The organism is Actinomadura kijaniata NBRC 14229 (assembly GCF_001552175.1).
In the GTDB taxonomy this organism is placed as follows: Bacteria; Actinomycetota; Actinomycetes; order Streptosporangiales; family Streptosporangiaceae; genus Spirillospora; species Spirillospora kijaniata.
This window is the reverse complement of sequence record NZ_BCQR01000090.1, coordinates 1-48,468: the sequence shown is the minus strand read 5'-3', so window position 1 is coordinate 48,468 and position 48,468 is coordinate 1. Positions and strand designations below refer to the sequence as shown.

The 48,468-nt window shown below is 74.1% G+C and carries 49 protein-coding genes; 25 read left to right on the top strand and 24 right to left on the bottom strand.

Annotated features, from left to right (window positions below; translation table 11 throughout):
- Nucleotides 1–581, top strand: a 581-nt coding sequence (locus AKI01S_RS52910) for a nuclease-related domain-containing protein (protein ID WP_067823815.1), incomplete at its 5' end; no start/stop codon positions are given.
- On the opposite strand, the gene AKI01S_RS26790 is transcribed toward AKI01S_RS52910, so the two are convergent.
- Nucleotides 554–2,833 carry an ATP-binding cassette domain-containing protein gene (locus AKI01S_RS26790; RefSeq protein ID WP_067823812.1) on the bottom strand — a complete coding sequence of 760 codons (2,280 nt, stop codon included), beginning with the start codon at nt 2,831–2,833 and terminating at the stop codon, nt 554–556. The genes AKI01S_RS52910 and AKI01S_RS26790 overlap by 28 nt on opposite strands.
- A gap of 63 nt (nt 2,834–2,896) precedes the next feature.
- On the opposite strand from AKI01S_RS26790, the gene AKI01S_RS26785 reads away from it, so the two are divergent.
- From AKI01S_RS26785 to AKI01S_RS26770, 4 genes are all read left to right on the top strand, one after another.
- Nucleotides 2,897–3,880: a helix-turn-helix transcriptional regulator gene (locus AKI01S_RS26785; protein ID WP_084000291.1), complete on the top strand. Its 984-nt coding sequence runs from the start codon at nt 2,897–2,899 to the stop codon at nt 3,878–3,880.
- Nucleotides 3,881–3,911: 31 nt separating this feature from the next.
- Complete coding sequence (locus AKI01S_RS26780) at nt 3,912–4,682, top strand: carbonic anhydrase (protein ID WP_218009813.1); 771 nt, start codon at nt 3,912–3,914, stop codon at nt 4,680–4,682.
- Nucleotides 4,683–4,738: 56 nt separating this feature from the next.
- Nucleotides 4,739–5,206: an SRPBCC family protein gene (locus AKI01S_RS26775; RefSeq protein ID WP_067823806.1), complete on the top strand. Its 468-nt coding sequence runs from the start codon at nt 4,739–4,741 to the stop codon at nt 5,204–5,206.
- Nucleotides 5,207–5,394: 188 nt separating this feature from the next.
- The gene (locus tag AKI01S_RS26770) at nt 5,395–6,789 is read left to right on the top strand and encodes an alkaline phosphatase PhoX (protein WP_067823803.1); all 1,395 of its coding nucleotides are present in this window, start codon (nt 5,395–5,397) and stop codon (nt 6,787–6,789) included.
- Here the strand turns inward: AKI01S_RS26770 and AKI01S_RS26765 are convergent.
- Entirely contained in the window at nt 6,755–7,660 is a 906-nt protein-coding gene (locus AKI01S_RS26765; RefSeq protein ID WP_067823801.1) for a LysR family transcriptional regulator, read from the bottom strand. The two genes, AKI01S_RS26770 and AKI01S_RS26765, sit on opposite strands and share 35 nt — an antisense overlap.
- A gap of 84 nt (nt 7,661–7,744) precedes the next feature.
- Between AKI01S_RS26765 and AKI01S_RS26760 the strand changes: the two genes are divergently transcribed.
- From AKI01S_RS26760 to AKI01S_RS26745, 4 genes are all read left to right on the top strand, one after another.
- Nucleotides 7,745–8,836, top strand: coding sequence for an aminotransferase class V-fold PLP-dependent enzyme (locus AKI01S_RS26760; protein WP_067823796.1), 1,092 nt, complete (start codon nt 7,745–7,747; stop codon nt 8,834–8,836).
- Between the two features lie 79 nt (nt 8,837–8,915).
- On the top strand, nt 8,916–9,536 hold the full coding sequence (locus AKI01S_RS26755; protein ID WP_067823792.1) for a LysE family translocator: 621 nt from the start codon (nt 8,916–8,918) through the stop codon (nt 9,534–9,536).
- 49 nt (nt 9,537–9,585) lie between these two features.
- Entirely contained in the window at nt 9,586–10,722 is a 1,137-nt protein-coding gene (locus AKI01S_RS26750) for a serine hydrolase domain-containing protein (protein WP_067823856.1), read from the top strand.
- Nucleotides 10,723–10,750: 28 nt separating this feature from the next.
- Nucleotides 10,751–11,488: a hypothetical protein gene (locus AKI01S_RS26745; RefSeq protein WP_157420166.1), complete on the top strand. Its 738-nt coding sequence runs from the start codon at nt 10,751–10,753 to the stop codon at nt 11,486–11,488.
- 16 nt (nt 11,489–11,504) lie between these two features.
- Here the strand turns inward: AKI01S_RS26745 and AKI01S_RS54355 are convergent, their stop codons facing one another.
- Complete coding sequence (locus AKI01S_RS54355) at nt 11,505–13,178, bottom strand: glycoside hydrolase family 16 protein (RefSeq protein WP_067823786.1); 1,674 nt, start codon at nt 13,176–13,178, stop codon at nt 11,505–11,507.
- A gap of 104 nt (nt 13,179–13,282) precedes the next feature.
- Nucleotides 13,283–13,972, bottom strand: a complete 690-nt coding sequence (locus AKI01S_RS50875) for an SRPBCC family protein (RefSeq protein ID WP_157420165.1) — start codon at nt 13,970–13,972, stop codon at nt 13,283–13,285.
- 165 nt (nt 13,973–14,137) lie between these two features.
- Between AKI01S_RS50875 and AKI01S_RS26730 the strand changes: the two genes are divergently transcribed.
- Nucleotides 14,138–14,887 carry an SAM-dependent methyltransferase gene (locus AKI01S_RS26730; protein ID WP_067823783.1) on the top strand — a complete coding sequence of 250 codons (750 nt, stop codon included), beginning with the start codon at nt 14,138–14,140 and terminating at the stop codon, nt 14,885–14,887.
- A gap of 1 nt (nt 14,888) precedes the next feature.
- On the opposite strand, the gene AKI01S_RS26725 is transcribed toward AKI01S_RS26730, so the two are convergent.
- From AKI01S_RS26725 to AKI01S_RS26700, 6 genes are all read right to left on the bottom strand, one after another.
- A complete protein-coding gene (locus tag AKI01S_RS26725; RefSeq protein ID WP_067823780.1) occupies nt 14,889–15,968 on the bottom strand; it encodes an LLM class flavin-dependent oxidoreductase in 1,080 nt (359 codons plus the stop codon).
- Between the two features lie 52 nt (nt 15,969–16,020).
- A complete protein-coding gene (locus AKI01S_RS26720; RefSeq protein ID WP_067823777.1) occupies nt 16,021–16,848 on the bottom strand; it encodes an ABC transporter ATP-binding protein in 828 nt (275 codons plus the stop codon).
- Nucleotides 16,832–17,890, bottom strand: coding sequence for a taurine ABC transporter substrate-binding protein (locus tag AKI01S_RS26715; protein ID WP_067823774.1), 1,059 nt, complete (start codon nt 17,888–17,890; stop codon nt 16,832–16,834). The genes AKI01S_RS26720 and AKI01S_RS26715 overlap by 17 nt, the downstream gene beginning before the upstream one ends.
- Before the next feature lie 13 nt (nt 17,891–17,903).
- Nucleotides 17,904–18,695 carry an ABC transporter permease gene (locus tag AKI01S_RS26710; RefSeq protein WP_245681791.1) on the bottom strand — a complete coding sequence of 264 codons (792 nt, stop codon included), beginning with the start codon at nt 18,693–18,695 and terminating at the stop codon, nt 17,904–17,906.
- Nucleotides 18,696–19,047: 352 nt separating this feature from the next.
- A complete protein-coding gene (locus AKI01S_RS26705) occupies nt 19,048–19,356 on the bottom strand; it encodes an AzlD domain-containing protein (protein ID WP_067823769.1) in 309 nt (102 codons plus the stop codon).
- Complete coding sequence (locus AKI01S_RS26700; RefSeq protein WP_067823848.1) at nt 19,356–20,120, bottom strand: AzlC family ABC transporter permease; 765 nt, start codon at nt 20,118–20,120, stop codon at nt 19,356–19,358. Before AKI01S_RS26700 ends, AKI01S_RS26705 begins: the two co-directional genes overlap by 1 nt.
- Before the next feature lie 78 nt (nt 20,121–20,198).
- Here AKI01S_RS26700 and AKI01S_RS26695 point away from each other — a divergent pair, with 78 nt between their 5' ends.
- On the top strand, nt 20,199–20,759 hold the full coding sequence (locus tag AKI01S_RS26695; RefSeq protein ID WP_067823766.1) for a helix-turn-helix domain-containing protein: 561 nt from the start codon (nt 20,199–20,201) through the stop codon (nt 20,757–20,759).
- 34 nt (nt 20,760–20,793) lie between these two features.
- On the opposite strand, the gene AKI01S_RS26690 is transcribed toward AKI01S_RS26695, so the two are convergent.
- Nucleotides 20,794–21,942: a 3-oxoacyl-ACP synthase III family protein gene (locus tag AKI01S_RS26690; RefSeq protein ID WP_084000289.1), complete on the bottom strand. Its 1,149-nt coding sequence runs from the start codon at nt 21,940–21,942 to the stop codon at nt 20,794–20,796.
- A gap of 227 nt (nt 21,943–22,169) precedes the next feature.
- On the opposite strand from AKI01S_RS26690, the gene AKI01S_RS26685 reads away from it, so the two are divergent.
- From AKI01S_RS26685 to AKI01S_RS26675, 3 genes are all read left to right on the top strand, one after another.
- The gene (locus tag AKI01S_RS26685) at nt 22,170–23,276 is read left to right on the top strand and encodes an ACP S-malonyltransferase (RefSeq protein ID WP_084000288.1); all 1,107 of its coding nucleotides are present in this window, start codon (nt 22,170–22,172) and stop codon (nt 23,274–23,276) included.
- Between the two features lie 86 nt (nt 23,277–23,362).
- Nucleotides 23,363–25,204 (top strand): acyl-CoA dehydrogenase, encoded by a 1,842-nt coding sequence (locus AKI01S_RS54350; protein WP_281186145.1) that lies wholly within the window; start codon nt 23,363–23,365, stop codon nt 25,202–25,204.
- 173 nt (nt 25,205–25,377) lie between these two features.
- Entirely contained in the window at nt 25,378–25,953 is a 576-nt protein-coding gene (locus AKI01S_RS26675) for a TerD family protein (protein WP_067823760.1), read from the top strand.
- A gap of 77 nt (nt 25,954–26,030) precedes the next feature.
- Here AKI01S_RS26675 and AKI01S_RS26670 read toward each other — a convergent pair whose 3' ends face one another.
- Complete coding sequence (locus AKI01S_RS26670; protein ID WP_245681790.1) at nt 26,031–26,462, bottom strand: RidA family protein; 432 nt, start codon at nt 26,460–26,462, stop codon at nt 26,031–26,033.
- A gap of 87 nt (nt 26,463–26,549) precedes the next feature.
- On the opposite strand from AKI01S_RS26670, the gene AKI01S_RS26665 reads away from it, so the two are divergent.
- The 4 genes from AKI01S_RS26665 to AKI01S_RS26650 all read left to right on the top strand — a co-directional run bounded on the left by AKI01S_RS26665 (nt 26,550) and on the right by AKI01S_RS26650 (nt 30,228).
- Nucleotides 26,550–27,332, top strand: a complete 783-nt coding sequence (locus AKI01S_RS26665; RefSeq protein WP_067823832.1) for an HAD-IIA family hydrolase — start codon at nt 26,550–26,552, stop codon at nt 27,330–27,332.
- A 250-nt stretch (nt 27,333–27,582) separates the two neighbouring features.
- Entirely contained in the window at nt 27,583–28,428 is an 846-nt protein-coding gene (locus AKI01S_RS26660) for a DUF3152 domain-containing protein (protein WP_245681789.1), read from the top strand.
- Between the two features lie 403 nt (nt 28,429–28,831).
- Nucleotides 28,832–29,095, top strand: a complete 264-nt coding sequence (locus AKI01S_RS26655) for a hypothetical protein (protein ID WP_067823757.1) — start codon at nt 28,832–28,834, stop codon at nt 29,093–29,095.
- A 509-nt stretch (nt 29,096–29,604) separates the two neighbouring features.
- Nucleotides 29,605–30,228: an IMPACT family protein gene (locus AKI01S_RS26650; RefSeq protein WP_067823754.1), complete on the top strand. Its 624-nt coding sequence runs from the start codon at nt 29,605–29,607 to the stop codon at nt 30,226–30,228.
- A gap of 55 nt (nt 30,229–30,283) precedes the next feature.
- Here the strand turns inward: AKI01S_RS26650 and AKI01S_RS26645 are convergent, their stop codons facing one another.
- From AKI01S_RS26645 to AKI01S_RS26630, 4 genes are all read right to left on the bottom strand, one after another.
- Nucleotides 30,284–31,138 (bottom strand): methylated-DNA--[protein]-cysteine S-methyltransferase, encoded by an 855-nt coding sequence (locus tag AKI01S_RS26645; protein ID WP_084000287.1) that lies wholly within the window; start codon nt 31,136–31,138, stop codon nt 30,284–30,286.
- Nucleotides 31,135–31,866: an RNA polymerase sigma factor gene (locus AKI01S_RS26640; protein ID WP_245681788.1), complete on the bottom strand. Its 732-nt coding sequence runs from the start codon at nt 31,864–31,866 to the stop codon at nt 31,135–31,137. Before AKI01S_RS26640 ends, AKI01S_RS26645 begins: the two co-directional genes overlap by 4 nt.
- Before the next feature lie 85 nt (nt 31,867–31,951).
- Nucleotides 31,952–32,617, bottom strand: coding sequence for a response regulator (locus AKI01S_RS26635; RefSeq protein ID WP_067823751.1), 666 nt, complete (start codon nt 32,615–32,617; stop codon nt 31,952–31,954).
- Nucleotides 32,614–34,005, bottom strand: a complete 1,392-nt coding sequence (locus tag AKI01S_RS26630) for a sensor histidine kinase (RefSeq protein WP_067823749.1) — start codon at nt 34,003–34,005, stop codon at nt 32,614–32,616. Before AKI01S_RS26630 ends, AKI01S_RS26635 begins: the two co-directional genes overlap by 4 nt.
- Nucleotides 34,006–34,182: 177 nt before the next feature.
- Between AKI01S_RS26630 and AKI01S_RS52660 the strand changes: the two genes are divergently transcribed.
- Nucleotides 34,183–35,946, top strand: a complete 1,764-nt coding sequence (locus tag AKI01S_RS52660) for a sensor histidine kinase (RefSeq protein WP_067823746.1) — start codon at nt 34,183–34,185, stop codon at nt 35,944–35,946.
- Nucleotides 35,947–36,032: 86 nt separating this feature from the next.
- Nucleotides 36,033–36,695 (top strand): response regulator, encoded by a 663-nt coding sequence (locus AKI01S_RS26620; RefSeq protein ID WP_067823742.1) that lies wholly within the window; start codon nt 36,033–36,035, stop codon nt 36,693–36,695.
- Nucleotides 36,696–36,819: 124 nt separating this feature from the next.
- Here AKI01S_RS26620 and AKI01S_RS26615 read toward each other — a convergent pair whose 3' ends face one another.
- Both AKI01S_RS26615 and AKI01S_RS26610 read right to left on the bottom strand, forming a co-directional pair.
- Nucleotides 36,820–37,746: a phosphatase PAP2 family protein gene (locus AKI01S_RS26615; protein WP_084000286.1), complete on the bottom strand. Its 927-nt coding sequence runs from the start codon at nt 37,744–37,746 to the stop codon at nt 36,820–36,822.
- Nucleotides 37,747–37,836: 90 nt separating this feature from the next.
- On the bottom strand, nt 37,837–38,553 hold the full coding sequence (locus tag AKI01S_RS26610; RefSeq protein ID WP_084000285.1) for a DedA family protein: 717 nt from the start codon (nt 38,551–38,553) through the stop codon (nt 37,837–37,839).
- Between the two features lie 237 nt (nt 38,554–38,790).
- Here AKI01S_RS26610 and AKI01S_RS26605 point away from each other — a divergent pair, with 237 nt between their 5' ends.
- The gene (locus AKI01S_RS26605; RefSeq protein WP_169814024.1) at nt 38,791–39,324 is read left to right on the top strand and encodes a DUF1707 SHOCT-like domain-containing protein; all 534 of its coding nucleotides are present in this window, start codon (nt 38,791–38,793) and stop codon (nt 39,322–39,324) included.
- Between the two features lie 140 nt (nt 39,325–39,464).
- Nucleotides 39,465–40,079, top strand: a complete 615-nt coding sequence (locus tag AKI01S_RS26600) for an HAD family hydrolase (protein ID WP_369688743.1) — start codon at nt 39,465–39,467, stop codon at nt 40,077–40,079.
- A 60-nt stretch (nt 40,080–40,139) separates the two neighbouring features.
- On the opposite strand, the gene glmS is transcribed toward AKI01S_RS26600, so the two are convergent.
- From glmS to AKI01S_RS26585, 3 genes are all read right to left on the bottom strand, one after another.
- Nucleotides 40,140–41,942 (bottom strand): glutamine--fructose-6-phosphate transaminase (isomerizing), encoded by a 1,803-nt coding sequence (gene glmS, locus AKI01S_RS26595; protein WP_245681787.1) that lies wholly within the window; start codon nt 41,940–41,942, stop codon nt 40,140–40,142.
- Nucleotides 41,943–41,968: 26 nt separating this feature from the next.
- Complete coding sequence (locus AKI01S_RS26590) at nt 41,969–42,229, bottom strand: hypothetical protein (RefSeq protein ID WP_245681786.1); 261 nt, start codon at nt 42,227–42,229, stop codon at nt 41,969–41,971.
- A gap of 211 nt (nt 42,230–42,440) precedes the next feature.
- Nucleotides 42,441–43,220, bottom strand: coding sequence for an NAD(P)H-dependent oxidoreductase (locus tag AKI01S_RS26585; RefSeq protein WP_067823730.1), 780 nt, complete (start codon nt 43,218–43,220; stop codon nt 42,441–42,443).
- A gap of 169 nt (nt 43,221–43,389) precedes the next feature.
- Between AKI01S_RS26585 and AKI01S_RS26580 the strand changes: the two genes are divergently transcribed.
- The gene (locus AKI01S_RS26580; RefSeq protein WP_067823727.1) at nt 43,390–44,250 is read left to right on the top strand and encodes a helix-turn-helix transcriptional regulator; all 861 of its coding nucleotides are present in this window, start codon (nt 43,390–43,392) and stop codon (nt 44,248–44,250) included.
- 176 nt (nt 44,251–44,426) lie between these two features.
- Here the strand turns inward: AKI01S_RS26580 and AKI01S_RS26575 are convergent, their stop codons facing one another.
- Nucleotides 44,427–45,149, bottom strand: coding sequence for a C39 family peptidase (locus AKI01S_RS26575; RefSeq protein ID WP_157420164.1), 723 nt, complete (start codon nt 45,147–45,149; stop codon nt 44,427–44,429).
- A gap of 374 nt (nt 45,150–45,523) precedes the next feature.
- Here AKI01S_RS26575 and AKI01S_RS26570 point away from each other — a divergent pair, with 374 nt between their 5' ends.
- On the top strand, nt 45,524–45,892 hold the full coding sequence (locus tag AKI01S_RS26570; RefSeq protein WP_067823721.1) for a nuclear transport factor 2 family protein: 369 nt from the start codon (nt 45,524–45,526) through the stop codon (nt 45,890–45,892).
- A gap of 98 nt (nt 45,893–45,990) precedes the next feature.
- Nucleotides 45,991–46,281: a DUF1330 domain-containing protein gene (locus AKI01S_RS26565; protein WP_067823718.1), complete on the top strand. Its 291-nt coding sequence runs from the start codon at nt 45,991–45,993 to the stop codon at nt 46,279–46,281.
- 51 nt (nt 46,282–46,332) lie between these two features.
- Here the strand turns inward: AKI01S_RS26565 and AKI01S_RS26560 are convergent, their stop codons facing one another.
- Nucleotides 46,333–46,668, bottom strand: a complete 336-nt coding sequence (locus AKI01S_RS26560) for a cupin domain-containing protein (RefSeq protein ID WP_067823715.1) — start codon at nt 46,666–46,668, stop codon at nt 46,333–46,335.
- 13 nt (nt 46,669–46,681) lie between these two features.
- On the bottom strand, nt 46,682–48,468 hold a 1,787-nt coding region (locus AKI01S_RS26555; protein ID WP_169814023.1), incomplete at its 5' end, for a helix-turn-helix domain-containing protein.

Here is a 48,468-nt window from a genome sequence, read left to right as displayed (position 1 = left end):
TGCTGCTGGGCGGCTGGGCCGGCCTGCTGGTGGGGGCGCTGTGGGGCGCGGGCGGCACGACGCTGTGGCTGCACCGCACCGACGCCGCGCGGTCGTGGGCGCGCGGGGCGCTGGGCGAGCGCCGCACCGCCCGGCTGCTGCGGCCGCTGGAACGGGCCGGGTTCGCGGTGCTGCACGACCGGGCCCTGCCGCGCGGCCGCGCCAACCTGGACCATCTGGTGATCACCCCGGCCGGGACCGTGGTGCTGGTGGACTCCAAGAACTGGGCGCGCGGCCGCCGGTTGTGCCGCACCGGACGCACGGTGCAGCCCGCGCGGTACGAGGCGCGCCGGGTCCGCGAGGAGCTGGCGCGGGCGCTGGGCGGGCCGGTGGAGGTGCGGGCGGTGCTGGCCGTGCACGGCGGCGACCTGCCGCTGCTGCGGCGGGTGGCGGTCAACGGGGTGCCGCTGCTGCGCGCCCGCCAGGTCCGCCGCTGGATCGTCCGGCACTGCCCGGCCGCCGACCCGGCGCGCGCCGAACGGGTCCGGCGGGAGTGCGAGCGCCTGTTCCCGCCCTACCGGGAGCCGCCCCGCGCCGCCTGACGCAGGTGCCGGGCGGTGATCGAGGTGGGGTGGTCGAGCAGCGCGGCCGGGGTGCCGGTGAAGACGACCTCGCCGCCGTGCCTGCCGCCGCCGGGCCCCAGGTCGACGATCCAGTCGGCGTGGGCCGCCACGGCCGGGTCGTGTTCGATGACGATGACGGTGTTGCCGGCGTCGACCAGGCGGTCCAACAGTGCCAGCAGGGTGTCGGTGTCGGCCCGGTGCAGGCCGGTGGTCGGCTCGTCCAGCACGTGGACCGCGCCGGTACGGCGCAGGTGCCCGGCCAGTTTCAGGCGCTGGCGTTCACCACCCGACAGGGTCGACAGCGGCTGCCCGAGGGTGAGGTAGGGCAGGCCCACCTCGACGACCGGCCGCAGCCGCCGGGTGATCCTCGGTTCGATGAAGAAGTCGGCGGCCTGCCGCACGGTCAGGGCGAGCACGTCGACGATCGACAGGCCGCGCAGGGTGTGGTCGCGGACCTCGGGCCGGTAGCGGGTGCCGTGGCAGTCGGGGCAGACGGTGGTGACCGGATCCATGTAGGCCAGGTCGGTGAAGATGACGCCGTTGCCGTCGCAGCCGGGGCAGGCTCCCTTGGAGTTGAAGCTGAACAGGCCGATGTCGGCGCCGGTCGCCTCGGCGAACAGCCTGCGGATGGCGTCCATGACGCCCAGGTGGGTGGCGGGGCTGGACCGCCGGGAGGCCGCGATCGGCGACTGGTCCACCACGGTCGTCCCGGGGTGGCGGGCGACCAGCTCCCGCGTGACCAGGGTGCTCTTGCCCGATCCGGCCACCCCGGTGACGGCGGTGAGCACGCCGGTGGGGAACCGCACGGTGACGTTCTTGAGGTTGTGCCGGTCGGCTCCGGCGACGGTGAGCCAGCCGGTCGGCTCGCGCGGGACGGCCTTGGGCCGGACGCCGCGGCGCAGGCACCGGCCGGTGGGGGTGTCGGCGCGGCGCAGGTCGGCGACGGTGCCCTGGAAGACGATCCGGCCGCCGTCCGCTCCCGCGCCGGGGCCCATGTCGACCACGTGGTCGGCGATGGCGATGACGTCGGGGTCGTGCTCGACCACCAGCACGGTGTTGCCCTTGTCGCGCAGCTGGACCAGCAGGTCGTTCAGGCGGCCGACGTCGCTCGGGTGCATGCCGACGCTGGGTTCGTCGAAGACGTAGGTCAGGCCGGTCAGGCCGGAGCCCAGGTGCCGCACCACCTTCAGGCGCTGGGCCTCGCCGCCGGAGACGGTGGCGGTCGCGCGGTCCAGGCTCAGGTAGCCCAGGCCGATCGCCTCCAGGCGGCGCAGGCGGGTGACGGCGGCCGCGGCGACGGGCGCGCCGACCGGGTCGGTGACCTCCTCCAGCGCGGCGATCAGGTCGGGGATCTCCATGCGGCTCAGGTCGGCGATGGTGCGGCCGTTGATCCGGCTGGCCAGGGCCGTCCGGTTGAGGCGGGCGCCCTCGCACAGCGGGCAGGTCCGGGCGCCGGTGACCCGCCGGGTGGCGTCGCGGAGCCTGGCGGGCAGCGCGTCCGGGTCGCGTTTGAGGTAGAGGCGCTCGATGCGTTCGACCACGCCCTCGTAGGCGTTGTGCCCCACCGAGCCGGTGCGGTTGAGGCGGGGGACGCGAAAGCCCTTGCCGTGCAGCAGCAGCTCCATCTCCTGCTCGCTGAACGCGCGCAGCGGCTTGTCGGGGTCGAACAGGCCGGACTCGGCGTACAGCTGCCACGCGAAGGTGCCGACCGCGAACGGCTCGAAGCGGATCGCGCCCTGGTTGAGGGTTCTGTCCCGGTCCAGGAGCCGGTCGGGGACGACACGGACGACGCGTCCCAGACCGTCGCATTCGGGGCACATGCCGCGCGGGTCGTTGAACGAGTACCGGGTGGCCTCGCCCGCGCTGGGCTCGCCGCACCGGGAGAACAGCACCCGCAGCACCGAGGCGATGTCGGTGGCGGTGCCGACGGTGGAGCGGGCGTTGCCGCCGATCGGCCGCTGGTCGACCACCACGGCCGGGGCCAGTCCCTCGACGGCGTCGACGGCGGGCCGCTCGTAGCGGGGCAGGCGGTTGCGGATGTACCAGGTGAAGGTCTCGTTGAGCTGGCGCTGGGACTCCACGGCGATCGTGTCGAACACCAGCGACGACTTGCCCGAACCCGACACGCCGGTGAACACCGTGATCTGTTCCTTGGGGACGCGCAGGGTCAGGTCCCTCAGGTTGTTCTCACGCGCTCCGGTGATCGTGATGTGGGTGCTGTGGCGGGTCATGGCGGTGACGCTAGGCGGCCATCAGGTCAGCTTCCGGCCTGATTGGCCGGGATACTGGGGCGGGTGAGCACCGACACCTCGGCGCGGCTGCTGCGGCTGCTGAGCCTGTTGCAGACCCGCCGCGAACGGACCGGACCGGAGCTGAGCGAGCGGCTCGGCGTCAGCGAGCGCACCGTGCGCCGTGACGTGGAACGGCTGCGCGACCTGGGCTATCCGGTGCGCGCCACGCGCGGCGCGATCGGCGGTTACCGGCTGGAGGCCGGGGCCGCGATGCCGCCGCTGCTGCTGGACGACGAGGAGGCGGTCGCCATCGCCGTCGGGCTGCGCGGCGCGGCCCGGGGCGCGGTGACCGGGATCGAGGACAGCGCGCTGCGGGCGCTGGCCAAGCTGGAGCAGGTGCTGCCGGACCGGCTGCGGCGGCGGGTCGCCGCGCTGCACGAGGCGACCGTGGCGCTGGACGGTCCGCCCGCCGGCCCGGCGGCCGATCCGGCGACGCTGACCGCGCTGGCCACCGCCTGCCGGGACCGGGAACGCGTACGGTTCCGCCACCGGGGGAGCGACGGCGCGCACGGCCGCCGCCTGGTCGAGCCGCACCGGCTGGTGACGGCCTCGCGGCGCTGGTACCTGCTGGCCTGGGACTGCGACCGGGAGGACTGGCGGACCTTCCGGGTGGACCGCCTGGACGAGGTGCGTCCCACCGGGGTGCGGGTCGCGCCGCGCGAGCTGCCCGGCGGGGAGGACCCGGCCGGTTTCGTGCGGCGTTCGCTGTCGGGGGCGCGGCCGGCCACGCGCGCGGTGCTGCTGGTGCACGCCCCGGCCGACGAGGTCGCCGAACGGTTCCGGGTGGGCCCGGGGGAGCTGGAGCCCGTCGACGAACGCACCTGCCTGCTGCGCACCGCGGCCGACTCGTTAGAGTGGACGGCGCTGCGGATCGCCTATCTCGACGTCGATTTCGAGGTTCGCGAGCCGCCCGAGCTCGCCGCGTTGGTGCGCCGGATGGGCGCGCGTCTGTCGCGTTCGGCGGGCGGCGGCGGCTCTGAGCTGTGACAATAGGATAACGAGGGTCGAGGAAGAGGCGATGATGTCGTTCGGCCGTTCTGTCCCCCCACCCGACGCTTTGCGCCGGGCACTGCTGCGCGGCGGGCTGGCCGCCGCCGTCACGTTTCCCCTGGCCGTCGGGTGCGCCCGCTCCACCCGGCCCGCCGCCGCCGTGGACCGCGATCCCAACGAGCGGCTCACCCCGGCGCAGGCGTGGCGTCGGCTGACCGATGGCAACCGGCACTGGGCGGAGGGCCGGTTGCTCCATCCCGACCAGAGCGATCGGCGCCGCCGCCAGGTCGCCGCCCGGCAGTCCCCGCTGGCGACGGTTGTGACCTGCATCGACTCGCGGGTGCCGCCCGAGACGGTGTTCGACCAGGGGGTGGGTGACGTGTTCGCGGTGCGGACCGGCGCGCAGACCCTCGACGGGCTGGTGACCGGGTCGGTGGAGTACGGGCCGCTGGAGAACGACACCCCCCTGATCGTGGTGCTGGGTCACCAGCGGTGCGGCGCGGTCGCCGCCGCCGTGGCCGCGTTGAGCGGTGGACACCGACCGCCCGGCGGGCTGGGCGAGATCGTGACGGCGCTGCGTCCGGCGTTCGCCGACGCCCGCCGCCAGGCCGGGCCTCGCGCGGAGACCGCCGCGCTGGTGGAGGCGACCGTCCGTGCGCAGATCCTGCGCACGGTGCAGACGCTGAAAGCCGATCCGGCGCTGGCCGGTCGGCTGCGCTCCGGTGCGCTCGGGCTGGTGGGGGCCTACTACAGCCTCGACACCGGGGTCGTGTCACCGCTCGCGACGCTGGGTGTTTGACCCGCACCTCCTCGGGCAGGGCACTCGACCCAAGCACCCAGGAGGGAAAACCGACGATGAGCAGGATCGAACAGTCGATCGACGTACAGGTGCCGGTCCGCACCGCCTACAACCAGTGGACCCAGTTCGAGAGCTTCCCGGAGTTCATGGAGGGCGTGGACCGCATCGACCAGATCTCCGACACCCGCACGCACTGGGTGACCAGCATCGCCGGGGTCAAGCGGGAGTTCGACGCCGAGATCACCGAGCAGATCCCCGACGAGCGGGTGGCGTGGACCTCCATCGGCGAGCCCCGGCAGGCGGGCGTGGTGACGTTCCACCGGCTCGGTGAGAACCAGACGCGCGTGATGCTGCAGATGGAGTACGAGCCCGAGGGCGTCGCCGAGAAGGCCGCCGACGCGCTCAACGTCGTCGAGCGCCGGGTCAAGGGCGACCTGAAGAAGTTCAAGGAGTTCATCGAGGCGCGCGGCGGTCAGGAGACCGGCGCCTGGCGCGGCGAGGTCGGACAGGACCCCACGTCCTGACGCGCCCCACCGCGTCCCACATGTCCTGCCGCTTCCCGGAACGAACCAGGAGGCGCCCCGGCGGGCGCTCCGGCCATCGGCCGGAGCGCCCGTCCGGCTGTTCGGGGAGGGAATGACCCCTTTCGCCGCGGTGTGACTCGTGCTACACACGGGTGATTCACGAGCTTCCCGAGCGGCGGAGGACCCCCATGACCGTGACACGTCGGCAGGTGCTGGCCACATCCGGGGCGCTGGGCGCGGCCGGAATCGCCTTCACCGGGGCGGTGGAGGAGCTGTTCGGCGGCAGCGAGCCCGCCGCGCGGGCCGCCGCCGCGGTCGGCGGCACCGACGGGTACGGGCCGCTGGTCCCCGATCCCAAGGGGATCCTGGACCTGCCGCGCGGCTTCCGCTACACGATCCTGTCGCGCGAGGGCAGGCCGTTGCGGTCCGGGCAGGGCAAGGTGCCCGGCAACCACGACGGCATGACCGCCCTGCCGGGCCGTGGTCGCGACGAGCTGTGGCTGGTGCGCAACCACGAGAACCGGCCCAACGCCCGCAACCCGGTGCCCGTCGTCAAGGGCATCACCTACGACCCGGCGGCCAAGGGCGGCTGCACCACGATCGGGCTCTCCGGCGGGAAGGTGCGCACCGAACGGGTCGCCATCGCCGGGACCGCCGTCAACTGCGCGGGCGGCCCCACCCCGTGGGGTACGTGGCTGACGTGCGAGGAGGACGAGTCCAAGGCCGGGACCAACGGCTACTCCAAGGACCACGGGTTCATCTTCGAGGTGGACCCCTACCGGGGGCGCACCGACGCCAAGCCGTTCACCGCGATGGGGCGCTTCCAGCACGAGGCCGTCGCCGTCGACCCGCACAGCGGGATCGTGTACGAGACCGAGGACGCGTTCGCCCATCCATTCGGGCTGTTCTACCGGTTCCTGCCGCGCAGGCCCAAGGGCGGGTTCGGCAGCCTGCACGCGGGCGGGCGGCTGGAGGCGCTGCGGGTGCCGGGCGTGCCCGACCTGTCGGTGGTGCAGCAGGCCGGGACCAGCTTCGACAAGGTCGAGTGGGTGAAGGTCCCCGACCCGCTGGCCAAGCAGACCCCGATCCGGTTGCAGGACTTCGGCAGGGGCGGCATCACCCACGCCCAGAAGCTGGAGGGCTGCTACTGGGGCGGTGACCGGGTCTACTTCGTCTCCAGCTACGCGCGGTCGCGGGAGGGTTCCGGGGCCGACCACTTCGGGCAGGTGTGGTCCTATGAGCCGCGCCGCAACCGCCTGACGCTGGTCATCGTGTTCGGCCGCGGAACCGATGTGAACAAGCCGGGCGAATCACCCGACAACATCTGCCTGGCCCCGCAGGGCGGGCTGATGGTGTGCGAGGACGGCGGCGGCGAGCAGTTCGTGTACGGCGTGACGCGCAAGCGCCGGGTGTACCCGATGGCCCGCAACCGGCAGAACATCGGCACCCCGCAGGCTCCCGAGTACGGCGAGTTCGCGGGGGTGACGTTCTCCCCGGACGGCCGCACGATGTTCGTCAACGTCTACGACCCGGGGACCACCTTCGCCATCACCGGTCCCTGGCACCGGGGTACGGGCCTGTAGCCAGCTCGTCCAGCAGCGCGGCGACGGCGGGCGGCCGGGGCCCGGCGGGGACCACGGCGGCGATGCGGCGGTGGCCCAGCTCGGGGGCGTCGGCGCGCACCACGCCCGCCTCGCGGTGCAGCGCGAACGCCAGGCCGGGCAGGGCGGTGACGGCCAGCCCCCGGGAGACCAGGCACTGCACGGCCACGTGGTCGTCGGTGGCGAACGCGATGCGGGGGGTGAACCCGGCCTCGGCGCAGGCGTGCAGCAGGTGGCCGCGGCAGCGTTCGCAGCCCGAGACCCAGGGGTCGTCGGCCAGGTCGGCCAGCCGCAGCCGCCCCTTCCCGGCCAGGGGGTGGCCGGCGGGCAGCGCCAGGTGGATGGGGTCCTCGTGCAGCGGGATCTCGCGCAGGCGGGTGTCGGTGTCGGGCGGGGAGTGCGGGTAGGCGAACACCACCGCCAGGTCGGCCTCGCCCGCGCGCAGCAGGGCCAGGGCCTGGGGCGGCTCGGCCTCGGTGAGGGTGACGGCGACGCCGGGGGCGCGCTCGCGCAGCCGGGCCAGGGCGTCGGGCAGCAGGGCCGCGGCGGCGGTGGGGAACACCGCCGCGCGCACGCGTCCGGCGCGCAGCCCGGCGATGGCGGCGATGCGCTCCTCCACGTCGGCGGTGCGGGCCAGCACGTCCTCGATGTGGTCGACCAGGATGCGCCCGGCCTCGGTGAGCCGCACGCCGCGCCCGTGCCGCACCACCAGCGGCGTTCCCACCTCGGCCTCCAGGCGCGCGATGTGGTGGGAGACGGCGGGCTGGGTGAACGACAGGGCGCGGGCGGCGGCGGTCATCGAGCCGAGCCGGGCGACCTCGCGCAGCACGCGGGCGCGGTGCAGGTCCAGCATGGACGCAAGGTATCAATCAGATTTTGGGGTGAGCCAGAAAATCTCACTTTGCCCTATGGCTGTGGTGAGGCGGATCATCGGAGTATGAGCATTTCGACCAGGATTTCCCTCAGTGAGGCCCGGCGGGAGTTCGCCGCCGAGGTCGCCTATCTCGACACCGCCGCCTACGGGCTGCCGCCGCGCGCCGCGCACCGGGCCATGCTGGAGGCCGAGCGGGCACGTGCCGCCGGGACGTTGGACCTGGCGGCGATGGACGAGGCGGTGCGGCGCTCGCGCGCGGCGTTCGCGCGGCTGGCGGGGGTGCCCGCCGAGCGGGTGGCGGTCGGACCGCAGGTGTCGTACTTCGTCGGGCTGGTCGCGGCGTCGCTGCCCGCCGGGGCGACGGTGCTGGTGGCCGAGGAGGACTTCACCTCGGTGCTGTTCCCGTTCCTGGCGCGGCCGGAGCTGACGGTGCGGTCGGTGCCGCTGGAGCGGATCGCCGAGGCGGTGGACGAGCGGGTCGATCTGGTGGCGGTGTCGGCGGTGCAGTCGGCCGACGGCCGGATCGCGCCGCTGGCGGAGCTGGCCGAGGCGGCGCGGGCGTGCGGGGCGCGGATCCTGCTGGACGCCACGCAGGCCGCGGGCTGGCTGCCGTTGCCCATGGACCGGGTGGACCTGGTGGTGTGCGGCGGCTACAAGTGGCTGCTCGGGCCGCGCGGCACCGCGTTCCTGACCGGAAGCCGCGAGGCGCTGGCGCAGCTTCCGCCGGTCGGGGCGGGCTGGTACGCCGGGGCCGAGGTGTGGGACTCCCTGTACGGCCCTCCGCTGCGGCTGGCGGACGACGCGCGCCGTCTGGACCTGTCCCCGGCCTGGTCGAGCTGGGTGGGGCAGGCCCCGGCGCTGGAGTGGCTGGAGCGGGTGGGGGTCGAGGCGATCCACACCCACGACGTGGCGCTGGCCAACCGTTTCCGGGCGGGGCTGGGGCTGCCTCCGGGGGACTCGGCGATCGTGTCGGTCCCGGTGGTCGACGGCACGGCCGAGGCGCTGCGCGCCCACGGGGTGGTGGCCGCGCTGCGGGCCGGACGGCTGCGGTGCGCGTTCCACGTCTCCACCGATGAGGAGGACGTGGACAGGGCGGTCGCCGCGCTGGCGGGCCGGGTGGTGCGCCGGGAGCCGGCGCGGGGAGCCCGCGGATGAGGACGGCCGGGTGGCGGGGAGGAGGCCGGCCGAGCTCGGTCCTGGCATAATCCGCTGATCTTCGATGAAAGGGGATGCGATGACGTTGGCACAGGTGGCGGCGTTCGCGGGGGTGATGCTGCTCGGCGCGCTGGCGCCGGGGCCCGACTTCGCGGTGGTGGTGCGGCAGGCGGCCACCGGCGGGCGGCGGGCCGGGATGGCGGCCGCCGCCGGGATCGCGGTCGGGGTGTTCGTGTGGGCGGCCACGGCCGCGCTGGGGGTGGCGGCGCTGCTGGCGGCGTCGGCGACCGCCTACACCGTCGTGAAGGTCGCGGGCGCGGTGTACCTGCTGTACCTGGGGGTGCGGTCGTTGCTGGCGGCGCGCCGGGGCGGCGGCGCGGAGCCCGCGACCGAGGGCGGGCGCCGGGCGTCGGCGTGGGCCGGGTTCCGGCAGGGGCTGCTGACCAACGTCCTCAACCCCAAGGCGGCGGCGTTCTTCGTGGCGCTGATGCCGCAGTTCCTGGGCGACGACCCGCGGGTGGGCGGGACGCTGGTGCTGTCGGTGGTGGCGACGCTGGTGGCGGGAGCCTGGTTCCTGGTGGTGGCCAACGTGGTGGGCGCGTTGCGGCGGGTGTTCTCGCGCGAGGGGGTGCGGCGGGCCATCGACGGGGTGACCGGCGCGGCGCTGATCGGGCTGGGCGTGCGGATGGCGGCCGACTGACCCGAACGTCGCTCTAGTGCGGGTGGGCGCGGCGGGCTACGGTGCGTTCATGGCGGAGATCCACGGCACGTGTGACGAACGGTTCGGCGCGGTGCGCGAGGTCCTGGCGGCGTCGCTGGACCGCGACGACGTGGGGGCCTCGGCGGCGGTCTACCTGGACGGCGAGCCGGTGGTGGACCTGTGGGGCGGCCACGCCGACGAGCAGCGGACGCGGCCGTGGGAACGCGACACGATCGTCAACTGCTGGTCCACCACCAAGACGATGACGGCGCTGTGCGCGCTGGTGCTGGCCGACCGGGGCGAACTGGACCTGTTCGCCCCGGTCGCGCGGTACTGGCCGGAGTTCGCGGCGGCGGGCAAGGACCGGGTGGAGGTACGGCACCTGCTGTCGCACACCGCCGGGCTGCCGGCCTGGGAGGCCGAGCCGATGGCCACCGAGGACCTGTACGACTGGGAGAAGGCGACCTCGGTGCTGGCGCGGCAGGCGCCGGCGTGGGAGCCGGGGACGGCGGCGGGCTACCACGCCTTCACCCAGGGGTACCTGGTGGGCGAGGTGATCCGGCGGGTGACCGGGACGACGGTGGGGCGGTTCTTCGCCGAGCAGGTCGCCGGTCCGCTGGGCGCCGACTTCCACATCGGGCTGGCCCCCGAGCACGACCACCGCGTGTCGCCGATCATTCCGGCGCCGGTTCCGGCGGAGGGGCCGGAGCGGGAGGCGATGCGGGAGGCGGCCCGGTTCTTCGCCAACCCCCCGTTCTCGGCCGCGACCGCCAACACCGCCGCGTGGCGGCGCGCGGAGGTCCCGGCGGCGGGCGGTCACGGCAACGCGCGTGCGGTGGCGGCGGTGCAGTCGGTGCTGGCCAACGGGGGCGAGGCGCGGGGCGTGCGGCTGCTGTCGCCCGCCGGGTGCGAGGCGGTGTTGCAGGAGCAGTTCCACGGCAAGGACCGTTTCCTGGGCGTGGCGATGCGCTACGGCATGGGCTACGGGCTGCGCAGCGACGAGGTGCCGATCTCGCCGAACCCGCGCGCGTGTTTCTGGGGCGGGTGGGGCGGCTCGCTGGTGGTGGTCGACCTGGACGCGCGCCTGTGCGTGGCGTATGTGATGAACCGGATGCTCGGCGGCACGCTGGGCGACACCCGGGGCGTCGGCATCGTGATGGCCGCCTACGCGTCGTTGGGGGCCTGAGACCGGGGTGGGTGTCGACTGGGTGTGGATGCGCCCGCGTCCGGGCGTGGACCGGGCGGCACTGGAGGCGGCGGTCGCGGCGCAGGCAGCCTGGTACCGGGAGCGCGGGGCGGTGGATCCGGAGGAGTTCGGTCATCTGCCGGTGCCGGTGGCTCCGCGGGGCGCGCCCGAGCTGGACGACCTGGTGGAGGCGTGCGGGCGGGACGCCTACCGGGTGCAGGTGCTGGTGCTCAACCAGGCGTTTCCCCCGGAGTGGCGGTCGGCGGACCACCGCAGTCACCTGCCCGACGAGCTGGCGGTGCGGGTGCGGCGGTGGCGTCGGCATCGCGAGGAGGTCGCGGCGGGCGGGCACCGGGAGTTCCTGCGGGCCTGGCACGACCACCGCGCGGCGCGGGAGACGGCGCGGGCGTGGGCGCGGCTGCGGGAGCTGGCGGAGGCGGCCGGGGAGCGCACCAACAACTGGGCGCGGCGCCCGGAGCTGGTCGAGCTGCGCGAACGGATCCTGGCGGCGACGCCGCCGGGGGTGCCGGCCGCTCCGCGTTGGGGCGCGGTCCCTTCGGATGGGCCAGGTGAGGACCGGACGCCGTTCGTGGCGATGGTGCGGGAGTGGAACCGGCGGGTGCCGGGCGGGCAGAAGGTGCGGGTGCTCCTTCCCGCGCCGTTGGAACAGGAGCTGGCCGAGGCGGTGGGCTGCGACTGGCTGGCGGAGTTCCTGGACTGGGCGCAGCGGGCCGCCGACGAGGGCCGCGGCCTGCTGCTGTGCTGAAGGGGCGTGGCGGGGGTCAGGTCTCGGGCAGCCGGTAGATGCGGACCCAGTCGACCTCCATGGTGACCTTGGCCGGGGTGGTGCGGTCGCGGCAGAAGCGGGGGCCGCGGTCGCAAATTTGGTCCATCTGCAGGGCCAGGCCCATGCGGGTGCGCGGGTGCTGGGGCAGCAGGCGGCCGGTGTAGTGCCACACCTTGCGGCCGTCGATCCAGTAGGTGAGGCTGCCGGGCTTCCAGTCCAGGGCGACGGTGCGCCATCGGGTGAAGTCGGCGCGGACGGTGCGGCCGGTCTCGTCGCCGTCGGGGCCCTGGTGGACGAACAGGCCGGTGGTCCTGCGGGTGGGGTCGATGACCTCGGCGAAGTTGATCTCGGCCTTCTCGGGGTCGCCGAAGCGTTCGGGCCACAGCAGCGCCACGGCCGAGTAGCCCTTGCCGGGGTCGGCGCGCATGCGGACCTCCCAGCGGCCGTAGCGCTGGTTGAGGCGGGAGGCGACGCCGCCGGACAGGTCCTTGCCGCCGTACAGGGCGCCGGTGAGGCGGAGCGTGCCGTCGGCGACGCGGGTGGCGTCGTCGGTGCGGGGGTTCACGCGGGCGTCGGGGGTGTCGTAGACGACCCATTTGGCGGGGTCTGGGCGGGTGCCGTCGAAGTCCTCGGTGACGACGGGGGCTCCCCATCCGGCGGGGGCGGGCGGTTTGCCGGGCGGGCGGCGCGGGGCGGGGGTGCTGTCACCGGTGTCGTGGCGGGTGTTGTCGCGGGTGTTGTGGCGTTTCATGACGGCCTGGAGGTCGGGGTGGCCGTCGGTGCCGTCGGCGTCGGCCAGGGAGGGGCAGGCCCAGCGGGGCTGGCGGCTCCAGGAGTAGCTGACGTCGAAGGCGGGGGCGGGGACCAGGTTCCTCCAGCGGTCCAGGATGGCCTGGAGCTGGGCGGCGGTGGGCAGCCGCCAGGCCCGGCCCCCGGTGCCGGCGCCGGTGACGCACTGCTGGCCGAAGGTCTGGTAGACGGGGACGATCTTCTCGCGGGCGAATCCGGCCCTGGCGGCCTGGCCGACCATGCGGTCGATGACCTCCAGGTCGCATCTCCCGGCGGTGGTACGGCACGGGTAGGGGTCCAGGCCGATCAGGTCCAGGCCGGTGTCGGCGGCGCGCGGCGGGGCGGCGTTCCAGTCGGTGAGGGAGGCGAACGCGCGGTGTCCGGGGGCGTGGCGGTGGACGATCGCGGCGCGTTCGCGGATCCGGGCGGTGATGCCGGGGCAGCGCTTGGGGTCGGGTTCGTCGGCCAGGTACCAGCCGTAGACGCGCGGGTGCCGGGCGAACCGCTTGACGGTGGCGGTGAAGTCGCGGGTGGCGTCGGCGGAGGGTTCGCACGGGGTGCCGCCGGTCCACAGCAGCGCCTGGGCTCCCTTGGGGAGGGTGTCCAGGGCCTTGGCGTCGGGGGCCAGGTCGAACAGGTCGTAGCCGAGGGCCGCGGCCTTGGCGTGGTCGGCGGCGGGCAGGTTGAGGGCCAGGTGGCGGGTGGCGCGTGCGGGCGTGCCGCCGGGCGAGGGCGTGGCGGTCGGGGCACGTGGCGGGGTGGCGGTGGGGCGCGGGGCCGCGTCGCCGGGGCCGGGGGTGAGGACGAGGCCGGTGGCCGTTCCGGCGGCGGCCGCGGCGAGGGCGACCGAGGCGATCCCTGCGGTGAGGCGTGGTCTCATGCGCGTCTCCCGACTGCGCGTGCGGGAAGCGAGGGCTGCGCGCATTCTGACGCGTTTCGCGGAGGCGGGCGAGCCTTTCGCCCGGACGGTGATGGGACGCGGGGTCAGCCGGTGACGGCGGGGTCCTTGGCGACGGCCTGCCAGCGGTGCGTCCACCGGTCGCGCACCTGGGCGAACGCGGCCGGGTCGAGGTCGTGGACGCTGACGGTGACGGCGCAGTCGGCGGGGCCGGAGTCGGTGAGCGGACGGTCGGCCGACACCACGACCAGGTCGTCGTCGGTGTCGACGAACACGCTCTGGAAGCGGCTGCGGTGGCGGACGTCGACGGCGTCGACCAGGTCCAGCACGTCGCCCGGCGCGGCCGAGCCGGTCAGGCGCAGCGTGCGGCGAGAGCCGGTGGGATGGCATTCCAGCAGGAAGCGCAGTTGCTGGAGGAAGGAGCGCCAGTCCTCGCGGACGGCGTGGTGGGCGTCGTCGCCGCCGGTGGGCCGCTGCCGGGTGCGCACCCGGACCAGGGTGCCGGTCGGGCGCGGCTCCAGCTCCAGGAGCCGGCCGTCCTCCCAGGCGATGCGGTCGGGCGGGGTGCGGGTGGCCCGTTCGGTGAAGATGAGGTGGATCTCCCGTTCCAGGCCCGGGTGGTCCCAGCCGAACCAGTGGCGGATGAGCGCCGGATCGGTGAGCGCCCGCCAGACCTCGGCGCGGGGCGCGGCGATGAGGGTCTTGACGGCGAAGGGCCGCTGCTCGGGCGGCTGCTCGGCCCGCCGCTCGGGCCGCTGGTCAGGTTGTGGGGACATGGTCGTCGCCTTCCTGCGCGGGAGGCCCCTTGGATCGTCATCGTCCAAAGAGGGCCGGCGATCGTCAACGGGAAACGACCACGAACGGAAAACGGCTGGCGGGCGCCGGGCCTCCCCTCCATGATGGCGGGCGGTCGTTTCCCGTCCCGTGAGGAGTCGTGACAGGTGTCCACCCTGTGGCAGCACGAGATCGCCGAGTCCGAGCACCGCGTTCTCAACCCGTTCACCGACGACAAGCTGCGACTGCTGGGCGAGGTCGCGCGGATCGCGCCGGGGGCGCGGATCCTGGACCTGGCGTGCGGCAAGGGCGAGATGCTGTGCCGCTGGGCGGCCGAGCGCGGCGCGCACGGCGTCGGGGTGGATCTCAGCGAGGTGTTCCTGTCGGACGCCCGTGCCCGCGCCGAGGAGTTGCGGGTGGCCGAACGGGTGCGTTTCGTGCACGGGGACGCCGGGGCCTACCGGGCCGAGCCTGGGGCGTTCGACGTGGTCTGCTGCATCGGCGCGACCTGGATCGGCGGGGGCCTGGCCGGGACGCTGGAGGTGATGCGTCCCGCGCTGGCCCCCGGCGGGTTGCTGCTGGTGGGCGAGGTGTTCTGGAACGAGACGCCGCCGCCCGCGGCGTATGCGGCGCTGGGTTGCAAGCCCGACGAGTTCGCCGACCTGGCGGGCACGCTGGACCGGTTCGAGGCGGCCGGGGTCGAGCTGGTGGAGATGGTGCTCGCCGACACCGGCGACTGGGACCGGTATGTGGCCTCGCAGTGGTGGACGGTCCACCAGTGGTTGAAGGCCCATCCCGGGGATCCGCGCGCCGGGGAGATGCGGGCGTTCGCCGACCGGGCGCGGCGTTCCCATCTGGCTTATGGACGCCGTTACCTGGGGTGGGGCGTGTTCGTGCTGCGCGGTGAGCCCGCCTGAGTCAGGTGACCGGAACGGGGGTCAGGCGCGGCAGGACCTGTTCGCCGACGCGGTAGGCCTCCTCCAGGTGGGGCCAACCGGACAGGATGAACTCCTCCATGCCCACGGCGGCGTACTGGCGGATGAGGTCGGCGACCTCGTCGTGGGAGCCGACCAGGGCGGTCCCGGCGCCCTCGCGGACCAGGCCCGCGCCCGCCCACAGACCGGGGTGGATCTCCAGGTCGCGGAGGGAGCCGCCGTGCAGGTCGACCATGCGGCGCTGGCCGACCGAGTCGAAGCGGGCGAAGCGCTGCTGGGCGGCGGCGATGCGGGCGGGGTCCATCCCCTTGAGCAGCCGTTCGGCCTCCGCCCACGCCTGCTCGCCGGTGTCGCGGGTGATGACGTGCAGGCGGATGCCGAAGCGCAGGGGGCGGCCGTGCCGGGCGGCCAGGGCGCGCAGGCGGGCGACGCGCTCGGCGATGGCGGCCGGAGGTTCGCCCCACATCAGCGCCACGTCGGCGTGGCGGGCGGCGACGCGTTCGGCGGCCGGGGACGCGCCGCCGAAGTACAGGTCGGGGATCTGCTCCAGCGGGGTGGCCAGGCCGCCGCCCTCGAGGCGGTAGTGGTCGCCGTGGTGGTCGAACGGGACGCCGCTCCAGGTGCGGCGCAGCACGTGCAGGAACTCGTCGGTGCGGGCGTAGCGGGCGTCGTGGTCGAGGAAGTCGCCGTAGGCGCGCTGTTCGACGGGGTCGCCGCCGGTGACGACGTTGAGCAGCAGGCGTCCGCCGGTGACGTCCTGGAACGCCTGGGCCTGCTGGGCGAGCAGGGTGGGCAGCGCGAAGCCGGGCCGGAACGCCACCAGCAGTTTCAGGCGCTCGGTGTGCTGGGCGACCGCGCCGCACACGATCCAGGGGTCGGGGCAGCCGGCGCCGACGGGGGTGAGGGCGGCCTGGAAGCCGGAGTCCTCGGCGGCGCGGGCGACCTGGGTGAGGTAGCCGACGGTGGCGGGGCGGTCGGCGGCGCGGCGGGCGTCGGTGGTGGTGATGGCGGTGCGGACCTGGTGGCCGTCGCCGGTGGTGGGCAGGAACCAGTGGAAGCGCATGGAGGCGGGTCTTTTCTGCCGGTGACTCGGGCTGGTGGGTCAGGCTGGTGGGTCAGGCGGCGGCCCGGCGGACGGCGGCGGCGATCGTCTCGCGCAGGGCCGGGTGGGCGGGGTCGGTGCGGGGGTCGGGGGCGTGGGGCAGGTCGGAGGGGTGGTCCAGCAGCAGGCGGCCGGGGCGGCGGCTGAGCACCAGCACGCGGGTGCCCAGGTACACGGCCTCGTCGACGCTGTGGGTGACGAACAGCACGGTGGTGCCGGTGGTCTGCCAGATGCGGCGGATCTCTTCCTGGAGGCGTTCGCGGGTGAGGGCGTCCAGGGCGGCGAACGGCTCGTCCATCAGCAGGATCGCCGGGCCGGGCGCCAGGGCCCGGGCGATGGCGGCGCGTTGCTGCATGCCGCCGGACAGTTCGTGGGGACGGTGGTCGGCGGCGTCGGTGAGGCCGACGGCATTCAGCAGCTCGGCGGCGCGTTCGCGGCGGCGGTCCCGGGGGACGCCGGTGGCGCGCAGGCCGAACTCGACGTTGCCGCGCACGCTCAGCCAGGGGAACAGGCGCGGTTGCTGGAAGACCACGCCGCGGTCGGGTCCGGGGCCGGTGACGGGCCGTCCCGTGACCTCGACGGCGCCGCCGGTGGGGGTGAGGAACCCGGCGACCAGGCGCAGCAGGGTGGACTTGCCGCAGCCGGAGGGGCCGACGACGGTGACGAACGCGCCCGGTGGGATCTCGGCGTCGATGCCGTCGAGGGCCTGGGTGCGGGTACGGCGGCGGCCGTAGGACAGGGAGACCTCGCGCAGGGCGACGGCGGCGTCGTGCGAGGCCGGTGCGGCTGGTTCGGTCGGCGCGGTCAGTTCGGGCGGTGCGGGCTCAGCCGGGGAAGGCATCGTGCAGCTCCTTGGTGGCCAGGCCCTGCTGGAAGACGGTCAGGTCCGGCACCGACGGGATCTTCTTCTGCCCGTGCAGGAAGCGGGCGGCGTTGTGCAGGTCGTCGGCGAGCCTGCCGGGTTTGCCGGGGGTGCCCAGGTAGTCGGGGCCCGCCTGCTGCCCGGCGTCGAGCAGGACGAGCTGGCCGATCTGGCGGGCGGCCTCGGCGGGCGGCAGGTTGAGCTGGCGGCCGACGGCGGCGGCCGCGGCGTTCCTGTCCGAGCGCACGAGTTTGACGGCGCGGTCCTGCTGGGTGAGCCAGGCGCGCAGGGCCTTGGGGTACTTGTCGGCGAACGCGGTGCGCACCACGGCCAGGTCGGCGGTGACCTTGCCCTTGGCGGCGAGCTGCTTACTGGTGACCAGGGTCTTTCCGGTCTTGCGCAGTTCGCCGAGGACGGGGGTCCAGGTGTAGGCGGCGTCGATGTCGCCGCGGGTCCAGGCGGCCTGGATGTCCGGGGGCTCCAGGTCGACCAGGGTGACGTCGCCCTCGGTCAGGCCCGCCTCGCCGAGGGCGGCCAGCAGGCTGTAGTGGGCGGTGGAGGAGAACGAGGTGGCGATCTTCCTGCCCTTCAGCGCCCCGACGGTGGTGGCGGTGCGGGCGACCAGGGCCTCGTTCTCGCCGATCACGTCGAAGATCCAGGGGATCCTGTAGCGGATGTTCAGCGGTGCCGACAGGCCGCGGGTCACGGGGCTGGACCCGGCCAGGCCGATGTCGATGCTCCCGGCGACCATGGCGGTGTTGACGTCGCCGCCGGACTCGAACCGCGACCAGGTGACGCGGGTGTGGGGCAGGGCCTGCTCCAGCCACCGCAGGTCCTTGACGATCAGGTCGCCGTTGGGGATGGCCTGGTAGCCGATGCGCAGCGTCCTGGGGGTGCCGTCGGGGTTGGGCGGGGCGTCGGCCTGGGCGGCGCCGGCGCCGGTGCCCGAGGCGCAGCCGGACAGGGTCAGGGTCGCGGCGGCCGCCAGGGCGGCGAGGGCGGGCAGGAGGCGGTGTCTCACGGGGGTGTTCCTCTCAGGTGCGGCCGCGCCAGGGGGCCAGGCGGCGTTCGGCCAGTTGCAGGGCGGCGTCGATGAGCAGTCCGGAGACGCCGATGACCAGCAGGCCCAGCACGACCAAGTCGGTCTGGTTGTAGCGCTGGGCGTCGCGGATCATGCCGCCGATGCCGGGCACGCCGTTGACGGTCTCGGCGGCCACGACGGTGGTGTAGGCGACGCCGACGGCGACCCGCACGCCCGTCATGACCTCCGGCAGCGCCGAGGGCAGCACGATGCGCAGCGGGATCTGCCAGCCGCGGGCGCCCAGGGAGCGGGCGGCGTTGAGGTAGTCGGCGTGGACGCCGCGCACGGCCTCGGCGGTGGCGACCGCGACCGGCGGCAGCGCGGCGATCAGCAGCAGCGTGGTCTTGGGGAGCTCGTCGATGCCGAACCAGATGATCAGCAGGCTGAAGTAGGCCAGCGGCGGCAGCGTGCGCACGAACGTGACCAGCGGGCTCAGCAGGGCGCGGACGGTGGGCACCAGGCCGATCAGCAGGCCGAGCGCGACGCCGCCGGTGATCCCGTACAGGCTGCCCAGCAGGATGCGGCGCAGGCTGGCGGCCAGGTGCTCGTGCAGCAGGTGCCCGGCGTAGCCGCGCTGCCCGTCGTGGACGGTGGAGGTGGCGATCAGCTGGTGCCAGACGGCTCCGGGGGAGGGGACGAACACCGGGGGCCAGAGGCGGCTGGCGGCCACCGCCCACCAGAGGGCGAGCAGGACCAGCACGCCCGCCACGGGCAGCGCCGTCCGCAGGGCGAGGGCACGGACCACGGCGGCGACCCCTTTCCCATTAAGCATACCTGTCAGATAGGAAAAGACTGTAATGCGCTGATCGTCTTCACGCAAAGGCGGGCCCCGCCGACCGGCTCCCGATGGATCGGCGGGCAAGGGCCTGGACCCGTTGCGGGACGAGCGTGGCGGGCCGGGCGCCGGGAGGGGAACGTCATGGCCCGCGCCATCCCGCCGGGTGGCTCGACGGCATCCGCCGGGACGGCCTCCAGGGGTGGGCGGCCGTCCCGGCGGGCGGGCGGTCAGAGCGGGCGGTCAGAGCGGGCGGTCAGAGCGGGCGGTCAGAGCGGGCGGTCAGAGCGGGCGGTCAGAGCGGGCGGTCAGAGCGGGAGGGTCAGGACAGACCGCACAGGCGCAGCAGGGCGCAGGTCGCGGCGGCGGCGATCACGACGACGGGGAACGGGGCGCGGCGCAGCACCAGGACGGCGGCGACCAGCACCCCGGCGGGGCGTGCCCAGCCCGCCGGGCCGTCGCCCTGGGTGAGGGCGGCGGTGGCGGCCAGGGTGACCAGCAGGACGGTGGCGGCGTCGGTGAGCAGGTCCCGCAGGCGTTCGGGCAGGCGCAGCCGGCCCTGGAACAGGGGGCCGGCCAGGCGCAGGGCGTAGGTTCCGGCGGCCAGGGCGACGATGGCCAGGACGGGCATCAGCGGACCTCCTGCGGGGCGGACTGGATGTCGGACTCGGAGGCGGGTTCGGTAGCAGAACCGTCGCCGGGGGCGGGGCGGCGCAGGGTGAACACCAGGCCGGCCAGGGCGAGCAGGACCGGCAGTCCGGCGGGCAGCAGCGGGGTGGCGGCCACGGCGACCAGCGCGCCGGTCAGGGCGGCGGCGCGCAGCCGTCCCCGGCCCGGGCCGGTGAGGGCGGGCAGCACCAGGGCCAGCAGCACGGCGGGGAAGGCGGCGTCCAGGCCGAGGGCGTCGGTGTCGCCGATGACGCGGCCGGCCAGGGCCCCGACCAGGACCGCCAGGTTCCAGACCACGAACAGTCCCACGGCGCTGATCCAGAACGCGGCGCGGCGGCGGTGCGGGTCGCGGTGGCGCAGGGTGAAGGCGACGGACTCGTCGGTCACCAGGTGCGCGCCGAGCAGGCGGGCCCAGCGGCGGCGGCGCGGGGTGCCGTGGTCCAGCACGTCGGCGACGGCGAAGCCGAACACCAGCAGGCGGGCGTTGAGGATGAGCCCGGCGGCGACGGCGGCGAGCGCGCCGCCCCCGGCCAGCACCACGCCGACGGCGGCGAACTGCGAGCCGCCCGCGAACACCAGCAGGGACATGACGATCGGCACCCAGAGGGGCAGTCCCCCGGCGACGGCGATCGCGCCGAAGGAGGCGCCGACCAGGGCATCGGCCAGGCAGACCAGGGCGATGTCGCGGAGCGTGCCGCGATCCAGTGTTCGCCAGAGTGAACGCATGTCCATTACAGTGAACCCCAGAGGCGTTGTTCGTCAAATCGAACGGCTGATAGCGCAGAACGAACACGGGAGCGGTGCATGGGACCGGGGCCGGAGGAGCTGGGCACGCTGATCGCGATGGCGCTGCGGCGGGAACGCGAGCGCGCGGGGCTGTCGCTGACCGAGCTGGCCAAGCGCGCGGGGGTCGCCAAGTCGACGCTGTCGAAGCTGGAGTCGGGCTCCGGCAACCCGAGCGTGGAGGTGCTGTGGGCGCTGGCGACCGCGCTGGGGGTGACGTTCAGCCGCCTGGTGGACCCGCCGCGTCCCACGGTGCGGGTGGTGCGGGCCGGTGAGGGCCCGGTCACCCACGCCGAGCAGGCCGGGTACGCCGCGACGCTGCTGGCGTCCTGCCCGCCGGGGGCACGGCGCGACCTGTACCGGATCGTGGCGTGGCCGGGGCCGCCGCGGGTGTCGGAGCCGCACATCCCCGGCACGCTGGAGCACGTGGTGCTGGCCGCCGGGCGGGCGCTGGTGGGCCCGGCCGACGACCCGGTGGAGATGGGGCCCGGCGACTACGTGGCCTATCCGGGCGACGCCCGGCACGTGTTCGAGGCGTTGGAGCCCGACACCAGCGCGATGCTGGTGATGGAGCACGTGTAGGGCGGCCAGGTGCCGCCGGGTCTTCCTCGGGTGATCAGCGGGGCGCCTCGCTTCCGGGTGGCCAGCTGATCAGGGCGTGGCCCCAGGTCATGCCCGCTCCGAACCCGGCCAGCAGCACCAGTTCGCCGGGGGCGATGCCGCGGGTGCGCACGGCCCGGTCCAGGGCGTAGGGGAGGCTGGCGGCGCCGATGTTGCCGACGTCGCTTCCGGCGATCACCAGCTGGTCGGGGTCCAGGCCGCAGCGGTCGGCCAGGGCCGCGACCAGTTTGGGGTTGGGCTGGTGCGGGACCACCAGGGCCAGGTCGGCGGGCTTGACCCCGCCCGCCTGGCAGCCCTCGTCGACCAGGCGGGGCAGGGTGGCGGTGATGAACTCGCGGACGGCGCGGCCGTCCATGTGGATGGTGTGGCCGGCTGTGGCCAGGGTGTCGGGGGTGGCGGGCAGGCGGCTGCCGCCCGCGGGGATCAGCACGTCGCCGGCGCGGGTGCCGTCGGAGCCCAGGGTCAGCGACAGCACGCCGTAGGGGGCCGGGACGGGCCCGACGACGGCGGCGGCCGCGCCGTCGCCGAACAGCGCGGCGGTGGCGCGGTCGCGGTGGTTGAGGAAGCGGGAGTAGACCTCCACGCCGATCACCAGCGCGTAGGGCGCGGCGCCGCGCTGGGTGGCCAGCCAGCCGACGGCGGCCTGGAGGCCGTAGACGAAGCCGCTGCACGCGGCGGCGACGTCGAACGCGGCGGCGCCGGTCGCGCCGAGCAGCGCCTGCACGCGGCAGGCGGTGGAGGGGCCGAGTTCGTCGGGGGTCGAGGTGCCCAGCACGATCAGGCCGAGGTCGGCAGGGCGCAGTCCGGCGGCCTCCAGGGCGCGGCGCGCGGCGACGGCGGCCAGGTCGGAGGCGGCCTGTGCGTCGCCCGCGACATGGCGGGTGCGGATGCCGGTGCGTTCCTCGATCCAGTCGGCGGGCAGGCCCAGGGACTCCGACAGCTCGCTGCTGGGGACGCGGCGTTCGGGCAGGAACGCGCCGGTGCCGCGGATCGCCCAGCGCTGGGCGGGCGCGGGAGGGGCCGGGGGTGCGGCGGCCGGTTGCGGACCGGTCGGTTCGGTGCGGGGTGGCCGGGGGTAGGACGGCTGCGGAGGAGTGACGGGCCGCTCGGACCGCGGGCGGCGGGCGTCCGGACGTTGGTTCATGGGCGCTCCCCGGTCCGGCCGCTGGTGACCGGACCCTGTGTGGCCGATCGGTCCGCCGGGTCCCCCGGGACGGGACCACTGATGGTTGTCAGACCGATCTCATGAGTGAATAATCCCAGTTTGTAACTTTTGTTCCATAACTACAGACCAAACGGCGTTTATCCCTTCGGAGACGTGGGTCTTCCGTTGAGGTAAGGGGTGTCCGCGTGTCGTCGTCGGCTGACTGGATGGGACGGCTCAGGCCCGATGCGGTGTGCGCGCTGCTGTTCCCGGGCACCGGGTCGGCGGGCGCGCCGGACCTGGTGACGTTGGCGGCGCGGGGGCCGGGACCGGCGCGGGTGGTCGGTGACGTGGTGGACGCGGTGCAGGAGGCGCTGCCGCGGGAGCGGTGGCCCTCGCTGCGGCGGATCCTGCTGGAGGACCCCGACGCCTACCGGGAGGCGGCGCGGCTGCCGGGGGTGGCGCAGCTGGCGGCCTACACCGCCTCGGTGGCGGTGGACCGGGTGTTGCGGGCGGCGGGGGTGATGCCGCGGTTCGCGGTCGGGCAGAGCTTCGGGGAGATCGCGGCGCTGGTGTGCGCCGGGGCGTTTTCGGTCACCGACGGCGCGCGCATGGCGGCCGACCTGGTGGGGGTGCTGGCGCGGCGCGGCGGGGGCGGCGGCATGGGGCTGCTGGAGGCCGACGAGGCGGCCACCCTCAAGTGCATCGCGCGCGCCGAGGCCGAGGGGGCGGGCGCGGGCCGGGTGGTGGTGGCGTGCCTGAACGCGCCGTCGGCGACGGTGGTCAGCGGCCCGGACGCCGAGCTGGACCGGGTGCTGGCGGTGGCGCGGGAGTCGGGGGTGCGCGCGGCGCGGCTGGCGGTGCCCTACCTGTCGCACCATCCGGCGATGGCCGGGGCCGACGACGAGTGGTACGCGATGATCCGCCCGATGCGGCAGCGGCCGCTGGAGGTGGCGGTGCACTCGCCGGTGCGGGGCCGCGCCTATGGCGACGACGACGACCTGCACCGGGCGCTGGCCGACTGCATCGTCAAGCCGGTGCGGTTGCCGGCGACGCTGCGCGCGGTGCACCGGGCGGGCGCGACGGTGTTCGTCGAGGGCGGCGCGGGCGGCGCGTTGTGCCAGTGCGCGCGGATGACGGTGCGGGACGTGGCGACGGTGACGCCGCTGCGGGACCGGCGGCGGACCGCTCCGCCCGGCGGGGCGACGGCCGCGCCGCCCCCGCTCGCCGGACGGGACGCCGCATCCGAGGTCGGCAAGGCCTCGCCGGAGGTGAGCAAGGCCTCGCCGGAGGTGACGGCGCCCGACGAGGAGTCCTCCGACGTCCCCTCCTGAGGGGCGCGTCGCGCGGCGTGCCCGGCGGCGGCCCGTTGAGGGTTTTGTTGACGACCGCGACCCCCCGAGACTGACGGGAGCATCCCATGGACGCCGAGGCGCACGCCGAGATGCGCGTTGACACCGACCGCCTGCGCCGGCTGGTGCACGGTCCGGCGCTGGAGCCCAAGGTCGCGGCCTGGCTGGCCGAGGCGGTCCCCGAGGAGTTCTGCGTCCTGCCCGACGGGCTGACCCCGCGCGAGCGGCAGGAGCTGACCTACCGGCGGCTGGCGCGGGCGGGCCGGGCCGCGCCCGCCGCGCCGGAGCTGCTGGAGGATCCGGGGGTGCTGTGCGCGCTGCTGGAGCGCGCGGCGATCGCCGATCCGGCGTTGTTCCACGTGATGCTGCTGCACTACACGCTGGCGCTGGGGCCGATCCTGGCGTTCGGGGACGAGCGGGCCGGGCCGCGCGCCGAGCGCGCGGAGCTGGAGTCGATGGCGGCGTTCGGGACGCTGCTGATGACCGAGGTGGGCCGCAGCAACAGCCATCTGTCGCCGCGCACCCTGGCCCGCTTCGACGCCGCGACCGGTGAGTTCGTGCTGATCAGCCCGGACGCGGCGGCGGCGAAGTTCCCCACCAACACCGCGCACCCGGCCGTCGCCAAGACCGCCGCGGTGTACGCCACGCTGGAGCACGACGGGGCCGAGCGCGGGGTGTTCGTGTTCGTGGCGCGGCTGCGCGACGCCGAGGGGAACGTGCCGCCGGGCGTGCGGATCACGGAGGCTCCCGACTCCTCGGGCCTGCCGGTGGACTACGCGGCGGTGCGGCTGGAGGGGCTGCGGGTGCCCTACGAGGCGTGGTTGCGCGACGGGGCCTCCATCGACGCCGACGGGGTGCTGCGTGATCCGGCGGGCGGGGCGGCGCAGCGTCTGACGCGGTCGATGGGGATCGCGCCGCCGGTGTGGCGGGCGGTGGTGTCGGCGTCGGCGGCGATCACGCGGGCGGCGGCGGGGACGCTGTGGGCGCACTCGGCGGGCCGGACGACGCTGGGGCGGCTGGCACCCCGCCGTCCGCTGACCGACTACCGCAACCAGCAGGAGGCGGTGCTGGGGGCGGTGGCGGCGGCGTACGCGCTGACGGTGGTGGCCTCCCACGTCAAGGGCCACCGTCCCGCCGCGCCCGCGGGCGGCGAGAGCGAGGAAAGCGGCGCGGGCACGGGGACGGCGTGGGCGCCGTGGTCGGCGGTGGACCGGGACCTGGCGTTGCTGAAGGCGGCGGCGACGGCGCTGGCGCAGGAGACGGTGGCGCGGTGCCGGGTGCACAGCGGCGCGCCGGGGTTCGCCGCCACCGACCGGCTCAACGCCTACCGGGGGCTGGCGCACGCCTACCTGAGCGCGGGCGGCGACAACGCGCTGGTGCTGTTCGACACCGCGCGGGCGATGGCGGACCTGGACCACTACCGGATGCCGCCCGAGGTCGCGGTGCCACAGGGCGACTTCCCCGACGAGGAGCTGGTGGAGCCGCGGATGTGGCTGGCGATGGCCGGGGCGGTCGAGCGGCGGCTGCGGGAGCGGCTGGCCGAGCGGGTGGCGACGGCGCGGGCGGGCGGCGCCGAGCCGTTCACCGCCTGGAACGACAACCTGGCGCTGGCGTCGCGGACGGCCACGGCGCTGGGCGACCGGATGATGCTGACGATCCTGGCCGAGGCGCTGGGCGAGGGCCCGGCGGTGCTGCGGACGCTGGCGGGCCTGCACGCGCTGGAGTGGATGGAGCGCCGCGCCGACGTCCTGCTCAACGAGGGCGTGGCCGGTGCGGGGCTGCTGGACCGGGTGTGGCGGGCGCGCCGGCGGGTGTGCGACGCGCTGGCTCCGCACGCGGCGGAGCTGGTGGCGGCGTTCGACCTGCCCGAGGCGTTCGGCGCCCCGGCGGCGTGGGTCGCCGGGGAGTGAGGCGTCCGCTATGACATGCCCGCCATGACATGCCCGGTATGACATGTTCCGTATGACACGCCGTGCGGAAGTCACCGGATCGGGTGGGGGAACCGGCGCGAAGTGACTACCGTTCTCGTTACAGACCGTGTGGGCGGCAGGCGTCCGCGCGGAGCCGATACGGAGGTAGGACAGTGGGAGTCAGTCTGAGCAAGGGCGGCAACGTCTCTCTGACCAAGGAGGCTCCCGGACTGACCGCGGTCGTGGTGGGTCTGGGCTGGGACGTGCGCACCACCACCGGCACCGACTTCGACCTGGACGCCAGCGCGCTGCTGGTGGGGGCCGACAACAGGGTGCTGTCGGACCAGCACTTCGTGTTCTTCAACAACCTCAAGAGCCCCGACGGCTCGGTGGAGCACACCGGTGACAACCTCACCGGTGAGGGCGAGGGTGACGACGAGCAGATCAAGGTGAACCTGCAGGGCGTTCCCGCCGAGGTCACCAAGATCGTTTTCCCGGTGTCGATCTACGACGCCGACGGTCGCGGCCAGAACTTCGGCCAGGTCCGCAACGCCTTCATCCGGGTGGTCAACCAGGCCGGCAACGGGGAGATCGCCCGTTACGACCTGTCGGAGGACGCCTCCACCGAGACCGCCATGGTGTTCGGTGAGCTGTACCGGAACGGCCCGGAGTGGAAGTTCCGCGCGGTCGGCCAGGGCTACGCCTCCGGCCTGTCCGGCATCGCCGCCGACTTCGGGGTGAACGTCTGACCCGACGCGTGACGGCGTAGGGCCCCGGCGGTGACCGCCGGGGCCTTTTGCCGTCCTGACGCCGTGTCGGGTTCTCGCTAGCCGTCGTCGCGGGGGACGACGGCCCAGGCCTCGATCTCGGCGAGGAAGGCGTCGTTGACCAGACCCGACACCTCCACCAGGGTGCTGGCGGGGGTGACGCCCGCGGGCAGGTGGCGGTCGCGCACCTCCCGCAGGATCGCGACCTGACCGATGTCGCGCAGGAAGAACCCGAGCCTGACCACGTGGTGCCAGGTGGCGTCCGCCGCCTTGAGGGCGGCCGACAGGTTGGTGAAGATCTGGTCGAGCTGGGCGCGCAGGTCGCCCTCGCCGACCAGGGTGCCGTCGGCGTCCACCGGGACCTGGCCGCTGATGACGACCAGACGACCGGGGACGTCGACCGACACCGCGTGGCTGTAGCCGGGGCCGGCGGCCAGGTCCGGCGGGTCGATCTGGCGGATGTCGGTTCCGTTACGCAGATGATCACTCACGGGGGCCACGTTAGCGCTGGCCACGCTGCGGGCGGTAGGGCGGGTCGACGGCCGTCGGTGGGGGTGGATGCTGCGACAATGGCGCACATGAGCGAACGCAAGCCGATCGAGTCGTGGCTGTCGGACATGGACGGGGTGCTGGTGCACGAGGGGCAGGCGATCCCCGGCGCGGACGAGTTCGTGCGGCGGTTGGCGGAGTCGGGACGGCCGTTCCTCATCCTGACCAACAACTCGATCTACACCCGGCGGGACCTGTCGGCGCGGCTGGCGACGCTGGGGCTGCGGGTGCCGCCGGAGGCGATCTGGACCTCGGCGCTGGCGACCGCGCGGTTCCTGGCCGACCAGCGGCCCGAGGGATCGGCGTATGTGATCGGCGAGGCGGGACTGACCACGGCGCTGCACGAGGCCGGGTACGTGCTGACCGATCTGGAGCCGGACTATGTGGTGCTGGGCGAGACCCGCACCTACAGCTTCTCGCAGATCACCAAGGCGGTCCGGCTGATCGAGAACGGGGCGCGGTTCATCGCCACCAACCCCGACCCGATCGGGCCGTCGCTGGAGGGGTCGCTGCCGGCGACCGGCGCGGTCGCCGCGATGATCACCAAGGCGACCGGGGTGGAGCCCTACTTCGTCGGCAAGCCCAACCCGCTGATGATGCGCAGTGCCCTGAACGCGGTCGGCGGGCACTCGGAGTCCACCGCGATGATCGGTGACCGGATGGACACCGACGTGGTGGCGGGCGTGGAGGCCGGACTGGAGACGATCCTGGTGCTCAGCGGCGTGACCCGCAAGGAGGAGGTGGAGCGGTTCCCGTTCCGGCCCTCCCACGTGGTGAACTCGATCGCCGACGTCATCCCCATGATCGGCTGAACCCGCCGGCGACGCTTGGCCGTGGAACGCGCCATACCTGTCCCGGACCCGCCCGAAGTGACCGTTGATGCGTGTGTGACGCACGGGGCGCGTTAGGATCTCCGGGTTTGCTGATCGGGTAGCGGCGGGACGTGGCGGGGGCACGGCCACAGGACGCCGGGGTGCGCGGCCTCGTCGGGGGCGGGCGTGCGCCCGGGTCCGTCCGTCGCTGCCGGCGCGCCGATGTGCTCGGCCCCGTGCGGCGCCTGACGTGACCGGAGCAGCGGTGCACAACCTCAAGGAACCCCTGGCTCCCGCACGCCCGCGGCGCTCGCGCCGCGGCCGGGGGGTGTGGCTGGCGGCGGCCGGGGCCGTGGTGCTGGTGGCGGGCGGCGGGGGCGTCGCGGTGATGGTCCTGGGCGACCATGGCAGCGCCGGTGAGAAACGGCCCGACCCGGCGCCGCCGTCGTCGACGTCGGGGGGCACGGGCGGCCGCACGGTGGTGCGGACCGCGCCGCCCACGCCGTCCTCGCCGCGCGGGCCGGTCGTCAACGGGCGGCGCCAGCCGCCGCGGGTGGCGGTGCCGGTGTCGGGCCGCGGCCGGTACGCGGTGGTGCCGGGCACCGCCCCGGCGCCCGCCGGGTCCAGGGGGGCCGTGGTGCGGTACGCGGTGGAGGTGGAGCGGGGGCTGCCGTTCCGGGGCGAGGAGTTCGCCGCGCAGGTCCACCGGGTGCTCAACGACCGGCGCAGCTGGGGGCGGGGCGGGCGGATGCGGTTCGTGCGGGTGGCGGGCGGGCCGGTGCGGTTCCGGGTGGCGTTGACCAGCCCGGCGATGACCGACCGGCTGTGCCTGCCGCTGCGGACCGGCGGGCAGCTGTCGTGCGGGCAGAACGGCCGCGCGGTGATCAACGCGCGGCGGTGGGGCCAGGGCGCGGCCTCCTACGGGCGGGACCTGGCGACCTACCGCGAATACGTGATCAACCACGAGGTCGGCCACCTGCTGGGCCACGGGCACCAGAACTGCCCGGGCCCGGGAAAGCGGGCCCCGGTGATGGTGCAGCAGACCAAGTCGCTGTACGGGTGCCGACCCAACCCCTGGCCGTTCCCCAAGGGCTGACCCAAGGCCGGACCCCCAAGGCCAGACCCTCAAGACCGAACGGGGCCGCCGTCGCCCTTGGAGCCGCTCTGCGAACCCATCCGCGTGGGTGGGCGCATGGCTCCCGGAACGAGCTCGGCGGTCAAGCCGCCGCCCCGGCCAGTCCATCGCAGATGGGCTGGCCGGGGCGGTCTGCGTGCGGCGGCGGTTTGGGTCGGCGAAGTGCCGGACTGGGCCGAGCGGGTCAAGCGGGATGGGGGAACCTCTGGCGGTGGCTGCGCCCGTGTCCTGGCCGAAACCGGGACTATGATGATCTTGTCGGGTGGGGGATCATCGGCACGGTGGGCGCATCGTAGGACCGATCACCGCTCGTATCTGGACGGTCGGAATGGGCAGACGCGGAGGGCGGCCGGACCATGGGGCCGTGGTCGGCGAGCTGATCGGCGTCATCATCGTCCTCGGCTTCCTGGGCTTGGTCGTCCGGGCGGAATGGATGATCATTACTGGTCACGAGAACGCGGGCGACACCGTCGAACGCGTCTGGGGCGGAGTCATCTACTTCTTCCTCGGCCTCGGCGCCCTCGGGGGCCTGCTCCAGCTGATGTTCGGATCTTCGACTCGGGAGGCCGACAGCAGAGGCGGGGTCGAATTCGGCCTAGGCGACGGCGACGACGACCCAGGCGGCTGACGCTCAGCGTGATGGGGGCGAGAAACCCCCAGGTACGTGGGGTTCGGTGGTGACGGTGCTCATCACGGGGCGGTGGTCGGTGAATCCCGCAGAGGGCGCATCCGCCAACATCCGCCGGACCTGCTCATGCGACAGCCCCACATGGGGGTCCAGCCCACATGCTCACCGATCCGACGAAGCCCCCAGCCCTCGTCCCGCGCGGCCGCCGGGGGTGGTGGTGCCGAGGTTTTCGCGCGGGGAGCGGAATCCGAACTCGCGGGTGCGCAGCTCGGCGACCCTGGTGATGAGGTCTTTGAGAGAGCGGCCGTACCGGTCAGGCTGGGCACCAGCAGCGTGCCTCTGATCAGCGGCGGGCCCTCGTTTGCGGCTGATGACACGTCCGTTGATGGCACCCGGTGTGGCCGTGGCCGATTCGGATTCGCTGCCGTGCCCTGGTGCCGGTACCACGTCCGGTGGCGTTCGGCCCGGTCGGGCGGGCTCGGGCGGCGGGCCGTACACTCGTACTGGTCATGCGAATGATCAAGCAGTCGGGCTCCCACGAGCTGGAGATCCGCAAGTCCCGTTTCGTGTGCACGCTGGCCCGGGTCGGCACCGAGGCCGAGGCGGTGGGGTTCCTGGCGGCGCACCGGCGGGCGCACCGGGACGCCACCCACAACTGCACCGCCTACGTGGTGGGCGAGCACGGGGAGATCACCAAGAGCAACGACGACGGGGAACCGGCCGGGACGGCGGGCATCCCGATGCTGGAGGTGCTGGTCCGGCGGGAGCTGACCGGCGTCGCGGCGGTGGTGACGCGGTACTTCGGCGGGGTGAAGCTGGGCGCGGGCGGGCTGGTGCGCGCCTACGGGCAGGCGGTCGCCGAGACCGTCGAGGCGGTCGGTGTGGTGGAGCTGCGGCCGGTGGTGACGGTGACGGTGCGGGTCGACCACGGGCTGGCCGGGCGTTTCCTGGGCGACCTGCACGGGCGCGGGGCCCAGCCGGGCGAGGTGCGCTACGGGGCCGGGGTCGAGGCCGACGTGGCGGTGCCGGTGCCGGAGCTGGCGGGGTTCGAGGCGTGGGTGGCCGAGGTGACGGCCGGGCGCGCCGAGGTGGAGCGCGGCGCGCCCGGGTATGTGGAGGTCCCCGTCCCCTGACCGCTGACGTGTGCCGTGCCGGTGTGCGTGGGGCCGGCGCGTGTGGGGCTGCCGGTCATGCGGGGACGGCGGGGCGGCAGTGGCGGCAGGGCCGGTATCCGGCGGCGCGGGCCTCGGCCAGGGTGGCGAAGCCGTGCCGGTGGGCCGGGGTGATGCGCCGGGCGTTGTGGCAGGTGGGGTAGCACACCACGCCGGTGGTGTCGGAGGCCAGGAAGTGGACGCGGTGGCGGGCCAGGTCGGTGACCTCGTCGAGGTTGACGTTCTCGGCGCGCAGCAGGCGGATCTTGGTGTCGGCGCCGAAGATGTACTGGCCGGGGCTGCCGTCGGAGCGGGTGACGCGGTGGCAGGGGATCAGCAGCGGGACGGGGTTGCGGCCCAGGGCCGAGCCGACGGCGCGCACGGCCTTGGGGCGTCCGGCCTGGGCGGCGATCCAGGCGTAGGGGCGGGTCTGGCCGCGGGGGATGGTGGCGGCGGCGCGCAGCACGGCGGTCTCGAAGTCGCTGAGGCCGCGCAGGTCCAGGCGCAGGCCGCCGGGGCGTCCGGCGCGCAGGGCGGGCAGCAGCCCGGCGGGGGGCCGGTCGGCGGGCAGCAGGGGGCGGGCGAAGCGGGCGCGGAAGTCGGCGGTGAAGGCGGCGGTGTCGGTTCCGGGACGCAGGTAGGCCACGCCGTGGTCGGTGAAGGCGATCTGCAGGTGCGTCAGGTCCTCGGCCGGGTCCGGCTCGGCGTCCGGGTCGCCTGGCGCGCGGTGTTCGGCCCCGGCCAGGAAGGGGGCGGGGATGGTGATGCGGCGGGCGACGATGCGGTCCAGCAGGGTGGGCGGGGCGTCGGCGGTCAGGTCGCCCAGCGCGGCGGCGGTCTCGGCCAGCGCGTTGGTCTCGGTCGGGTCGGGTGTGGCGTGGGTGGGTGTCATCGTGGGTCCCCCGGGGTGGTGCTGGGTGCGGTGGTGCCGGATGTGGCGGCGCCGGGTGTGGTGTGGAGTTTGCGGAGCCGGGTCAGGCCACGGGAGATGTGGGATTTGACGGTGCCCTCGGGCAGGTCGAGCACGGTGGCGATCTCGTGGATGGGCAGGTCGCCGACGTGGCGCAGGACGACGGCGGCGCGTTGGGCGGGGGGCAGGCGCTGCAGGAGGGCGGCCAGTTCGCGGCCGGTCTCGCGGTGGGTGACGGTGGTCTCGACGCCGGGGGAGGGGTCGGGGATCTGGTGGGCGGTCGGGTCGGGGGAGTCGTCGGCCCGGGGCCCGGTGAGGGGTGTGGTGCGGGGGCGGCGGGCGGCGGTGCGCAGGCCGTTGCGCCACAGGTTGGTCAGGATGGTCAGCAGCCAGGCGCGGGGGCGCAGGGCGGCGATGCGGTCGGGGCCGTAGCCGCACAGGGCGCGGTAGGCGCGCAGGAACGTCTCGGCGGCCAGGTCCTCGGCTTCCTGGCGGTGGCCGCTCAGGCGCAGGGCGGTGGAGTACACCGCGTTCTGGTAGGCCTCGTACAGGGTGGCGAAGCCGAGGTCGGCGTCCAGGGTCAGGTCGGCGATGACCCGCAGGGCGGTGGGGTCCTGCGCACCGCCCTGTTCGGTGCCGTGTCCGCCGGTCTTCTCCTTGTCCGGGTCGGTGGCGGATGTGGGGTGGGGTGCCGTCGTGGGTGCCGTCACCTTTCCGGAAACCCCGCGCGGGGAGGCGGGGTTGCGGGGCGGCGGTGTGGCGCGGGTCACGTCGGCCTGGGTGGGATGGGGCCGGTCAGCCGAGCCAGCCGGGGCGGATCATGCCGGTCTCGTAGGCCAGGACGACCAGTTGGGCGCGGTCGCGGGCGCCGAGTTTGGCCAGGATGCGGCTGACGTGGGTCTTGGCGGTGGCGGGGCTGAGGACCAGGCGGGCGGCGATCTCCTCGTTGGACAGTCCGGCGGCGACCAGGTGCAGGACCTCGCGTTCGCGGTCGGTGAGGGCGTCGAGTTCGGCGGCCGGTGGCGGGGCGGTGATGCGGGAGGCGAACTCGGCGATCAGGCGGCGGGTGACGGTGGGGGCCAGCAGGGCGTCGCCGCGGGCCACGACGCGGACGCCGTGGATGAGTTCGGGGGGTTCGGTGTCCTTGACCAGGAAGCCGCTGGCTCCGGCCTTGATGGCGCCGTAGACGTAGTCGTCCAGGTCGAAGGTGGTGAGGATGACGACCCTGACGCCCGACAGGTGGGGGTCGGCGATGATGCGGCGGGTGGCTTCCAGGCCGTCGAGGACGGGCATGCGGATGTCCATCAGCACCACGTCGGGGTGGTGCTGCCGGGCCTGGTGAACGGCTTGTTCGCCGTTGCCGGCCTCGGCGACGACGGCGATGTCGTCCTCGCCTTCCAGGATGGAGCGGAAGCCCGCCCGCACCAGCGTCTGGTCGTCGGCCAGTGCCACGCGGATCACGTTTGGTGGTCCTTTCCGGGGTCGTGCTCGAGGAGTTCGGCAGGTGGGAGGTCGGGAGCGGCGGGGTCGGCGGGGTCGGTGAGGGGCAGGCGGGCGTGGACGCGGAAGCCGCCGCCGGGGCGGGGTCCGGCGGTGAGGCGGCCGCCGACGGTGGCGGCGCGTTCGGCCATGCCGCGCAGGCCGTTGCCGCGGTCCAGGGCGGCGGGGTCGGTGGGGCCGGTGCCGTCGTCGTCGATCCGCAGGGTGACCGCGTCGCCGGTGTGGTGGACGGTGACGGTGGCGGTGCGGGCCCCGGAGTGCCGTAGGGCGTTGGTGAGGGCTTCCTGGACGATGCGGTAGCCGGCCAGGGCGACCGGGGCGGGCACGGACGCGCCGCTGCCGGTGCCGCTATCGGTGCCGGTGCCGGTGCTGGTGCCGGTGTCGTCGTGGGTGTGCAGGTCGACGTGCAGGCCCGCGGCGGTGGTCTGGTCGGCCAGGTCCTGGAGGCGGTCCAGGGTGGGGGCGGGCGTGACCGGTTCGGTGTCGTTCTGGTCGAGCTGGCGCAGGACGCCCAGCACGCCGCGCAGTTCGCGCAGGGTCTGTTTGCTGGCGGCCTTGATGGTGGCCAGGGCCTCGTAGGCGCGTTCGGGGTCGTCGCGGCGGTGCAGGGCGGCGCCGGCCTGCACGTTGATCAGGGAGATCTGGTGGGCCAGCACGTCGTGGAGTTCGCGGGCGATGCGCAGGCGTTCCTCGGTGGCGCGGCGCTGGGCCTGTTCCTCGCGGTCACGTTCGGCGGCGGCGGCGCGCGCCTCGGCGGCCAGGACGCGGGCGCGGCGGTTGCGCACGTACATGCCGAGGGCGGACAGCAGCAGCAGGGTGGCGGTGAGGAAGGCCACGGCGGGGCCGTCGACCAGGGCGCCGTTGCCGTCGCGCTTGAGGAAGGCGACCAGGGGGATGGCGGCGTTGATGACGATGACGGCGCCGAGGGGGACGGCGGGGCGGCAGTGGACGGCGGCGTTGAACAGCGCGGCGAAGAACACCACGCCCAGCGGCCCGTCGGGGTAGCCCAGCGGGTAGTACAGCGGGACGACCAGGGTCAGCACGACCAGGGTGATCACGGGGTGGCGGCGCCGCACCGCCATGATCAGGGTGCCCAGCAGGATCAGGACGACGCCGCCGGGCCACAGGTCGCGGTCGGTGAGGCGTTGGGCGTTGGCGGAGGTGGCCAGCACGACGATGGCGAGCACGACGGCCAGGGTGACGTCGACGGCGGCGGTCACGGCGCCCGTGCGTCCCCTGCCGGGGCCGCCGGGGCTGTCGGCGGGGGTGCCGGGGGTGGTGCCAGCGGCGGTGCCAGCGGCGTCCGGTCCGCGCAGCCGCCGCGTCACCCGGTCCCACAGGGTCGTCACGGCCCCACCGTATCGGAGGAGGCCGGGGGTGACTTTCGTCAGTGCCGACGGTGATCGCGCGCTTGTAGCGTGGCGGGCATGAACGGCCCTGCTCGGCTGCGCGATGGCCTGGTCACCCGGCTTCGCGCGGCGCCTCACGCCCTTTCCCGTACGGTGCGCCCCGGTGGGGCGGGTCCGGTGGACGTGGTGGGGGTGGTGCGCGGGGCGGTGGCGCGGCCGTCGCGCCGCGCGGTGTGGGCCGATGCGCTGCTGGGGCTGGGGTTGGCGGTGCCGGTGGTGGCGGGGACGTTCCTGCCGGTGCGGATGACGGCCGCCTGGTGGGCGCAGGCGGCGGGGCTGGCGATGGTGGCGGCCGCGGTGCTGGTGGCGCGGGCGTTCCCGGTGGCGGCGCTGCTGCTGATGTCGCTGGCGCTGCCGTTGCACGGCAACTTCGTGTTCGCCTTCCCGGTGATGGCCTATCTGGCGGGGCGGCGCACGCAGGCGGCGCGGCCGGTGCTGTGGGTGTTCGTGCTGATCCTGCTGGGCGGCGCGACGCTGAACCTGGCGCGCGGGGTGAGCGTGACGGTGTGGTTCCCGCTGACGGTGTGGCTGGTGCTGCTGGGGGTGCTGCCGTGGCTGGCGGGCCGGGCCTGGCGGCAGTACCAGCAGCTGGTGTACGCCGGATGGCAGCGGGCCGAGCAGCTGGAGCGCGAGCAGCGGATCGCGGCCGAGCGGGAGCGGTTGCGGGAGCGGGCGCGGATCGCCCAGGAGATGCACGACTCGCTGGGCCACGAACTGGCGTTGATCGCGGTGCGGGCGGGGGCGTTGCAGGTGGCGCCAGGGCTGGAGGAGCGCCACCGGAGGGCGGCGGCCGAGCTGCGGGCGGGCGCGGCGGAGGCGACCGCGCACCTGCGGGAGATCATCGGGGTGTTGCGGGAGGACGCCGGAGCGGCGCCGCAGGGGGGCGGGCCGGTGCGTCCTGCGGCCGAGGGCGTGGCGGAGGGGGTCGCCGAGCTGGTGCAGCGGGCCCGGTCCTCGGGGGTGCGGGTCACCCTGGCGGGCGAGGTGGCGGGCGAGGTGGCGGCCGCGGCGGTGGCGCCGATGGCGGCGTTGGCGGTGTACCGGGTGGTGCAGGAGGCGATCACCAACGCGGTCAAGCACGCGCCGGGCGCGGCCGTGGCGGTGCGGCTGGACGGCGGGCACGACGGACATGGCGGGCTGCGGGTGGAGATCGTGAACGGTCCTGCCGCCGATGAGGGGACGGTGCTGGCAGGTGGCGGGCACGGGCTGACGGGGCTGGCCGAACGGGTCCGGGTCGCGGGCGGGACGCTGCGGGCGGGGCCGACCGGCGACGGCGGGTTCCAGGTGGTGGCCGACCTGCCCGCCACGCCACCGCTGCGCCACCCCGACCAGACAGCAGACCAGGCAGCAGAACAGGCGTCGGAGCAGGCAGCGGAGCAGGTGCCCGCGCGGGTCGCCGACCGGGGCGGCGTGGCCGCCGGGGGATCGCAGGTGCCGGGCGGGGTGTCGGAGTCGGCGTTGGTGCTGGCGCGGGAGCGGCGGCGGGTGCGCCGCGGCCTGGCCGATGTGATCATGGTTCCGGCGGGGCTGCTGGCGGTGCTGGCCACGGTGATGGTCGGCTACTACGTGCACGCCACGATGAACTCGGTGCTGCGTCCGGCCGACTTCGCGGCGCTGCACGTGGGGCAGGAGCGGGCGCGGGTGCAGCCGGTGCTGCCCGACCGGCAGGTGATGAGCTCCGACGCCCACCGGGTGTCGGTGCCCGAGCCGCCGGGGGCCGAGTGCCGGTACTACCGGCCCGACGCCAACCTGCTGGGACTGGGCATGATCTACCGGTTGTGCTTCACCGGGGACCGGCTGTCGCACAAGGACGCCTTCCACACGGCCGTGGTGGAGACGCCGCGCGACGACCAGGACCCGCGATCGGACGGAACGCGGTGACCGGGGCCGGTGACAGGGCTGGTGACAGGACCGGTGGTAGGGCTGGTGGTAGGGCTGGTGATGGTGAACGTTGGGGAGGGGACGGGATGGTCCGGGTGCTGCTGGCCGACGACGAGGCGATGATCCGGGCGGGGGTGCGGGCGATCCTGGAGTCCGATCCGCGGATCGAGGTGGTCGCCGAGGCCGCCGACGGGCACCAGGCGGTGGAGTCGGTGTTGGCGCACCGGCCCGATGTGGCGTTGCTGGACATCCGGATGCCCCGGCTGGACGGGTTGGCGGCGGCGGCCGAGCTGGGCCGGGTCGCCCCCGGCACCCGGGTGGTCATGTTGACGACGTTCGGGGAGGACGAGTACATCGCCCGCGCGTTGGCCGGTGGGGCCAGCGGTTTCCTGTTGAAGTCGGGGGATCCGCGCGAGCTGCTGGCCGGGGTGCACGCGGTGGCCGGGGGAGCGGCCTATCTGTCGCCGCAGGTGGCCCATCAGGTGATCCGGCGGCTGGACGGGGGCGGGCGGATGGCGCGGGACGCGGCGGCGCGGCGGCGGGTGGCGGCGCTCACCCCGCGGGAGCGGCAGGTGCTGGGGCTGGTGGGCGAGGGCCTGTCCAACGCCGAGATCGCCGAGCGGCTGCGGGTGGTGGAGGGCACGGTGAAGGCCTATGTCAGCGCGATCCTGACGCGGCTGGAGGTCCGCAACCGGGTGCAGGCCGCGATCGTGGCGTACGAGGCCGGGCTGACCCACAGGAAGGACTGATCCGCCGGCGACCGGTGGGGCCGGGGCGGGGAAAGGTTGGACGGGCCGTGGTCACCGATGTCGGTCGGTGACCACGGCCCGTGGGGTGTCAAGGTGGCGGGTGCGGGGTCAGGCGGGTGCGAGGTCAGGCGGGTGGGCGGCGGTGCCGTCCTCCGGCCTGGGGGGCGTGACCGCTCTGGGGAGGGTGGACCGGCTGGGGGTGCTGGCCGGGCTGGGGCGGGGCGGGCCGCTGGGGCGCGGGGATGCCGCCCAGCACGTCCGGCATGGTCACCGCGGCCGGGTTGTCGTGGTCGTTCCAGCCGCGGCCGGGCGCGCCGAGCGGCCCCTGACCCGACGGCCCCCGACCGTGCGCCGACCCGTGCGCCTGGCCGTGTACCGACCCGTGTACCGGTCCGTGCGCCGGTCCGTGTGTCATGGGGCCCGCACCGGGGCCGGTGGCCGCGACGGCGGCGGGGGCGGGGCCGAGCAGCAGGACCCCGACCGGCATGCGGCGCAGTGTCGTCACCAGCGGCGCGACCAGCCGGACCAGCAGCAGCGCCACCACGGGCGCCACGATCACGCCCAGCAGGTACCCGGCGGCGACGTCGTGGGGGTAGTGGACCCCCACGTACACCCGGGAGAAGGCCATCAGCGCCGCCAGCGGCAGCACCAGCGGCGCCATCCTGCGCCAGGCCACCACGATCGCGGCGGCCGAGGCGGCGGCGATGGTGGAGTGGTTGCTGGGGAACGACCAGTCGCCGTAGGCGGGGCAGGCGGCGATGTTCATCGCGTGCGCGACCGCGCGGCAGGGGCGTTCCTCCTGCAGGAAGCTCTTGGAGATCTCGCTGGTCAGGTAGGCGGTGACCATTCCCACCGGGGCCAGCAGCGCCAGGCCCATCGCCCGCGAGTCGGCGGTGCGGGCCCGCCACCAGCCCACCACGAACAACGCGGCGAACAACAGCAGCCCCGCATCGGTGCCGACCTCGGCCACCGGGTGGGTCCACGACGGCATGCCGTGGGCCCATTCGGTGATGCTGCGGTACCAGTCGGCACTGAAGTCTGGCGCTTGCATACTCTCCCTCACGCTCGAAAACGGCCGCCCCGCCGTCGGGGTCGTTCACCTGTTGGATCCCCGGAGACGGCCGCATCGTTCACTCTATGTTCACGACTTTGTCGAGGATGTCATGTTCGCGGGGGTCAGGGCGGCTTGATCATCTCTCTGGTCGGTTGCGCTGGTCTCGTCGGCGATGTCGGCGCTGCCGGTGTCCTGCGCACCGGCGGCCCGGCGTCGGCGGGCACGCCACCACCGCACGGCCTCCACCACGACCGTCACGCCGATCGCCAGGCCCAGGCCCAGCGCCAGGCCGCGGATCGGGTCGTGTTCGAAGGCCGCGCCGCCCACATAGCCAAGGACGGTCCCGTACACCGCCCAGCTGATCGCCGCGATCGTGGCGAAGAAGGTGAACGAGCGGGCCCGGTAGCCGGTCAGGCCCATCGTCATCGTGACCGCGGTGCGGCCGCCGGGCACGTAGCGGGCCACCACCAGGATCAGTCCGCCGCGTTCGGCCAGGGTGGCCTTGGCCCATTCGACCGCGCGGTGCCGCCGGGTTCCGGGTCGCAGCCACCGTGCCAGCCGTCCGCCTCCGGCGCGGCCCATCAGGAAGGAGATGTGGTCGCCGACGAACGCCCCCAGCGCCGCGACCGCGACGACCGCGAACGGGTCGGGCTGTCCCGACACCGCATACACGCCCGCGGTGATCACCAGGCTTTCGCTGGGCACCACGGGGAAGAACCCGTCGATCGCGGCGACCGCGAACAGCGCCAGATAGAACCAGGGCGAGGCCACGGCCGTCCCCAGAAGATCCAAAAGAGCATCCATGCGGAGGAGCTTAGGAATCAGGACGGGGTGGGCGCATCGGACTTCGGTCGTGTGCACCCCCCACCTTCGGTAGGGGGTGCCCCCCTCCTCCGAAGGATGTACGGCCGCTTCGTCGCCCTGGAGGACGCTGCGGCCGCGGCCGCGTGTGATGCTGGAGACGCCGCCGAGCCGATCGCCGATCAGCAGGGCGTCGGTTCCGTTCGGCGGCCGTGGACCGCACGCCAGGAAGAGCCGCCGATGGACCAGCAGCCCGATCCGACCCCGCCGACCGCTCCCGCCGGATCCGCCGGATCCGCCGACCGGCCCCTCGACCGGTCCGGTGGAGGGCCCTTGCGGATCCGCGCCTCCGACAGCGACCGCAACGTCGTGATCGAGCGGCTGGGCGACGCCCTGGCCGAGGGCGCGCTGGACACCGTGGAGTACAACCGGCGGCTGGAGGCGGCCACCACCGCCGTCACCCAGGGCGATCTGGCGCCGTTGACCGCCGACCTTCCCGAGTCGCAGGCGGCCCGGCGCAGGGCCGAGGCCGCGCGCCGGGCCGCCCGGGCCGAGGCCGACAAGCGCGAGTGGTTCAACGAGTGGGGCTACTGGGGCGGCGGCGCCCTGATCATGACGGTGATCTGGGGCATCGCCTGCCTGAGGGACGGTGAGCTGCGGTTCTACTGGCCGGTGTGGCCGCTGGGGATCTGGGCGGCGATCCTGGTCTCCTACGCCCTGTGGCCCGAGCGCGACAAGGACGACAAGAGCGGCAGGGGCAGCGGGGCACGGTAGGAACGGCGGGGGCGCTCCGGCCGGTTCGGTTCGGATCGGTTCAGGTCGGTTCCCGGCCCGGCCGGAGGGGAAATGCGGTCGCGTTGGGACCGTTCCACCAGCACAATGATCGTCTTGTGACGTTTCTGCACGTTTTCGATATGGATGGCACGCTGCTCACCGGGACCACCGCGAGCCTGGAGGTGGCGCGCCGGGTGGGGACCCTGCCGCAGTTGCGCGAGCTGGAGGACCGGTTCGCCGCCGGGACCCTGGACACCCGTGGTTTCTCGGCCGAGCTGCGCCGGCTGTGGGGCGACCTGACCGCCGAGCAGGTCGCCGCCGCCTACCGGGGCGCGACCTGGATGGCCGGGATCGCCGAGGTGTGCGCCGACATCCGTGCCCGCGGCGAGCACTCGGCCGTCATCACCATGTCCCCGGACTTCTTCGCCCGGCATCTGCTGGGGCTGGGGTTCGACGAGGTGGTGGCCTCCCGTTTCCCGCCGCTGCCCTTCACCGGGCCGCTGGAGCCCGCCGACGTGCTCACCCCCGAGGACAAGGTCCGCCTCACCGACGGTCTGCTGGCCGCGCGCGGCCTGACCCGCGGTGACTGCGTCGCCTACGGCGACTCGATGTCGGATGCCCCGCTGTTTCGCCACCTGTCCCACACCGTCGCCGTCAACGCCGACCACCACCTGGCCGACCTGGCGGCCCTGGACTACCGCGGCACCGACCTGTGGGAGGCCTACCGCCTGGCCCGCACCCTGCTGCCCGCCTGAGGGCCGTCTCCGGCGGGCGGCAGGGTGTCCGCGCGGGGGCGGGCGGGGGTTGTTCGACGGTTATTCGACGGTCACGCTCTTGGCGAGGTTGCGGGGCCGGTCGATGTCGTGTCCCAGCGTCAACGCCGCGTGGTAGGCCAGCAGTTGCAGGGGGATCGTCATCAGGATGGGGTCCAGTTCCGGTTCGTTGCGCGGCACCAGGATCACATCCTGCGGCGGCAGCCCCGGGACCGGCGAGTGCGCCACCACGATCGTGCGGCCGCGCCGGGCCGCGATCTCTCCCAGCGTGGTGAGGTTCTTGTCGCGCAGCTCGTCGTCGGGCAGCACCGCCACCGTCGGCAGTCCCGGGTCGATCAGCGCCAGCGGGCCGTGCTTGAGTTCGCTGGCCGGGTAGGCCTCGGCGTGCAGGTAGGAGATCTCCTTCAGTTTCTGGGCGCCCTCGCGCGCCACCGGGAAGCCCCGTACCCGGCCGATGAAGAACGCCGCCCGGTGTTCGGCCAGTTCCCGCGCCACCCGCGCGATGTGCTCCTGCTGGGCCAGCACCTGCTCGATCTGCTCGGGCAGCGCCCGCAGCCCGGCCGCGATGCGCGCCCCCTCGGCCGGTGACAGGTCGCGGATCCGTCCCAGGTACAGCGCCAGCAACGCGAACGCCACTCCGGTGGCGGTGAAGGTCTTGGTGGAGGCCACCGACACCTCCGGTCCGGCGTGCAGGTAGATGCCGCCGTCGCACTCGCGGGCGATGGCGCTGCCGACCACGTTCACCAGTCCCAGCACCCGGCCGCCCTTGCGGCGCAGCTCCTGCACCGCCGCCAGCGTGTCGTAGGTCTCCCCGGACTGGCTGACCGCCACATACAGCGTGTCGGGTTCCACGACCGGGTTGCGGTAGCGGAACTCCGAGGCCGGTTCGGCGTCGGCGGGGATGCGCGCCAGCTCCTCGATCAGCTGGGCGCCCACCTGTCCCGAGTAGTACGCCGTCCCGCATCCGATGATCTTCACGCGGCGGATCGCGCGCGCCTCGCGCGCCTCCAGGTTCAGCCCGCCCAGGTGGGCGGTGTGGAAGCGCCCGTCCAGCCGGCCCCGCAGGGCCCGCCGCACCACCTCGGGCTGCTCGGAGATCTCCTTGGCCATGAAGTGCGCGTGCCCGCCCATCTCGTAGGCTTGGGCCTCGCCCTCCAGCCGCGAGGGCTGCTTGACCGTCGCGGTGGCCTCCAGCGTGAACGTCCGGTAGCCCGAGGCCGACAGCACCGCCAGCTCACCGTCGTCCAGGTGCACCACCTGGCGGGTGTGCCCCACCAGCGCCGCCACGTCCGAGGCCGCGTACATCTCGCGGTCGCCCAGCCCCAGCACCACCGGCGAGCCGTTGCGGGCCACCACGCACTCACCGGGCCGCGCCGCGTCGATCACCGCGATCCCGTAGGTCCCCACCACCTGCGTCAGCGACGACCGCACCGCCTCGGCCAGGTCCTGGACGCCGGAGGTGGCGATCAGGTGCGCCAGCACCTCCGAGTCGGTCTCGGAGGAGAACTCCACCCCCTGGGCCTCCAGCTTGGCGCGCAGTTCCTCGGCGTTCTCGATCACCCCGTTGTGGACCACCGCCACCGTGCCCGACACGTGGGGGTGGGCGTTGGCGTCGCTGGGCTCGCCGTGGGTCGCCCACCGGGTGTGCCCGATCCCCACCGGCCCCTTGAACCGTGCCGGCAGCCCTTCGGCGCACTCGCGCACCCGGCCCTTGGCCTTGCGCACCTTCAGCGCCCCGCCGCGTCCCAGCACCGCCAGGCCCGCCGAGTCATATCCCCGGTACTCCAGCCGCTGCAGTCCCTCCAGCACGATCGGCACCGCGTCCTGCGACCCCACATACGCCACGATCCCGCACACGTTCCCTCAACCCCTCATCCGTAGACGATGCGCCGCAACTGCCGTTCGCTCAGCTGCGGCGGCGCGACCCGGCGCGCCGCCAGCTCGGCCGCCACCCGCCGGAAGATCTCGGCGTTGGTCAGCCCCTTGGCCTGCAGTTCGGCGTGCCTGCGCCGCACGAACACCTCCACCGGCTCACCGAAGTAGGCCAGCACGTCGGCCACCACCCGCGCCGCCTCGCCGGCGCTGAGCGGACTGGTCCGGGTCAGATGATCGATGAGGTCCTCATGCAGCACCCGCCGAGTATGACCAGCCGTCCCCGCGAAAACCAACGATCCTGCCCGAAATCGGGCAAGATCAGCCTTTGCGGAGTTCCGAACCCACCTTCTATGACGCCGCCAGGGCTCCGGGAGTTCTCCGGCTCGCCCTTCACGGCGATCGCCGAGACCCGGCGGGCGGCGTCGTGACGGGCCCCGGCGTTCCGTGCCCGCTGGGATCCTTGATGGGTCAGGCCTGCAGGTGCAGACCGAAACCGCTGCGGCCCGGCGCCTCCAGTCCCTCGCGGAGCCGCACCGACGGCATCTCATAGTCGCCACCGTTCTGGCGGCGGTACGGGACGGGGTCGGTGTCCTCCAGGGTCAGCAGCCGCTTCCTCCACTGCCCGGCCGCGTCCGCGAAGGCCTCGGGCGTCATCCGCACCGTGCGGTACAGCACGAACGGCGGCAGCACCTGCATGCCGGGGTGGTAGAGGATGCCGTGCTGGATCGGGTACAGCAGGTCGTCGATCGGGCCGTTGATGCCGCGGTCGGAGTAGTGGGACTCGGGGCCGCCGACCGTCACCGACACCAGGGCGCGCTTGCCCTGCAGGACGCCTTCGCCGAAGCGGTCGCCATAGCGCGTGTCGTTGTGCTCGCCCACGCCGTAGCCGAACCCGTGGGTGAACACGCGGTCCACCCAGCCCTTGAGGATCGCGGGCATCGTGTACCACCACAGCGGGAACTGCAGGATCACGGTGTCGGCCCACCGCAGCTTGTCCTGTTCGGCGCGGATGTCGGCGGTGAGCGCACCGGCCCGGTAGGCGCGCCCGGAATCGCGGACCGCATCCAGCGGGCGGGAGGCGGCGGCGCCGAAGTCGTCGGCGTCGATGGTGGACTTCCAGCGCATCGCGTACAGGTCGCTGACCTTCACCTGGTGGCCCGCGGCGGTCAGGGTGTCCACCGCGATGTCGGTGAGCGCGCCGTTCAGCGACCGCCGCTCGGGGTGGGCGTGCACGATGAAGACTTTCATATCCGCTCCTGAGGTCGATCAAGGTCGATCGAGGTCGATGTGGCCTCGATGTGGTCTCGATCCTTGTGGGCGCGGACGGTGCGATTCAGGGACGCTTGCCCCGTAGGTCCGGACTTCCTGGTACCGGCAGGGCCACCCGGCGCGGGGACGCGGCACCGATACTGGAGCGATGGACGATCTGGCTGACTTCCTGCGCACACGGCGAGCCCGGGTCCGTCCCGAGAGCGTCGGCATCCCCGCCGATTCGCGCCGCCGCGTCAGCGGGCTGCGGCGTGAGGAGGTGGCGCACCTGGCGGGGGTGAGCGTCGACTACTACATCCGCCTGGAGCAGGGGCGGGCCCGCCGGCCTTCGGCGCAGGTCCTGGACGCGCTGGCGCGGGTGCTCGGGCTGGACGGGGTGGAACGCGAGCATCTGCACCGGCTCGCCCACCGGCTCGCCCACCGGCCGGCGCACGCGCCGCAGCGGCCGTCGGCGGCGCGGCCGCGCCCCGAGTTGCTGCGGGTGCTGCACCTGGTCGCCGACGCCCCGGCGTTCCTGATCGACCACCGTCTGACGGTGCTGGCCGCCAACCGGCTGGCCGACCTGCTGTACGGCCGGCCCGCGCAGGGGCTGAACCTCGCCCGGCACCTGTTCCTGACCGAGCAGGGGCGCGCGCTGTTCGCCGACTGGGAGGACTGCGCCCTGGACGCCGTCGGCCATCTGCGCCTGTCGGCCGGGCGCCACCCCGACGATCCCGAGCTGGCCTCCCTCATCGGCGAACTGGCCATGCGCAGCCCGCGCTTTCGCCAACTCTGGGCACGTGCCGATGTCCGCACCCGCACCCACGGCCGCAAGGCCTACCACCACACCTTGGTCGGCTACCTGGAGCTGCACCAGGAGAACTTCGCCCTCCCCGACGGCACCGGCACCGGCACCGAACTGATCGTGCAGTCGGCCGCCTTCGGCACCGCCGCCCACGACAACCTCCGCCTGCTGGCCAGCCTCGGCGCCACCGGTGATCCCGCTCGGGCTGGCGACCCGGTCGCCTGAGCGGAGGTGAATCCCGGCCGGGGCGACGCACACCGGGCGTGATCGGCGTCCGCGCGGTGGCGGAACGCGCGGTGGCGTGGCGTTGTGGCGTGGCGTTGTGCGCAGGGATGACGAACGGCCCGTCCGGTGAGGGTCTGGACGGGCCGTTGGTCATGCAGGGTGGGGGACAGGGGTGTCTACCACCTGACGACGAGCTTGCCGGCGTAGGCGATCTTCTCCCACTGCGTGGCCTTGAGCTTGCGCTTGCCGTGGGCGGGGTCCCAGATCAGGTAGGTCGACTCGTTCCAGTTGGTGGTGTCGTCGAAGCCGTAGATCACCACGTAGTGGGCGACCGCCTTGCCGGCCTTGGGGTACCAGCTCTTCTTGGCGTAGACGGTGAGGACCAGCGGCCCCTGGCCGCGGAAGTAGGAGTAGCGCGTCGCGTTCCACAGGGTGGGGTTCTTGACGCTGCGGTGGGCCTTGTACTTGGTGCCCTTGGTCTTCCAGGCCTTGTTGATGTAGTTGGTCATCTCGCGGCCCATGGCGATCGGCGAGGTGAAGCCGATCTTGTTGGTCGCCATCTTCTTCGCGAGGAAGCTCTGCGTGCCGCTGCCGACCTTGGCGTGGTAGCTCAGGGCGCTGGCGGCCGCGGCCGGGCCGCACCAGTTGCCCTTCTTCTGCCGCTGGCCCTTGATGCTCATGCTCTTCCAGTAGGCCGCCGCGGTGACCTCGTCCGACGGCGGCTCCCAGAGGATCTTCCAGTTGTGCTGGGGCGCGGCCGGCGCCTGCACGGTCGCCGCCTGGGTGGCGGGAGCCTTGGCGGTGGGGGCCTGCGGGGCGGCGAAGGCGATCGACGGGGTGGCCGTCGCGACGCCCGCGGCGACGAGCACGGAGGCTATGCGGGTGGAGGCACGCGCCATGTTCTCTCCAGGGGGAGGGGGGTGTGGTGGGCGGTTGAAGGCCGGTTGGAGCCCAGAAGGACTATGGCGATCTGGGGCTCTGCGCCGATAGGCGCGTAGGGGCTATCTTCGTCGCCCTCGCATAGGCCTCGGGAACTACCGGCGGTGAGGCCGGGGCCCGGGTCGCCGGGCGGCGGGCGTTCCTTGTGCGACCGCGTGAGGCCTGCGCCCGCCGGTGCGGGGGGTCCCGCCGCGCCCTGCCAGGCCCGCGCCGGACCGGCGGATCCGGGCGCGATGCGACTGGGACGTTGAAGTACCTAAGCACGACAGATTCCCCGTTGTCGGCGGCTGCCTAGCTTTGTGGTCAAGACGAACGACCACGAAGGGGAAAGCACATGAGCGACATCAACGAGCTGGTCCAGAGCTACCTCGCCGCCTGGAACCTCACCGACGCCCAGGCGCGGCGGGCGGCGCTGGCGGAGGTGTTCGCCGAGGACGCCACCTACACCGACCCGCTGGTGTCGGTGCGGGGCCGCGACGGCCTGGACGCGACGATCGCGGCGGTCCAGGGCCAGTTCGGCGGGCTGGTGTTCAGCCTGGCCGGGACCGTCGACGCCCACCACGACATCGCCCGCTTCACCTGGCACCTGGGGCCGGAGGGGGCCGAGCCGGTCGCCATCGGGTTCGACGTCGCGGTCATCGACGACGACGGCCGCATCAGCCAGGTGCTCGGCTTCCTCGACAAGGTGCCGACCGGAGCCTGACCTTCGCCTCGCCCTGCCTCGCCCTGCATCGCCCTGCCTCGGCTCGGCACAGGCCACCCAGGAACCGCCCGACCAACCGACCGTCTTTTGGAGGAACGATGACCGCGTACATGCTGGCGCACCTGCGCAGGCCCGAGGAGATCCACCCCGACGTGCTGGAGTACAAGGAGAAGGTCGAGGTGGCTCTGCGGCCGTTCTCCGGCCGGTTCATCGTGCGCGGCGGTGAGGTCGACGTGCGGGAGGGGGTCTGGCCGGGCGATGTGGTGCTGGTGGAGTTCCCGTCCATGGAGCAGGCGCGCGGGTTCTACGACTCGGCCGCCTACCAGGAGATCCTTCCGCTGCGCACGGACCATCTGGAGGGTGATCTGATCATCGTCGAGGGTGTGTGACCGGGCCGCGCCGCTTGGGCCCATCCGGGCCCATCCGGGCCGCCTGGCCGGTCACACGTCGTAGTTGAAGCCGAAGGCGCGCACACCGGTCTCCGAGCGGGGCCGGTGGCTCGTGTTGGCCCCGAACGCGACGTAGGTCCCGGGGCCGTGGACGCGGTCGCCCTCGATCAGTTCGCCCCGGACCACGAAGTAGGCCTCCCCGTAGGTGTCGTGGACGTCGAGGTCGGGCCACTCGGCGCCGGGCGCCAGGTCGATGACCCAGGTCCTGATCCCCTCCATTCCCGGGAGCATCCGCACGTGAATTCCCGGGCCGATCTCGACGGCGGGGACGGCGTCGACGTCGACCGGCAGTATCTGTCCGGGCAGGACCTGTTCGGGCGTGGTCATCGGGTCAAGGTACTCACAGTCCCAGATCGGCGGCAAGATCCTTCAGTTCGCCGCGGGAGGCCACGCCCAGCTTGGGATAGGCCTTGTACAGGTGGTAGCCGACCGTGCGGTGGCTGAGGAACAGCTGCGCGGCGATGTCCCGGTTGGACAGGCCCTGCGCGGCCAGCCGCACGATCTGCAACTCCTGCGGGGTGAGCGCGGCCGCCACCCCCGCCCCGCCTCGGCCTGGCCCACCTTGCTTACCTTGCCCACCTGGCCCAACTTTCCCGCTTTGCCCTCCTCGGCCGTCCCCGGTGCGCGGTCCGCGGTCGGGGGCGCCGGTCGCGGTGAGCTCGCTGCGGGCCCGTTCGGCCCAGGGCTCCATGCCCAGGCGGTCGAAGACCTCCAGCGCGCCGTTCAGCAGGCCCCGCGCCTCGGCCTTGCGGCGCGCCCGGCGCAGCCACTCCCCGTACAGCAGGGCCGTTCTGGCGTATTCCAGCGGACGGCTGTCCTGGTCGTGCAGTTCCAGCGCCGCCGTATAGGCCTGCTCGGCCTGCTCGTCGGTGCTGAGCAGGCCCCGGCAGCGCAGGACCAGCGCCTGGGCCCAGGGCTGGCGGGCCGAGGCGGCCCACCGTTCGAAACGCGCCAGCGGTTCGGCGGCGCGTTCGGGCGCTCCGACCCGTACCGCCGACTCCACCAGGTCGGGGGTGGAGCGGGTGGCGCAGATGTGGTGGCGCATCGGTTCGCGGGCCAGGCGCTCAAAACGGGCCAGGGCGGCTTCGGCGCGTCCCAGTCCCAGCTCCAGCAGGCCCAGTGACCAGTAGGCCCAGGGCGCGCCCGGGGAGGTCACTGCGGCGGCCGCCCCCGCCAGCGCGGCCTCGGCGTGTCGCCGGCAGGCCTGCTCGTCGCCCTTGGCCGCCGCCAGGTAGGCCAGCACGCTGGTGAACTGGCTGACCCACTGCCGCTGCCCGGTGTCGTGGGCCAGGCCCAGCGCCTCGGTCGCGGTGGTGAGCGCGTCCAGGTGGCGTCCGGTGAACACCTCGCCCTCGGCCATGAAGAACAGCACCGTGGGGAGCCGCCCGGCCCCGCCGCGCGCCCGGTGCCCGGCCGCCAGCGTGGTCGCCAGCTGGTAGGCGTCGGCGTCCTGGCCCCGGGCCAGCGCCGCCCCGCACAGGATCAGCAGGGTCTGGTCCGACACCTGGCCGCGGCGGCGCACCGCCTCCAGCGTCTCGCCCAGCGGCGGGGGCTGGGACCGGCCAGGACCCTGCCCCGTGTCCTGCCCCGTGTCCGGTCCGGGGTTCAGCAGGTGCACCAGGAAGCGGGCGACCGGCGCCAGGGGGTCGGCGTCGGCCAGCGGCAGCGCCGACAGCCGCTCCAGGGTCGCCGCCAGCTGCCGTTCCCCCAGGTACCAGGAGGTGTGCGTGGCCTGGATCAGCATCTCGGCGGCCTGGGCCGAGCCGGTGTCGTCAAGGAGCGCGGCGCCCTCCAGCAGCCGCCGGTGGGCGGCCGGATGGTCGCCCTTCCAAAAGTCGGCGAGCGCCTGGACCTGCGCCAGCCGGGCCCGCACACCCGGAGCCGCACCGGCCTGGGCCGTGTCGGTGCGTGCTGCGCGGCGGCCCAGGTCACCGGCCCGTTCCAGGTCGCCGGTCTCCAGGGCGGCCTCGGCGGCCAGGGCCTCGCGGCGGGCTCGTTCGGCGGGGTCGGCGCTCAGGCGGGCCGCGCGTTCGTAGGCGGCCGCCGCGGCCTGGTACCCGCTGCGTTCCCGGGCCCGGGAGGCGGTGTGCTCCAGCGCGGCGGCGGCCTGCCGGTCGGGGCCGGTGG

What these genes read in the sequence shown, in the direction of transcription:
- AKI01S_RS26790 (WP_067823812.1), bottom strand. Translation starts at nt 2,833, where the DNA reads ATGACCCGCCACAGCACCCACATCACGATCACCGGAGCGCGTGAGAAC.
- AKI01S_RS26780 (WP_218009813.1), top strand. Translation starts at nt 3,912, where the DNA reads ATGATGTCGTTCGGCCGTTCTGTCCCCCCACCCGACGCTTTGCGCCGG.
- AKI01S_RS26775 (WP_067823806.1), top strand. Translation starts at nt 4,739, where the DNA reads ATGAGCAGGATCGAACAGTCGATCGACGTACAGGTGCCGGTCCGCACC.
- AKI01S_RS26770 (WP_067823803.1), top strand. Translation starts at nt 5,395, where the DNA reads ATGACCGTGACACGTCGGCAGGTGCTGGCCACATCCGGGGCGCTGGGC.
- AKI01S_RS26765 (WP_067823801.1), bottom strand. Translation starts at nt 7,660, where the DNA reads ATGCTGGACCTGCACCGCGCCCGCGTGCTGCGCGAGGTCGCCCGGCTC.
- AKI01S_RS26760 (WP_067823796.1), top strand. Translation starts at nt 7,745, where the DNA reads ATGAGCATTTCGACCAGGATTTCCCTCAGTGAGGCCCGGCGGGAGTTC.
- AKI01S_RS26755 (WP_067823792.1), top strand. Translation starts at nt 8,916, where the DNA reads ATGACGTTGGCACAGGTGGCGGCGTTCGCGGGGGTGATGCTGCTCGGC.
- AKI01S_RS26750 (WP_067823856.1), top strand. Translation starts at nt 9,586, where the DNA reads ATGGCGGAGATCCACGGCACGTGTGACGAACGGTTCGGCGCGGTGCGC.
- AKI01S_RS26745 (WP_157420166.1), top strand. Translation starts at nt 10,751, where the DNA reads ATGCGCCCGCGTCCGGGCGTGGACCGGGCGGCACTGGAGGCGGCGGTC.
- AKI01S_RS54355 (WP_067823786.1), bottom strand. Translation starts at nt 13,178, where the DNA reads ATGAGACCACGCCTCACCGCAGGGATCGCCTCGGTCGCCCTCGCCGCG.
- AKI01S_RS50875 (WP_157420165.1), bottom strand. Translation starts at nt 13,972, where the DNA reads ATGTCCCCACAACCTGACCAGCGGCCCGAGCGGCGGGCCGAGCAGCCG.
- AKI01S_RS26725 (WP_067823780.1), bottom strand. Translation starts at nt 15,968, where the DNA reads ATGCGCTTCCACTGGTTCCTGCCCACCACCGGCGACGGCCACCAGGTC.
- AKI01S_RS26720 (WP_067823777.1), bottom strand. Translation starts at nt 16,848, where the DNA reads ATGCCTTCCCCGGCTGAGCCCGCACCGCCCGAACTGACCGCGCCGACC.
- AKI01S_RS26705 (WP_067823769.1), bottom strand. Translation starts at nt 19,356, where the DNA reads ATGCCCGTCCTGGCCATCGTCGCCCTGGCCGCCGGAACCTACGCCCTG.
- AKI01S_RS26700 (WP_067823848.1), bottom strand. Translation starts at nt 20,120, where the DNA reads ATGCGTTCACTCTGGCGAACACTGGATCGCGGCACGCTCCGCGACATC.
- AKI01S_RS26695 (WP_067823766.1), top strand. Translation starts at nt 20,199, where the DNA reads ATGGGACCGGGGCCGGAGGAGCTGGGCACGCTGATCGCGATGGCGCTG.
- AKI01S_RS26690 (WP_084000289.1), bottom strand. Translation starts at nt 21,942, where the DNA reads ATGAACCAACGTCCGGACGCCCGCCGCCCGCGGTCCGAGCGGCCCGTC.
- AKI01S_RS26685 (WP_084000288.1), top strand. Translation starts at nt 22,170, where the DNA reads ATGGGACGGCTCAGGCCCGATGCGGTGTGCGCGCTGCTGTTCCCGGGC.
- AKI01S_RS54350 (WP_281186145.1), top strand. Translation starts at nt 23,363, where the DNA reads ATGGACGCCGAGGCGCACGCCGAGATGCGCGTTGACACCGACCGCCTG.
- AKI01S_RS26665 (WP_067823832.1), top strand. Translation starts at nt 26,550, where the DNA reads ATGAGCGAACGCAAGCCGATCGAGTCGTGGCTGTCGGACATGGACGGG.
- AKI01S_RS26650 (WP_067823754.1), top strand. Translation starts at nt 29,605, where the DNA reads ATGCGAATGATCAAGCAGTCGGGCTCCCACGAGCTGGAGATCCGCAAG.
- AKI01S_RS26645 (WP_084000287.1), bottom strand. Translation starts at nt 31,138, where the DNA reads ATGACACCCACCCACGCCACACCCGACCCGACCGAGACCAACGCGCTG.
- AKI01S_RS26620 (WP_067823742.1), top strand. Translation starts at nt 36,033, where the DNA reads ATGGTCCGGGTGCTGCTGGCCGACGACGAGGCGATGATCCGGGCGGGG.
- AKI01S_RS26615 (WP_084000286.1), bottom strand. Translation starts at nt 37,746, where the DNA reads ATGCAAGCGCCAGACTTCAGTGCCGACTGGTACCGCAGCATCACCGAA.
- AKI01S_RS26610 (WP_084000285.1), bottom strand. Translation starts at nt 38,553, where the DNA reads ATGGATGCTCTTTTGGATCTTCTGGGGACGGCCGTGGCCTCGCCCTGG.
- AKI01S_RS26605 (WP_169814024.1), top strand. Translation starts at nt 38,791, where the DNA reads ATGGACCAGCAGCCCGATCCGACCCCGCCGACCGCTCCCGCCGGATCC.
- AKI01S_RS26600 (WP_369688743.1), top strand. Translation starts at nt 39,465, where the DNA reads ATGGATGGCACGCTGCTCACCGGGACCACCGCGAGCCTGGAGGTGGCG.
- AKI01S_RS26585 (WP_067823730.1), bottom strand. Translation starts at nt 43,220, where the DNA reads ATGAAAGTCTTCATCGTGCACGCCCACCCCGAGCGGCGGTCGCTGAAC.
- AKI01S_RS26580 (WP_067823727.1), top strand. Translation starts at nt 43,390, where the DNA reads ATGGACGATCTGGCTGACTTCCTGCGCACACGGCGAGCCCGGGTCCGT.
- AKI01S_RS26575 (WP_157420164.1), bottom strand. Translation starts at nt 45,149, where the DNA reads ATGGCGCGTGCCTCCACCCGCATAGCCTCCGTGCTCGTCGCCGCGGGC.
- AKI01S_RS26570 (WP_067823721.1), top strand. Translation starts at nt 45,524, where the DNA reads ATGAGCGACATCAACGAGCTGGTCCAGAGCTACCTCGCCGCCTGGAAC.
- AKI01S_RS26565 (WP_067823718.1), top strand. Translation starts at nt 45,991, where the DNA reads ATGACCGCGTACATGCTGGCGCACCTGCGCAGGCCCGAGGAGATCCAC.
- AKI01S_RS26560 (WP_067823715.1), bottom strand. Translation starts at nt 46,668, where the DNA reads ATGACCACGCCCGAACAGGTCCTGCCCGGACAGATACTGCCGGTCGAC.